At 70.3% G+C, this 57671-nt stretch carries 55 protein-coding genes and 1 pseudogene (2 of these 56 running past the window's edge); 41 read left to right on the forward strand and 15 right to left on the reverse strand.

Annotation, left to right across the window (positions count from 1 at the left end; translation table 11 throughout):
- A protein-coding gene (locus NE236_RS37495) for a class I SAM-dependent methyltransferase (protein ID WP_252847024.1) crosses the window boundary here: on the forward strand, positions 1 to 484 show its 3' portion. Its footprint begins 260 nt before the window's first position; 484 of the gene's 744 nt are visible here — the last part of the coding sequence; the start codon falls outside the window, past its left edge; its stop codon occupies positions 482 to 484.
- 9 nt (positions 485 to 493) lie between these two features.
- Here NE236_RS37495 and sthA read toward each other — a convergent pair whose 3' ends face one another.
- Positions 494 to 1900, reverse strand: a complete 1407-nt coding sequence (sthA, locus tag NE236_RS37500; RefSeq protein ID WP_252847025.1) for a Si-specific NAD(P)(+) transhydrogenase — start codon at positions 1898 to 1900, stop codon at positions 494 to 496.
- Positions 1901 to 2289: 389 nt separating this feature from the next.
- On the opposite strand from sthA, the gene NE236_RS37505 reads away from it, so the two are divergent.
- The 7 genes from NE236_RS37505 to NE236_RS37535 all read left to right on the forward strand — a co-directional run bounded on the left by NE236_RS37505 (position 2290) and on the right by NE236_RS37535 (position 10450).
- Positions 2290 to 3654 carry a cytochrome P450 gene (locus tag NE236_RS37505; protein WP_252847026.1) on the forward strand — a complete coding sequence of 455 codons (1365 nt, stop codon included), beginning with the start codon at positions 2290 to 2292 and terminating at the stop codon, positions 3652 to 3654.
- Between the two features lie 92 nt (positions 3655 to 3746).
- Positions 3747 to 4652: a terpene synthase family protein gene (locus NE236_RS37510; RefSeq protein ID WP_252847027.1), complete on the forward strand. Its 906-nt coding sequence runs from the start codon at positions 3747 to 3749 to the stop codon at positions 4650 to 4652.
- Positions 4649 to 6259, forward strand: a complete 1611-nt coding sequence (locus tag NE236_RS37515) for a prenyltransferase/squalene oxidase repeat-containing protein (protein WP_252847028.1) — start codon at positions 4649 to 4651, stop codon at positions 6257 to 6259. Before NE236_RS37510 ends, NE236_RS37515 begins: the two co-directional genes overlap by 4 nt.
- 226 nt (positions 6260 to 6485) lie before the next feature.
- On the forward strand, positions 6486 to 8990 hold the full coding sequence (locus tag NE236_RS37520) for a sensor histidine kinase (protein ID WP_252847029.1): 2505 nt from the start codon (positions 6486 to 6488) through the stop codon (positions 8988 to 8990).
- 11 nt (positions 8991 to 9001) lie between these two features.
- A complete protein-coding gene (locus NE236_RS37525; protein ID WP_252847030.1) occupies positions 9002 to 9415 on the forward strand; it encodes a roadblock/LC7 domain-containing protein in 414 nt (137 codons plus the stop codon).
- A gap of 2 nt (positions 9416 to 9417) precedes the next feature.
- Positions 9418 to 9870, forward strand: a complete 453-nt coding sequence (locus tag NE236_RS37530; RefSeq protein WP_252847031.1) for a DUF742 domain-containing protein — start codon at positions 9418 to 9420, stop codon at positions 9868 to 9870.
- A complete protein-coding gene (locus NE236_RS37535) occupies positions 9851 to 10450 on the forward strand; it encodes a GTP-binding protein (RefSeq protein WP_252847032.1) in 600 nt (199 codons plus the stop codon). The genes NE236_RS37530 and NE236_RS37535 overlap by 20 nt, the downstream gene beginning before the upstream one ends.
- Before the next feature lie 47 nt (positions 10451 to 10497).
- On the opposite strand, the gene NE236_RS37540 is transcribed toward NE236_RS37535, so the two are convergent.
- The 3 genes from NE236_RS37540 to NE236_RS37550 form a co-directional block, all read right to left on the reverse strand.
- Positions 10498 to 11307, reverse strand: coding sequence for an anti-sigma factor family protein (locus tag NE236_RS37540; protein WP_252847033.1), 810 nt, complete (start codon positions 11305 to 11307; stop codon positions 10498 to 10500).
- Complete coding sequence (locus NE236_RS37545) at positions 11304 to 11882, reverse strand: sigma-70 family RNA polymerase sigma factor (RefSeq protein ID WP_252847034.1); 579 nt, start codon at positions 11880 to 11882, stop codon at positions 11304 to 11306. Before NE236_RS37545 ends, NE236_RS37540 begins: the two co-directional genes overlap by 4 nt.
- Positions 11883 to 12140: 258 nt before the next feature.
- Positions 12141 to 12812 (reverse strand): FadR/GntR family transcriptional regulator, encoded by a 672-nt coding sequence (locus tag NE236_RS37550; protein ID WP_252847035.1) that lies wholly within the window; start codon positions 12810 to 12812, stop codon positions 12141 to 12143.
- 236 nt (positions 12813 to 13048) lie between these two features.
- Between NE236_RS37550 and NE236_RS37555 the strand changes: the two genes are divergently transcribed.
- The 12 genes from NE236_RS37555 (at position 13049) to pqqE (ending at position 27353) form a co-directional block, all read left to right on the forward strand.
- Complete coding sequence (locus NE236_RS37555) at positions 13049 to 14059, forward strand: chitinase (protein ID WP_252847036.1); 1011 nt, start codon at positions 13049 to 13051, stop codon at positions 14057 to 14059.
- 236 nt (positions 14060 to 14295) lie between these two features.
- Positions 14296 to 16332 carry a PQQ-dependent sugar dehydrogenase gene (locus NE236_RS37560; RefSeq protein ID WP_252847037.1) on the forward strand — a complete coding sequence of 679 codons (2037 nt, stop codon included), beginning with the start codon at positions 14296 to 14298 and terminating at the stop codon, positions 16330 to 16332.
- A gap of 133 nt (positions 16333 to 16465) precedes the next feature.
- The gene (locus tag NE236_RS37565) at positions 16466 to 18226 is read left to right on the forward strand and encodes an alpha-L-fucosidase (protein WP_252847038.1); all 1761 of its coding nucleotides are present in this window, start codon (positions 16466 to 16468) and stop codon (positions 18224 to 18226) included.
- Positions 18219 to 19430, forward strand: coding sequence for a glycoside hydrolase family 88/105 protein (locus tag NE236_RS37570; RefSeq protein WP_252847039.1), 1212 nt, complete (start codon positions 18219 to 18221; stop codon positions 19428 to 19430). Before NE236_RS37565 ends, NE236_RS37570 begins: the two co-directional genes overlap by 8 nt.
- 40 nt (positions 19431 to 19470) lie before the next feature.
- Entirely contained in the window at positions 19471 to 20994 is a 1524-nt protein-coding gene (locus tag NE236_RS37575; RefSeq protein WP_252847040.1) for a glycoside hydrolase family 28 protein, read from the forward strand.
- 2 nt (positions 20995 to 20996) lie between these two features.
- Positions 20997 to 22331: a glycoside hydrolase family 27 protein gene (locus NE236_RS37580; protein ID WP_252847041.1), complete on the forward strand. Its 1335-nt coding sequence runs from the start codon at positions 20997 to 20999 to the stop codon at positions 22329 to 22331.
- A 118-nt stretch (positions 22332 to 22449) separates the two neighbouring features.
- Entirely contained in the window at positions 22450 to 24234 is a 1785-nt protein-coding gene (locus NE236_RS37585; RefSeq protein WP_252847042.1) for a discoidin domain-containing protein, read from the forward strand.
- A 64-nt stretch (positions 24235 to 24298) separates the two neighbouring features.
- Positions 24299 to 24421, forward strand: a complete 123-nt coding sequence (pqqA, locus tag NE236_RS37590) for a pyrroloquinoline quinone precursor peptide PqqA (RefSeq protein WP_252847043.1) — start codon at positions 24299 to 24301, stop codon at positions 24419 to 24421.
- 7 nt (positions 24422 to 24428) lie between these two features.
- Complete coding sequence (gene pqqB, locus NE236_RS37595; RefSeq protein ID WP_252847044.1) at positions 24429 to 25298, forward strand: pyrroloquinoline quinone biosynthesis protein PqqB; 870 nt, start codon at positions 24429 to 24431, stop codon at positions 25296 to 25298.
- Entirely contained in the window at positions 25295 to 25996 is a 702-nt protein-coding gene (gene pqqC, locus NE236_RS37600) for a pyrroloquinoline-quinone synthase PqqC (RefSeq protein ID WP_252847045.1), read from the forward strand. The genes pqqB and pqqC overlap by 4 nt, the downstream gene beginning before the upstream one ends.
- On the forward strand, positions 25993 to 26253 hold the full coding sequence (pqqD, locus tag NE236_RS37605; protein WP_252847046.1) for a pyrroloquinoline quinone biosynthesis peptide chaperone PqqD: 261 nt from the start codon (positions 25993 to 25995) through the stop codon (positions 26251 to 26253). Before pqqC ends, pqqD begins: the two co-directional genes overlap by 4 nt.
- On the forward strand, positions 26250 to 27353 hold the full coding sequence (gene pqqE / locus NE236_RS37610; RefSeq protein ID WP_252847047.1) for a pyrroloquinoline quinone biosynthesis protein PqqE: 1104 nt from the start codon (positions 26250 to 26252) through the stop codon (positions 27351 to 27353). Before pqqD ends, pqqE begins: the two co-directional genes overlap by 4 nt.
- 141 nt (positions 27354 to 27494) lie before the next feature.
- Here pqqE and NE236_RS44820 read toward each other — a convergent pair whose 3' ends face one another.
- Complete coding sequence (locus NE236_RS44820; protein WP_252847048.1) at positions 27495 to 28676, reverse strand: ROK family transcriptional regulator; 1182 nt, start codon at positions 28674 to 28676, stop codon at positions 27495 to 27497.
- Positions 28677 to 28841: 165 nt separating this feature from the next.
- Here NE236_RS44820 and NE236_RS37620 point away from each other — a divergent pair, with 165 nt between their 5' ends.
- The 3 genes from NE236_RS37620 (at position 28842) to NE236_RS37630 (ending at position 32602) form a co-directional block, all read left to right on the forward strand.
- The gene (locus tag NE236_RS37620) at positions 28842 to 30476 is read left to right on the forward strand and encodes a GH39 family glycosyl hydrolase (protein ID WP_252847049.1); all 1635 of its coding nucleotides are present in this window, start codon (positions 28842 to 28844) and stop codon (positions 30474 to 30476) included.
- 51 nt (positions 30477 to 30527) lie between these two features.
- Positions 30528 to 31058, forward strand: coding sequence for a hypothetical protein (locus tag NE236_RS37625; RefSeq protein WP_252847050.1), 531 nt, complete (start codon positions 30528 to 30530; stop codon positions 31056 to 31058).
- Positions 31059 to 31444: 386 nt separating this feature from the next.
- Positions 31445 to 32602, forward strand: a complete 1158-nt coding sequence (locus tag NE236_RS37630) for a hypothetical protein (RefSeq protein ID WP_252847051.1) — start codon at positions 31445 to 31447, stop codon at positions 32600 to 32602.
- A gap of 133 nt (positions 32603 to 32735) precedes the next feature.
- Here the strand turns inward: NE236_RS37630 and NE236_RS45510 are convergent, their stop codons facing one another.
- The gene (locus NE236_RS45510) at positions 32736 to 33065 is read right to left on the reverse strand and encodes a hypothetical protein (RefSeq protein ID WP_443612865.1); all 330 of its coding nucleotides are present in this window, start codon (positions 33063 to 33065) and stop codon (positions 32736 to 32738) included.
- Here NE236_RS45510 and NE236_RS45575 point away from each other — a divergent pair.
- The 7 genes and pseudogenes from NE236_RS45575 to NE236_RS37660 form a co-directional block, all read left to right on the forward strand.
- Positions 33064 to 33210: pseudogene (locus NE236_RS45575) on the forward strand (serine/threonine protein kinase); the annotation flags it as partial. The gene NE236_RS45510 and the pseudogene NE236_RS45575 sit on opposite strands and share 2 nt — an antisense overlap.
- A gap of 93 nt (positions 33211 to 33303) precedes the next feature.
- Complete coding sequence (locus tag NE236_RS37635) at positions 33304 to 35037, forward strand: serine/threonine protein kinase (RefSeq protein WP_504915096.1); 1734 nt, start codon at positions 33304 to 33306, stop codon at positions 35035 to 35037.
- Between the two features lie 2 nt (positions 35038 to 35039).
- Positions 35040 to 35978, forward strand: coding sequence for a protein phosphatase 2C domain-containing protein (locus NE236_RS37640; protein ID WP_252847053.1), 939 nt, complete (start codon positions 35040 to 35042; stop codon positions 35976 to 35978).
- Positions 35975 to 37267 (forward strand): vWA domain-containing protein, encoded by a 1293-nt coding sequence (locus NE236_RS37645; RefSeq protein ID WP_252847054.1) that lies wholly within the window; start codon positions 35975 to 35977, stop codon positions 37265 to 37267. Before NE236_RS37640 ends, NE236_RS37645 begins: the two co-directional genes overlap by 4 nt.
- A 2-nt stretch (positions 37268 to 37269) precedes the next feature.
- Positions 37270 to 37992, forward strand: a complete 723-nt coding sequence (locus NE236_RS37650; RefSeq protein ID WP_252847055.1) for an FHA domain-containing protein — start codon at positions 37270 to 37272, stop codon at positions 37990 to 37992.
- Positions 37989 to 39407: a GlnX family signal transduction membrane protein gene (locus NE236_RS37655; RefSeq protein WP_252847056.1), complete on the forward strand. Its 1419-nt coding sequence runs from the start codon at positions 37989 to 37991 to the stop codon at positions 39405 to 39407. Before NE236_RS37650 ends, NE236_RS37655 begins: the two co-directional genes overlap by 4 nt.
- Positions 39408 to 39419: 12 nt before the next feature.
- Positions 39420 to 40235, forward strand: coding sequence for a glutamate ABC transporter substrate-binding protein (locus tag NE236_RS37660; protein WP_252847057.1), 816 nt, complete (start codon positions 39420 to 39422; stop codon positions 40233 to 40235).
- A gap of 61 nt (positions 40236 to 40296) precedes the next feature.
- On the opposite strand, the gene NE236_RS37665 is transcribed toward NE236_RS37660, so the two are convergent.
- Together NE236_RS37665 and NE236_RS37670 are read right to left on the reverse strand one after the other, a co-directional pair.
- Positions 40297 to 40521 carry a hypothetical protein gene (locus tag NE236_RS37665; RefSeq protein ID WP_252847058.1) on the reverse strand — a complete coding sequence of 75 codons (225 nt, stop codon included), beginning with the start codon at positions 40519 to 40521 and terminating at the stop codon, positions 40297 to 40299.
- Entirely contained in the window at positions 40518 to 41018 is a 501-nt protein-coding gene (locus NE236_RS37670; RefSeq protein ID WP_252847059.1) for an ATP-binding protein, read from the reverse strand. The genes NE236_RS37665 and NE236_RS37670 overlap by 4 nt, the downstream gene beginning before the upstream one ends.
- Positions 41019 to 41231: 213 nt before the next feature.
- Here NE236_RS37670 and NE236_RS37675 point away from each other — a divergent pair, with 213 nt between their 5' ends.
- Positions 41232 to 42083 carry a helix-turn-helix domain-containing protein gene (locus tag NE236_RS37675; protein ID WP_289851381.1) on the forward strand — a complete coding sequence of 284 codons (852 nt, stop codon included), beginning with the start codon at positions 41232 to 41234 and terminating at the stop codon, positions 42081 to 42083.
- A 6-nt stretch (positions 42084 to 42089) separates the two neighbouring features.
- Positions 42090 to 42200 (forward strand): DUF397 domain-containing protein, encoded by a 111-nt coding sequence (locus NE236_RS37680; RefSeq protein WP_252847061.1) that lies wholly within the window; start codon positions 42090 to 42092, stop codon positions 42198 to 42200.
- 98 nt (positions 42201 to 42298) lie between these two features.
- Here the strand turns inward: NE236_RS37680 and NE236_RS44110 are convergent, their stop codons facing one another.
- Entirely contained in the window at positions 42299 to 42424 is a 126-nt protein-coding gene (locus NE236_RS44110; protein ID WP_289851382.1) for a hypothetical protein, read from the reverse strand.
- Between the two features lie 52 nt (positions 42425 to 42476).
- Between NE236_RS44110 and NE236_RS37685 the strand changes: the two genes are divergently transcribed.
- A complete protein-coding gene (locus tag NE236_RS37685) occupies positions 42477 to 43415 on the forward strand; it encodes a cytidylate kinase family protein (RefSeq protein ID WP_252847062.1) in 939 nt (312 codons plus the stop codon).
- Between the two features lie 233 nt (positions 43416 to 43648).
- On the opposite strand, the gene NE236_RS37690 is transcribed toward NE236_RS37685, so the two are convergent.
- Positions 43649 to 44755 carry an SMI1/KNR4 family protein gene (locus tag NE236_RS37690; protein WP_252847063.1) on the reverse strand — a complete coding sequence of 369 codons (1107 nt, stop codon included), beginning with the start codon at positions 44753 to 44755 and terminating at the stop codon, positions 43649 to 43651.
- A gap of 296 nt (positions 44756 to 45051) precedes the next feature.
- Between NE236_RS37690 and NE236_RS37695 the strand changes: the two genes are divergently transcribed.
- A complete protein-coding gene (locus NE236_RS37695) occupies positions 45052 to 46053 on the forward strand; it encodes an NADP-dependent oxidoreductase (RefSeq protein WP_252847064.1) in 1002 nt (333 codons plus the stop codon).
- Between the two features lie 19 nt (positions 46054 to 46072).
- On the opposite strand, the gene NE236_RS37700 is transcribed toward NE236_RS37695, so the two are convergent.
- A complete protein-coding gene (locus NE236_RS37700) occupies positions 46073 to 47002 on the reverse strand; it encodes an ArsR/SmtB family transcription factor (protein ID WP_252847065.1) in 930 nt (309 codons plus the stop codon).
- Between the two features lie 87 nt (positions 47003 to 47089).
- On the opposite strand from NE236_RS37700, the gene NE236_RS37705 reads away from it, so the two are divergent.
- Positions 47090 to 47593 carry a hypothetical protein gene (locus tag NE236_RS37705; RefSeq protein ID WP_252847066.1) on the forward strand — a complete coding sequence of 168 codons (504 nt, stop codon included), beginning with the start codon at positions 47090 to 47092 and terminating at the stop codon, positions 47591 to 47593.
- Positions 47594 to 47678: 85 nt separating this feature from the next.
- On the opposite strand, the gene NE236_RS37710 is transcribed toward NE236_RS37705, so the two are convergent.
- Positions 47679 to 49097, reverse strand: a complete 1419-nt coding sequence (locus NE236_RS37710; protein WP_252847067.1) for an MFS transporter — start codon at positions 49095 to 49097, stop codon at positions 47679 to 47681.
- 139 nt (positions 49098 to 49236) lie between these two features.
- Here NE236_RS37710 and NE236_RS37715 point away from each other — a divergent pair, with 139 nt between their 5' ends.
- The 5 genes from NE236_RS37715 to NE236_RS37735 all read left to right on the forward strand — a co-directional run bounded on the left by NE236_RS37715 (position 49237) and on the right by NE236_RS37735 (position 53483).
- Complete coding sequence (locus NE236_RS37715) at positions 49237 to 49806, forward strand: TetR/AcrR family transcriptional regulator (protein WP_252847068.1); 570 nt, start codon at positions 49237 to 49239, stop codon at positions 49804 to 49806.
- Between the two features lie 197 nt (positions 49807 to 50003).
- Positions 50004 to 50909, forward strand: coding sequence for an ABC transporter ATP-binding protein (locus NE236_RS37720; RefSeq protein ID WP_252847069.1), 906 nt, complete (start codon positions 50004 to 50006; stop codon positions 50907 to 50909).
- 29 nt (positions 50910 to 50938) lie between these two features.
- A complete protein-coding gene (locus tag NE236_RS37725) occupies positions 50939 to 51673 on the forward strand; it encodes an ABC transporter permease (protein ID WP_252847070.1) in 735 nt (244 codons plus the stop codon).
- A gap of 2 nt (positions 51674 to 51675) precedes the next feature.
- Positions 51676 to 52872, forward strand: coding sequence for a sensor histidine kinase (locus tag NE236_RS37730; protein WP_252847071.1), 1197 nt, complete (start codon positions 51676 to 51678; stop codon positions 52870 to 52872).
- Entirely contained in the window at positions 52869 to 53483 is a 615-nt protein-coding gene (locus NE236_RS37735) for a response regulator (protein ID WP_252847072.1), read from the forward strand. The genes NE236_RS37730 and NE236_RS37735 overlap by 4 nt, the downstream gene beginning before the upstream one ends.
- Before the next feature lie 28 nt (positions 53484 to 53511).
- Here NE236_RS37735 and NE236_RS37740 read toward each other — a convergent pair whose 3' ends face one another.
- The 3 genes from NE236_RS37740 to NE236_RS37750 form a co-directional block, all read right to left on the reverse strand.
- Entirely contained in the window at positions 53512 to 55203 is a 1692-nt protein-coding gene (locus NE236_RS37740) for a monocarboxylic acid transporter (protein ID WP_372494499.1), read from the reverse strand.
- The gene (locus tag NE236_RS37745) at positions 55203 to 55745 is read right to left on the reverse strand and encodes a DUF485 domain-containing protein (RefSeq protein ID WP_308209200.1); all 543 of its coding nucleotides are present in this window, start codon (positions 55743 to 55745) and stop codon (positions 55203 to 55205) included. The genes NE236_RS37740 and NE236_RS37745 overlap by 1 nt, the downstream gene beginning before the upstream one ends.
- Positions 55746 to 55893: 148 nt before the next feature.
- Positions 55894 to 57108, reverse strand: coding sequence for an MFS transporter (locus NE236_RS37750; RefSeq protein ID WP_252847075.1), 1215 nt, complete (start codon positions 57106 to 57108; stop codon positions 55894 to 55896).
- Positions 57109 to 57377: 269 nt separating this feature from the next.
- Between NE236_RS37750 and NE236_RS37755 the strand changes: the two genes are divergently transcribed.
- On the forward strand, positions 57378 to 57671 hold the beginning of the coding sequence (locus NE236_RS37755; RefSeq protein ID WP_252847076.1) for an SAM-dependent methyltransferase. The gene runs 510 nt beyond the window's last position; 294 of the gene's 804 nt are visible here — the first part of the coding sequence; it begins with the start codon at positions 57378 to 57380; its stop codon lies beyond the right edge, outside the window.

The raw sequence follows: 57671 nt of genomic DNA on the forward strand, positions 1-57671 counted from the left end.
GGCCGATCTCACCGAGCCGTTGCCGATCGCCCGGGCCGACGCCGCCTTCAGCGTCGCGACCTTCCACTGGATCCACGACCACGACGTGCTCTTCGCGAACATCGCACGGGCCCTGCGGCCCGGCGCACCGTTCGTCGCCGACTGCGGCGGGCGGGGGAACATCGCGCGGGTGCGCGCCGCGCTGGCGAAGGTCACCGGTGAGGACCCCGAAGTGTGGAACTTCGCGGGCGCCGAGGAGACGCGGCAGCGCCTCGAACGGGCCGGCTTCACGGACGTCCGGGCCGACCTCGTGCCGGACCCGGCCCGGCTCGAACCGGGCGAGCAGTTCGAGAGCTACCTGGCCACCGTCGTGCTCGGAGCGCACCTCGACCGGCTGCCACGCTCGGAGCATCAGGGGTTCGTGCACGCGGTCGCGGCGGAGCTGGCCGAGCCGGTGGTCGACTACGTGCGCCTGGAGTTCTCCGCCCGGCGGGCCGGAGGCTGAGACGCCCGGTCAGTCGGACAGGCGGGCGATCTCGCGCATCTTGTTCATCGTGTCGAGGGCGGCGACCTTGTACGACTCCGCCAGCGTCGGATAGTTGAAGACGGCGTCGACGAGATAGTCGATGGTGCCGCCACAGCCCATCACCGTCTGGCCGATGTGCACGAGCTCGGTGGCGCCGGTGCCGAAGACGTGCACGCCCAGCAGTCGCCGGTCCTCGGGCGAGACCAGCAACTTGAGCATGCCGTACGAGTCCCCGATGATCTGGCCGCGGGCCAGCTCGCGGTACCGGGAGATGCCCACCTCGAACGGTATGCGCTCGGCGGTCAGCTGGTCCTCGGTGCGGCCGACGAAGCTGATCTCGGGGACGGTGTAGATGCCGATCGGCTGCAGCTGCTGCATCTCGCGGGCCGGCTCGCCGCAGGCGTGGTGGCCGGCGAGGCGCCCCTGCTCCATCGACGTCGCGGCCAGGGCGGGGAAGCCGATGACGTCGCCGACCGCGTAGATGTGCGGCACGGCGGTGCGGAAGTACTCGTCGACCGCGATCCGCCCGCGCGGATCGGCCTCCAGCCCCGCGTGGTCCAGGTCGAGTTGGTCGGTCGCGCCCTGGCGGCCGGCCGAGTACATGACCGTGTCCGCCGGGATCTTCTTGCCGCTCTCCAGGATGGTCATCGCCCCGCCGCCACGCCGCTCCACCGCGGCGACGCTCTCTCCGAACCGGAACGTCACCGCGAGGTCGCGCAGGTGGTACTTCAGCGCTTCGATGATCTCCAGGTCGCAGAACTCCAGCATGCGGTCCCGCCGTTCGACGACGGTCACCTTGGTGCCGAGCGCGGCGAACATCGAGGCGTACTCGATGCCGATGACGCCGGCGCCGACGACGACCATCGTCTGGGGCAGCCGGTCGAGGCTGATGATGCCGTCGGAGTCGATGATGGTGCGCTCGTCGAACTCCACGGTGTCCGGGCGCGCCGGGCGGGTGCCGGTGGCGATGATGATCTTTTCGGCGCTGACGCGGGTCCGGCGCTCGGTGGCGTCGTCGGTGACCTCGACGGTGTGCGGGTCGGTGAACCGCCCGGTACCGCTGAGCACGGCCACGTGGTTCCGGGAGAGCTGGCTGCGGACGACGTCGATCTCGCGGCCCACCACATGCTGGGTCCGCGCGGCGAGATCGGCGACGGTGATCTCCTCTTTGACGCGGTAGCTCTGCCCGTACAGCTCACGCTGGTTGAGGCCCGTGAGGTACAGCACCGCCTCGCGGAGGGTCTTCGACGGAATGGTCCCGGTGTTGATGCACACGCCGCCGATCATGTTCCGGCGTTCGACCACGGCCACGCGGCGGCCGAGCTTGGCCGCCGCGATGGCGGCCTTCTGACCGCCAGGCCCCGTTCCCAGGACGAGCACGTCGAAGTCGTACATCGCCTCAGTCTGACCGGCCTCGGGTGAATGATCTAGCTTTCCCCGGACCTCGGCCGGCGGAAGCCTCGATGTCACCACGCTTCCACCTCCGCGCGGCCTGGGTTTCAGCAGCACGCCACCGCCCCACCCGTGCGGCCAGGGCGGAGCCACCGCCGATACCAGACGAATGTCTCCTAAATCACACTTCTCCCAATAAGGGGGTGATTATGCAATACTCCCCGTAAGCAGTCATTGACCCCCTGCATCCCACTTCTCGCGACGACCTTGACCCATCGTGCAAGACCTCCCCCAACTGCTGCTTTGCCAGATCGGTCAGAAGGTAGGCGGTCCGATCGAACACCGGCCACGGATTCCCCACCCGAACCCAACCCGGAACGGATGAGCAATCGATGACCGCAGCCATCGACACCGATCCGCCACGGACGGCCCGGAACGTCCGGCTCTACCGCTCCATCCCCGCTCTGCTCCGCGATCCGATGGGAGAGGTCGAAAAGATCGGCCGGTTCGCGGGCGAACTCGTACGCGTCGACTTCGGGATCTTCAAGGCCTACGTGGCGACCCATCCCGACGACGTCCAGCACATCCTGCGGGACGATTCCGCGAACTTTCTTCGCAACGGAACGGCTTGGCGTCCACTGCGCCGGCTTTTCGGCGACAGCATCCTCGGCGAGGGGCCGGATTGGGAACTGAGCCGAAAGGCCCTGCAGCCCCTCCTCACGACCCGACACGTCCATTCAGTGGCCGGGCGAATGGCCGAGGCCGTCAACGACGCGATCGAGCCACTGACCGGACCGGCGCGAGATGGAAGCTCCGTCAAGGCGACACCAGAGATGGCGCGGATCGTGAACCGCACCGTGCTCAGTGTGTTCTTCGGCGGCAAGATCTCCGCCGCGGACAACGATCGGCTCGCGCCGGCCTTCGACCAGGTCGCCAAGGCGGTGGCGTTCCGGTTCCTTCTGCCCTTCCTGCCCGAGTCGGTCCCGGTCCCGGGCGACCGGGCCTTCAGGGAGGCCGTGCAGAGGATCGACGACGTGCTCATGCCGCTGATCCACAAGCAGCGGCGCACCGACGACGCGTCACCCGACTTCTTCTCTGCCCTGTGCCAGGCCCGGACCGCCGACGGCGGAGAGGTCAGCGATCGATGGATCCGCGACAACCTCGTGGCGATGTTCGCCACGAGTACGGAGACCACGGTGGGGGCGCTCACCTGGCTGTGGCCGCTCCTCGACGCCCACCCGCAGGTGGCGGCGCGGCTGTACGACGAGATCGACCGGGTCGTCGGGCGGGGCCCGGTCCAGGCCGAACATCTGTCCGATCTGACCTATACCCGGCAGGTGCTCCAGGAAGTGCTGCGCCTCTACCCGGTGGGCTGGCTGTTCCCCAGGACGGCCGTAGCGCCCGCGCGCCTGGGCGGAGTCCGGATCAACGCAGGGGACACCGTGCTGCTCAGCCCGTTCCTGACACACCGGCTCGAGCGGTTCTGGGACCGGCCGCGGTCATTCGATCCGGACCGGTTCGCCACCGACCGGACCGCGGACGGCGGGAGACGGCACCGGTACGCGTACTTCCCCTTCGGCGGCGGACCTCATCAGTGCATCGGCATGCACGCCTTCACCACTGAGGCCGAACTCGTCGTCGCGGGTGTGCTGAGCCGATTCCGGCCCGTCTCCTGCAGCGCCGTGCCGGTCACACCCCGGATCGGCCCTACGCTCCGCCCCCGCCGAGATGTCGACCTGACCCTGCGTCTGCTCTGACGCCGCACGAACGACGAGGACGCGGCGCGCTCGGCGGGTCGCTCCACGCCCGAAACCGCCCGGGACGGATCTTCGATCGAAGAAGGGTAGGCATGGCGATTCCCCTCGCGAGCCGCGATGAACGGGCAACGGCCGCAGAGCATGGACGGATCTGCGCGCTGGCCACCGATTGCCTTCGCGATCTACGGGACTGCGCGGCCGCGTATCCGGAGCTGTTCCCACCCGACCCGTTCGGCCCGACGGTGTTCAGTGGCGTCGCCCTCGCCAACGCGTTCGGGTCCCCGTGGGCGACCCCAGATCAAATAAGGATCGCGACGCGTACGGCCCTGTGGGCCTTTGCCGCCGACTGGCTCGTCGACTACGTCGCGACATCCTGGGAGGAGGTCGACGAGATCATCCGCGGATGCATGGCCGTGACGGAGAGTGTCGTCCCAGCCACGGAGGTCCCGCTGCAGCGGTTCCTCGCGAGTATCCGCGCGGAGCTCGAGACGAGCGCCGTATGGCCGGCCCTGTCTGCGGCCTGGTGCGACGCCCTGCGCCGCTACCTGCGCGCGAACGCACGCGAATGGAAATGGAAGACGGCCTATACCGGCGGAGATACATCCGCCCTCCCCACCTTCGCCGAATACCTCGCCAACGCTGACAATTTCGGGTCCCACCTCGTCAACGTCTCCCACTGGATCTCCAACGAGAGCGTGGACGGCCCGGAGCGGCTGCGGCCGCTCGCGGTCGCCGGCGAGGAGATCCAGCGCACGCTGCGGCTGGTCAACGACCTCGCGTCCTATGAACGGGACCTGGCGTGGGGCGATCTGAACATCCTGATGCTCGGGGTCGGCCGCGACGAGGTCGACCGGCGGATCGACGAGCTCGCCGGCGATTGCGACCGGCTCATCGGCGCGTTGGCCGACGGCTTTCCACGCGAGGCGGCGTACCTGAGACGGCAGCTGGGATACAGCATGGGCTACTACGGGATGACGGACTACTGGGGTGCCGCGTGACCCCGGGAGACCCGGCCCTGGCGCCGATGTACGGGGACGCCCCCAGATCCGAGGCGGACACGCTGATCGCCGGGCTGGTCGCCGAACCCTGGGGGCAGGTCTCAGCGTCGGTGTACGAGACGGGACGTCTGGTGACGCTGGCCCCCTGGCTGACCGGTCATGCCGATCGGGTCCGGCACCTCCTGCGAACGCAGCGGGCGGACGGTGGCTGGGGTGCCGTGGAACCCGGCTACGCCCTCGTCCCCACGCTCAGCGCGACCGAGGCCCTACTCGGTGAGGCGCACCGGGGCGGCGCCACCGTCGACGCCGCGGCCGCCGGACTGCGCCGGCTGTTCCGCTGGTCGCGGGGAGGCGAGTCATTGACCGCGGCCGACCTGCCCGACCTGCCGGCGATCGAGCTGATCGTCCCCTCCCTGATCGCCTCGATCAACACGCACCTGAGCGCCGGTGTCATCTCCTGGCCCGAGACCGAGCGCCTGAACCCGCCCCGGGGACTGACCGGCACGGCCCTCACATCGATCCGGGCCGCCCTCGCCTCGGGCCAGGCCCTGCCTCAGAAGCTGCTGCACGTCCTTGAGGCCGTCGGGGACTCCGCCCGGCGCCACCCTGCCGTACGACCCGAGGTCACCGGAGCGATCGGGGCCTCCCCGGCGGCGACGGCCGCCTGGCTCGGTGACCGACCGTGGGACACCACCGGGTCGGTCGCGCGGCGGTTCCTCGAGACGGTCGCCGGGCGGAACGGCGGACCCGTGCCCTGCGGACTGCCCATCACCGTGTTCGAACGCGCCTGGGTACTGAGCGGGCTGGCACGCGCGGGCGTCCCGTTCGACCCACCCCACGGCCTCGTGGCGGAACTGTCGGCGGCCGTCGGCCCGGCCGGGACCGCGGCGGCGGCCGGACTGCCGGTGGACGCCGACACCACCGCGGGCGCGTTGTACGCTCTCGCGCTCGTCGGCGTCTCCCGGCCGCCCGATCCCCTCTGGACGTTCGAGACCGAGTCGCATTTCAGTACCTGGCCGGGCGAAGACGGCGTGTCGGTCACGACGAACGCCCATGTGCTGCAGGCGTTCGGGCAGTACCGCGGGCACGGCTGCACGGGACCGGCCGCGCGATACGCCGCGACGATCGCCAAGGTGTCGGCCTGGCTGCGCGACCGTCAGCGGAGCGACGGCAGCTGGTGGGATCGGTGGCACGCCTCGCCCTACTACGCGACCTTCTGCTGCGTGCTCGCGCTCCACGACTTCGGCGGGCCGGAGTCGACGGACGCGGTCGACCGGGCCGTCCGATGGGTGCTGGCGACGCAGCGGGCGGACGGCTCATGGGGCCGCTGGACGGGGACCGCAGAGGAGACCGCGTACGCGCTCCAGATCCTCCTCCTGACCAGAGACCGGGGACCGGGGACGGAACCACGGCTCGACGCCGCACGCCTGTGGGCCGCCGTACGCGGCCGTGACCATCTCCGCCGGTGTCCGGCCGGCCCGGACGATCCGCCGCTCTGGCACGACAAGGACCTCTACCTGCCGGTGAGCATTGTGCGATCCGCCACATTGGCGGCGCTGCACCTCTCCGAGAGGGTCGGTTCGCCCTCCTGTCAATTAACCGCTTGAGGTACGAAAAACCCACCCAAATCGTACCAATTCCCCCCTTTTCACCTCTTGTCGCCTTGAATTGGTACGTGACGCATTGCTAGAGTCCGACGTCGCCGGAGAGTTCGGCACGTACGCGGCGCATCCCACGCGCACGACGGGCCTGCAGGATACCCTCACATTCGAAATACGTCACGAAATTCCGCATGGACACCGTACTGATACTTTCTTCGCCCCCGGGGCCTGAATGATGCGCTTCCGCAACTCGCGTCTTCGAACGAAGATCACGGTCCTGCTGCTCTCACTGGTCGCTCTCTGGGCGTTCGCGGCCTGGGTGACGTTGCGCGAAGGGGTGAACCTCCTCTGGGTCTCCGTGGTCAACACCGGGGTCGCACAGCCGCTCGATGCGCTGCAGCCCGAACTCCAGCAGGAGCGCCGCCTGTCGCTGATCCGGATGGCCGACCCGCACGCGCAGCAACGGGCGGCCCTTCAGGCCCAGCGAGTCCGTACCGACAGGGCCGTGGCGCGGTTCAAGCGCTTGGCCCGCGGCGACAACGTGCAGTTCGCGCAGAGCCGGGCGCTCAAGCAGGCGATCGACTCGGGCATCACACAGTTCGACCGGCTCATCGCCAGCCGCGCCGCGATCGACTCGGGCCTGATCGACCGTGCCACGGCCTCTTCGATCTACACCGGTGCCATCAGCGCGATCTTCGAAATCGACGACTCGCTCGCCACTCTGGACGACAAGGAATTCGCCAAGGACGTTCGGACGATGGTCGAACTCAACCGGGCACGGGAGCTCTTCTCCCAAGAGGACGCGACGCTGTCCGGGCTGCTCGTGACCAAACATTTCACGAGCGCCGAATACGTGCAGCTCATGCAGATCATCGGTGCTCGGAGATACGCCTTCGACAAGGTTCTGGAGGAGCTCGGATCCACCGACCGGACCTCGTACGAACTGGCCGCGAATGGGACACAGGTCCGCGCTTTCACCGCAGTCGAAGGACTCCTGGTCACAAAGGCCAAGGCGGGCAAGAGGCTGCCGATCACCGCTGCCCAGTGGAGGGCCACCGCCGACCCGGCACTGGCGCAGTTGTCAAAAGCGGTGTTCGGCGGCGGTGACCGGCTCGTCAAGCAGGCGACGCCGATCGGCATCGGCGTCGTCATCCGCCTCGTGCTGGCCGGCGGCCTCGGCCTCCTGGCCGTCATCACCTCGGTCGTCGTCTCCATCACCACGACCCGAGCGCTGCTCCGGCAGCTGGAGAAGCTACGGAAGGCCGCGCGGGAGTTGGCCGACGAACGCCTGCCGCGCGTCGTGGAGCGGCTCGGCCACGGAGAGAGCGTGGATGTCGAGGCCGAAGCGCCGCCCTTGTCGTTCGGTAGCGACGAGATCGGCCAGGTCGGGCGCGCCTTCAACTCGGTCCAGGAGACCGCGATCCGGACCGCCGTCGAGCAGGCCGAGCTGCGTCGCGGCTTCCGCGACATCCTGTTGAGCCTCGCGCGCCGCTCCCAGGCCCTCGTCCACCGGCAGCTCACCCTCTTGGACGACATGGAACGCCGGAAGGACGATCCGAAGGACCTGGAGGAACTGTTCCGCGTCGACCACCTGGCGACCCGGATGCGGCGTAATGCCGAGAACCTCATCGTCCTGTCCGGGGCGACGCCCGCCCGTGGCTGGCGGCGCCCGGTTTCGATGATCGACGTCGTACGGTCCGCCGTGGCGGAGGTCGAGGACTACACCCGGGTGAGTGTCGCCTCCACCATCGGGGACGTCGCCCTGGCCGGCCGGGCCGTCGGCGACATCGTTCACCTCCTCGCCGAGCTCATCGAGAACGCCGTGTCCTACTCACCGCCCTACACGCAGGCGGAGATCAGCGGCCGCCGGGTCGCCCGGGGGTACGTGATCGAGATCGAGGACCACGGACTCGGGATGACCGACGAGTTGCTGCAGTCCCTCAACGACCGAGTCAGCGATCCTCCCGAGTTCAACCTGTCGAGTTCGGTGCACCTCGGGCTGTACGTGGTCGGTCGGCTCGCCGAGCGCTACGACGTGCGCGTCACGCTCAAGCACTCGTCGTACGGCGGGACGACCGCCGTGGTGCTCGTTCCGCGGGAGCTGATCGTCGAGACGCCGCCCGACGATGCGGAGCCGAAGAAGGACATACCGGTCGCGGCGCGGAAGCGGCTCTTGGCAGTCGGTGCACCCGCGGCGGCGGCCACGGGCACGGCCGTCGCGACCGCATCCTCCGTCCAGTCCCCCGACAAATCTCACGAGGCCGATGACGAATCCAGGACCGAGTCCGAGAACGAGCCCATCGGCACCACCCCCGACGGCCTGCCCAGGAGGAGACGCAAGACGCCCGTCCGCCGCACGGCCACGAACCCGGCCGGCACCTCACGGCCGGTTGCGCCGGTGACGGCGCTGACCCCGGCAACGGGCGACGGCCCCGAGGCGGCGCCGGACGGCGACGACGATGCCCCCACGCCTGTCTCCTCGGAGGAGTCTCGTACCCCTTCGGGACTGCCGATCCGGGTTCCGCAGGCGAGCATCGCCGATCCGCTGCGAACAGACGGATCACCCACCGCCTCGGCGGACGAAGACAGGAACGCCGGTACGGACCGGTCAGCGGAGAACGTCCGCAGGTCGATCAGCGGCCTCCAGTCCGGCACCCGGCGCGGCAGAGCCAACGCGGCCAGGTCCCAGCCGGACTCCGGCCGCCCGACCGGCCCGATCGCAGACGAAGAAGCGTAGAAGGACTAGTAGTGGCACAGAAGACAGAGCCCCCCGCCGAACTCGCCTGGTTGCTCGACGACCTGGTCAAGCGGGTCAAAGAGGCCACGCACGCGATCGTCCTGTCCGCCGACGGCCTGCTCATGGCCGCGTCGGCGGACCTCGGCCAGGACGACGCCGAGCACCTGTCCGCGGTCGCGGCCGGTATCCAGTCCCTGGCGAAGGGCGTCGGCGAGCGGTTCGACGGCGGTCCAGTGCTGCAGACGATCGTCGAGATGCGATCGGCATACCTCCTCGTCACCGTCGCCGGTCAGGGTGCCTGTCTGGCGGTGCTGAGCAGTGAGCAGGCCGACATCGGACTCATCGCCTACGAGATGGAGATGCTCGCCTCCGGCCTCGGCCATCACCTCACGGCCGCGTCCCGCTCCGCGGACCCGGTGCCGTGACGATGACGAACGATCCGTCCGAGCAGGAGGACGCACCGAGCGATCTGCCCTCCGTCGAATCCGCGGGGCCACCCGTGGACGGCGAGTCGCACGAACGATGGCTGGACGAGCAGGCCGGACCGCTCGTTCGTCCGTACGTCATGACCCGCGGGCGTACGGAGCCGGTCCGCGGCACGTTCGACCTCATCACGATGGTCGTGGCCACGGGGCTCCCCCCGGCGCCCGAACTCGGCCTGGACCCCGAGCATCAGGCCACCGTCCGGCTCTGTGACGAGCCCATGTCGGTGGCCGAGATCGCCGGGCACCTGAACCTTCCGACCGTCACCGTCCGAGTGCTGCTCGGAGATCTGCTCGCCAAGGGCCTCATCAGCGTTGAGGACCCGCAGACGGAGGCGGAGCTCGCGGACGACGACGACCTGTACCTGGCGGTGATCGATGGACTCAAGGCGCTTTGATCGACGGGGCCGAAGGCTGCCGAAGGCGATCAAGATCGTGATCGCGGGCGGCTTCGGCGTGGGCAAGACGACCCTGGTCGGGACCGTATCGGAGACCAAGCCGCTGCGGACCGAGGAGTTCCTCACCGACAAGAGCGTGGGCGTCGACGACGTGGAGGGCATCGAGGCGAAGGCCACCACGACGGTCGCGATGGACTTCGGGCGCATCACCATGAAGGACGAACTGGTCCTCTACCTCTTCGGCACCCCCGGTCAGAAGAGGTTCTGGTTCATGTGGGACGAGATCGCGATCGGGGCGCTCGGCGCGGTCGTGCTCGCCGACACCCGGCGGCTCGCCGACTGTTTCCCCGCGGTCGACTACTTCGAGCGGCGGGGCACGCCGTTCATCGTCGCGGTGAACTGCTTCGAGGGCTCCGAGCGGTTCGAGCTGGACGAGGTGGAGATGGCGCTCAACCTCGGGCGGCACGTCCCGGTGATGCTGTGCGACGCCCGCGACAAGGAGTCCTGCAAAGACGTCCTGGTGGCCCTCGTCCAGCACGCGATGAAGACGCGGAAACAGGCGCGGACCGCCACGGTGTAGGTCGGCCGACCCTGGGGCGCGGCGACCGTAGGTCGTCGCCGTCCCGGTCACACCGGGATGCTCAGGAGCGCGCCGCCGCCCTCCACCTCCACGTCGAACCTGGCCAGGTCCTGGCGCGCCACCGCCGTACCGCCGTGGACCTGCAGGTGGTCGGGCGAGCCCAGCACACCGTAGCCCTTGGGCGGCACGGCCCACTCCGTCACGACGTGCCGCTGCCCCGACCGCGTGACCGCGATGAGCCGGCAGGTGAGCGGGCCCTTGACGTTGCCGAGGTCCAGGGCGACGTGCGTGCCCCAGCCCTTACTCTCCATGGCCACGATCCCGGTGGCCCCCGTGCTGCGGCTCGTGGCGCCGTGCGTCTCGCCCCATCCGAGGAGGTCCGCCGGCATGTTGGCGTGGCCGTGCGGCATGACCATGCCGTCACCGCGTCCGGCCACGGCGGCGCCGACGGTGACCCCGCCCGCCAGCAGCGCCACACCGGCCGCCGCGCCCAGGATCGCGGTGCCACGGCGGCGCCGGCGCGCGGCCACCCTGCGGCGGCGGAGCAGGTTCACGACGTCGGCGGAGCCCTCGGCGGGCGCGGGACCCGCCGGACCGCCTCCGGCCGTCTCAGGCCCCGGCAGGCCACGTTCACTCGCCCCCAGTCCACGTTCGGCCGCCTCCGGTCCGGCGTCCTCCCACTCCGGCCGGACGCCCGCCAGCAGCTCCCGCATGCCGGACAGGTCGGCCACCTCCGCCGAGCACGCGGGGCAGTCGGCCAAGTGGACCTCGAAGGCCCGGCGGTCGTCGTCCTCGAGCAGTCCCAGGGCGTACGCGCCGACGTCGGTGTGCTGAACGGTCCCCTCATGCCCGGTCACGGCGTCACCCCCATCTCCTCGAGTACGACGCGCAGCGCACGGAGCGCGTAGTAGACCCGTGACTTGACCGTGCCGACCGGGATGCCGAGCACCTCGGCGGCCTCATTGACCGTGCGGTCGCGCAGGACGGTCTCGGTGAGCACCTCGCGGTGCGCAGGACTCAGCGACTTCAACGCCTCGGATACGACCACGCCGCGCAGCAGATCCTCCATGCCGTCCGGGGTCTGGAGATTCTCCAGAGGTCCCTCGCCCGCCTCTTGGGGCCGCGCTCCCCGGCGGCGCCTCTCGTCGATGACGATACGGCGGGCGACCGTCGCCAGCCAAGGCATCAGGCTACCCGCCTCGACGTCGAGCTGGTCCAGGCTGCGCCACGCGCGGATCATCGTCTCCTGGACGACGTCCTCGGCCCACTGCCGGTCGCCGCCGGTCTGGCGGACGACGAAGGCGAGCAGGGGGTCGTGGTACTCCTCGTACAGCCGAGCGATGATCAGCTCGTCATCGGCGTCGGTCACCGGACGCAGCGCGCGCAACCAGGTCCGTGCCTTCGTCCTGCCGCGCGCTCCGGGAAATGCCATGGCGGGGGTTCTCCGGACGGTCGGGAGCGCGATGGTCAACGATAGACCCGGCGGCGACCGGATCGCGCGTGCGGCACCGCTCCCGGCGGCTCGCACGTGGACGCGTGGACCCGTGGGGCGTGCCCGTGGCGGTGCAGTCCCATCGTCATCCCTCCCGTGTTCCGGTGACGGCGGTTCCGGTGACGACAGGGAGTACGCGCCCGGCCCGGCGCGTGGTTCAACGCGGACGGATTTTTCCGCCGGATCCGGGACGGCGGCTCACAGTGCCTTGCGCAGCCACTGCTCGACGCCGGCGACGTGCACGGTGGCCAGGGCCCGGGCGACGTCCGCCTGCCGGGCCGCCAGGGCGTCGAGGATGGCGTGGTGCTCGTCCAGGGTCCGCCGCAGCGCCCCCTCCTGGGTGAGCCCGCGCCACACGCGCGCCCGGATGGTCGGGCCGCAGAGGGTGTCGACGAGGGAGTAGAGGACGGAGTTCCCGGCGGCCTCGGCGATCCGGCGGTGGAACTCCAGGTCGTTCTCGACGAGGTCCTCCACGTCGGACTCGTCGGTGACCTTGGCCAGGTGGTCGCGCAGGGCGTCGACGGTCTCGAGGCTGATCTGCTGGGCCGCCAGCGCGGTCGCCGCGGGCTCAAGGATGCGGCGGACCTCGAAGAACTCCAGCACGGTCTTGTCGTGGTGCAGGTCGACGATGAAGCTCAACCCGTCGAGCAGCGCCTTCGGTTCCAGGCTCGTGACGTAGGTGCCGTCCCCCTGCCGGACATCGAGAATCCTGACCAGTGACAGGGCCCGGACGGCCTCCCGGAGGGAGTTGCGGGACAGCCCGAGCTGGGCCGCCAGGTCCGCCTCCTTGGGAAGCCGGTCACCGGGCCGTAGTTCACCGGACACGATCATTCCCTTGATCTTCTCGATCGCGTCGTCCGTGATCGGCATCGTCGCCCCTCCCCTACCGGCTCCTCCGGTGAACGCCACCGGAACGTTGCGCGTTCCCAGACTGCCATGTGGCCCACACCGGCCACACGCCCGGAGGGGCTTGACGCAACGCGTCGACCGATGATGACATCGGCAGTCGTCGGTTAGGAAGGTTTCCTAACCAAGACCGCACTCGGACATTGCCGGCCGGGGGCGCGTCGGGGGCCGCGTACCGGATCGGCGAAAGGAGACCGACCGTGCCCATTGCCCCGCGTACCCTGCTCGCCGCGGCCGCCGCCGTGACGGCCGCCCAGGTGGCCCTCGCCGCACCCGGCCACGCCACTCCCACCGCCCGCGACGCGGGCCCGAACGCCGCCGCATCGCCCGGCGTCGCCGTCGCCCCGTACGAGTACCTCGGCTGGGGCAGCCCGCAGGCACCCGCCTCGGTGCTGTCCGCCACCGGCGTCAAGTGGCTCACCCTCGCCTTCGTCCTGTCGGACGGCGGCTGCACCCCGAAGTGGGACGGCAGCCGTTCGCTCACCGGTTCGGACAAGACCGCCATCAACTCCATCCGCTCGGCGGGCGGCGACGTCGTCGTCTCGTTCGGCGGCTGGAGCGGCAACAAGCTCGGCGACCACTGCTCGAGCGCCTCCGCCCTCGCCGGCGCGTACCAGAAGGTGATCGACGCCTACGGCCTCAAGGCCATCGACATCGACATCGAGTCCACCGAGTTCTCCAGCGGGACGGTCCAGCAGCGGGTCATCGACGCCCTGAAGATCGTCAAGTCGAACAACTCCGGGATCAAGACCTACATCACGTTCGGCACGACGCCGAGCGGCCCAGACTCCACCGGCAAGGCCCTGATCAACCGGGGCGCCAAGGCCGGCCTCGCGAACGACGGCTGGGTGATCATGCCGTTCGACTTCGGCGGTCACAGCGGCTCGATGGGCAGCGTCACGACCGCCGCCGCGGACGGGCTGAAGAACGCCGTCAAGAGCGCGTACGGCTACAGCGACTCGGTGGCCTACTCCCACATCGGCATCTCGTCGATGAACGGCAAGACCGACGAGTCCGACGAGACGGTCACCACCGGCGACTTCTCGACGATCCTGTCGTACGCGAAGACGCACCACATCGCCCGGCTCACCTTCTGGGCCGTCAACCGCGACCGCCAGTGCGGCTCCGGCCAGAGCGCCGGCGACTCGTGCAGCGGCGTCTCCCAGTCGGCGTACGCCTTCAGCAAGATCTTCGCCCAGTACACGGGCTGACCCCACCGTCCCGGCGTGCTCCCGCGCTCGCGGGGGCACGCCGAGCACATCGAGACATCCGATGTATCGTCGGACTCGGCGCCGCGCCGCCTCGCCGGCACGACCCCGTTACCACCGATCGAACACCCGGTAGAGCTGCATCTACCAAAATCCAACAATCCATTGACACGGGAAACACTGCTGTTACATTTCCAGCAAAGATCCCATCTTTCCGTTCCAGGAGCGGCGGCAGGATCATGAACAGAATCCTTGGTTTACTCGGCCTGGGCACCCTCGGCGCCGGGCTGTTGATCGGAGCATCACCGGCGCACGGGGCCGCACCCGTGCTGCTCAGCCAGAACAAGCCCGCGACGGCGTCATCGGAAGGCGGATCGGGGTACGCCGCCAAGTACGCGGTCGACGGCGACACCTCCACACGCTGGGCCAGCGTGCGCGACTCCGACCCGCAGTGGATCTACGTCGACCTGGGCGCGACCGCGCAGGTCAGCGAGGTCAAGCTGGGCTGGGACCTGTCGTGCGCCACGGCGTACCGCGTCCAGACCTCGGGCGACCACGCCACCTGGACGGACGTCTACTCGACGACCTCCGGGGACGGCGGCACCGACGACCTCACCGGGCTGACCGCGAGCGGCCGGTACGTCCGGGTGTACGGCACGAGCCGGTGCCGGAACACCAGCGGCTACGGCTACTCCCTCCAGGAGCTGCAGGTCTACGGCACGACCGGCGGCGACACGCAGGCGCCCACGACCCCGGGCAACGTTCATTCGACGGCGGTGACCAGCGACAGCATCACCCTCGCGTGGGACGCCGCCACCGATGACGTCGGCGTGGCCGCCTACGACATCTACAACGACGGCAACAAGATCTCCGAGGCCGCCGGTACCGCGACGAGCAAGACGATCACCGGCCTGACGCCGAAGACGCAGTACCGGCTGACCGTGTTCGCGCGGGACGCCGCGGGCAACGTCTCGCCGAGCAGCGCCTCGGTCACGGTGACCACCACGGCGACGTCGGACACCCAGCCGCCGACCGCTCCGGCGAACCTGCGCTCGACCGCGGTGACGAGCGGCAGCGTCTCCCTGGCCTGGGACGCCTCCACCGACGACGTCGGAGTCACCGGATACGACGTCTACAGCGGCGGCACGGCCATCGTCACCGGGGTAAAGACCACCTCCACGACGATCAGCGGCCTGGCCGCGAACACCTCCTACACGTTCACGGTGAAGGCGAAGGACGCCGGCAACAACGTCTCCGACGCCAGCAACGCGGTCACGGTGAAGACGGAGTCGTCCTCCGGGGGCGGCGTGCCGTCGAGCATCACCACCGTCTCGTCCGGCTGGACGATCCCCTGGGGGATGTCCTGGCTCCCGGACGGCTCCGCGCTGATCACCGAACGCGACTCCTTCAAGGTCTTCAAGCTCACCCAGAGCGGCACGAAGACCCAGGTCGGCACCGTGCCGAACGCGGTGACCACCGACGGTGAGGGCGGCCTGCTGGGCATCGCGGTCTCGCCGAACTGGAGCAGCGACCACTACGTGTACATCATGCACACGGCGTCGGAGGGCAACCGGATCGTCCGGATGACCTACGACGGCAGCTCGCTCAGCGGCTACAAGATCCTCGTCCAGGGCATCAAGAAGAACCGCTACCACAACGGCGGACGACTGAAGTTCGGCCCGGACGGCTACCTGTACGCCACCACCGGCGAGGCGCAGACGCCCGACCTCGCCCAGGACAAGACCTCCCTCAACGGCAAGATCCTGCGGATGACCACCGACGGGACGGCCGCACCCGGCAACCCGTTCGGCACTCTCGTCTACAGCTACGGGCACCGGAACCCGCAGGGCATCACCTGGGACCCGCAGGGACGGCTGTGGGAGGCCGAGTTCGGCAACAGCAAGTACGACGAGGTCAATCTGATCGAGCCGGGCAAGAACTACGGCTGGCCGACCTGTGAGGGCTCCTGCAGCACCTCGGGGATGACCAACCCGAAAGTGCAGTGGCCGGTCGCCAACGCCTCCCCCAGCGACATCACGTACGCCGACGGCGCCCTGTACGTCGCGGCGCTGAAGGGCCAGCGGCTGTGGCGCGTCCCGGTCAGCGGCACCACCACCGGCACGCCGGCGGCCTACTACGTCAACACGTACGGCCGGCTGCGCACCGTGGAGACCGTCCCCGGCAAGAACGCGCTGTGGCTGTCCACCACCAACTGCGACAACAACGGCAACCAGTCCGACGGTTCGGACAAGGTCTTCCGAATCGACCTGAAGTGACCACCTCCTGAAGTAACCCCGTTTCGTGACCGCGTCCCCGGTGCGCCAGGGGCCCGGGGGCGCGGTCACCCCCAACCGGCACCGCCGGTCCCCATCCGGGCAGCCCCTGCCACAGCCAGGAAGAACCCCCGCCATGCGACGACGATCACTGCGCCTCCCGGCCGCCGGCCTGGCCGCGCTCGCCCTCACCCTGACCACCACGGCCACCCCCGCGCGCGCCGAGCTGACCAACCCGCGCCAGGACTGGCTGCGGAACTCCACCGCGGGGCTGTTCCTGCACTGGGGCCTGCGGACGAGCCCCGCCCACACGAACTGCAGCACCTGGGAGTCCGACGTCACGAAGGGCGGCTGGAGCGCGGACTACTGGGTCGGTGAGGCCCAGAAGCTGCACGCCAAGTACCTCGTCCTCGCGTCGTTCCACAGCCGCCTCGGGTACGCGCGCGCCTGGCCGTCGAAGGTCCCCGGCAGCTGCACCACCAAGCGGGACTTCCTGGGCGAGCTGATCAGCGCGGCGAAGGCCAAGGGGCTGAAGGTCATCCTCTACATGACCAACGACCCGCAGTGGCACGACGAGGGCGGCCACGAGTGGCTCGACTCCTCCGCCTACTCCAAGTACAAGGGCAAGACCGTCGACCTCACCACCAACGACGGCTTCGGGCAGTTCTCCTACGACAACTTCGTCGAGGTCATGCAGAACTACCCCGACCTGGCCGGGTTCTGGATCGACAACGACAGCCAGTACTGGATCGACCACGGCCTGTACGAGAAGATCCGCCAGGACCGGCCGGACATGCTGCTGTCCAACAACAACGAAGACACGCCGATCATGGACACGGTCAGCAACGAGCAGAAGACCGGCATGACCCCGTCGTACGACTACCCCGCCGCCACCTGGTCCCCCGCGCCGCGGCTCACCGAGGCCTGCTACAAGCTCCCCTCGACCGGCGCCTGGTGGTATGACGGCTCGAACTCCTCGGTCGACAAGGCGCTGAACGTCGGCCGGCTCGTCACCAACGCCGGCTCCTCGATCAAGTCGCTGATGGCCGAGACGGCGCAGGTCAACGGCACGTTCCCCTCGAACCAGACCTCGTACAACACCTTCCTGAACGGCTACCTCGGCCCAATCTGGAGCTCGATCGACGGCACCGAGGGCGGCGGCTACATGTACGGCGGCCTGCAGCCCGGCTCGTGGAACGACGGGGCGTACGGCGTCACCACGGTCAGCAAGACGGACCCGAACCTCCACTACGTCCACGTGCTGACCAAGCCGTCGACGAGCACGCTGAAGGTCCGGGACAACGGCTACAAGGTCACCAAGGTCACGAACCTGCGCACCGGCGCGGCGCTGAGCTTCGGCCAGTCCGGCGGTTCCCTGACCATCACCGGCATCGGCGACTGGGACACCTACGACACGGTCTTCAAGGTCGAGACGTCCGGCCGCACCGGCATCTACTCCGGCGTGACCGCGACCGCGAGCGCGTCCAAGAGCGGCTATCCGGCGAGCGACCTCGTCGACGGCAGCTACCTGAAGTGGTGGGACAACAACGGCACCCTCCCCGTCACCGTCACCCTCGATCTCGGCTCGGCGAAGAAGGTCGCCTACCTCGGCGTCAACCAGCGCGAGTGGTCGGTGAGCTACAAGCGGTCGAGCACCGAGGACTCCGCCCGGATCAAGGCGTACAAGGTCCAGTCCAGCACTGACGGCACGACCTGGACGACCGTGAAGTCCGGCACGATGCCCAGCGCCCGCGGCGTGCGGTTCATCGACCTCGGCATCGCCTCCGCGCGGTACGTGCGGCTGGAGGTCGACAGCACCTGGGCCGCGTCCTCGGCCACCAAGTTCTACAAGAAGCTCCTGATCGACGAGATGTGGCTGGGGTCGGACTATGCGTAAGCCGAGAAAGCGCATTCTCGGGTCGGGACGCTCGCCCGCGGTCGCCGTCACCGCGCTGCTCTGCGCGGCGCTGGCCACGCTCACCACGCCGGCGTCGGCCGCCCGCCCGGGACACGCCGCCAGGGCGGCCACCGACTGGTCGGTGGCGGTCGTCGACTCGACGACCGCACGCGACACTCCGAGCAAGATCGGCGGCTGGTCGTACCCGGTCGGGCTGTACCTGTACGGCCAGTACCTCGTCTACCAGCGCACCCACGACGCGAAGTACCTGTCGTACATCAAGAGCTGGGCGGACCGCTTCGTCGACTCGAAGGGGAACATCGGCCAGAGCTTCAGCAACCTCGACAGCATGCAGGCGGGCCGGATCCTCGTCCTGCTGCACCACGAGACCGGCCAGGCGCGTTACCAGACCGCCGCCGCCAAGATCCGTGACCGCCTCAAGACCTACCCGCGGACCTCCGACGGCGCGTTCTGGCACGGGACGTCCAGCAGCCGGGCGCACCAGCTGTGGGCCGACGGGGCGTACATGGTCGACCCGTTCCTCGTCGAGTACGGCCAGGAGTTCGGCGACACCGCCTACACCGACGACGAGGCGACCAAGCAGCTCGTGGTGTACGGCACGCACCTGCAGGTGTCGAACGGCCTGCTGAGGCACGCCTACGACGAGTCCAAGAAGGCGAGCTGGGCGGACTCCAAGACCGGTCTGGCGCCGGAGCACTGGTGCCGGGCGATCGGCTGGTACGCCATGGCCACGGTCAACGTGCTGGACGCCGTCCCGGCGAGCAACGCGCGGAGGCCACAGCTGCTGACCATCCTGCGCGACCTCGCCGCCGGCCTCGAGCGTTACCAGGACCCGGCCACCGGGCGCTGGTTCCAGGTCGTCGACAAGGGGTCGCAGTCGGGCAACTGGACCGAGACATCGTGCTCCAGCATGTTCGCCTTCGCGCTGTCACGAGCCGTGGAGCAGGGCTACATCGACGCGCACTACAAGACGGTCGCCGACCGCGCCTACCAGGGCGTGCTCAAGAAGATCTCGCTGGGGAGCGACGGCCGTACGAACCTGACCGACATCTCCGTCGGCACGAACGTCGGGTCCTTCTCCTACTACGTCGGCCGGACCCGGGCGACCAACGACTTCCACGGCCTCGGGGCCTTTTTGATCATGAACGAGCAGTTCGTCCGCACGGAAGGAGCGATCCGCTGAACCCCTGCCCCTCTTTCCCGCCTCCTCCCCGGAAAGAACCATGAAGATCACCCTGAAACCCCTCGTCAGGACGCTTGCCGTCCTCATCGGGCTGGTCGCCGTCCTCGGCCTCGTCCAGCCGCCCGTGATGGCCGCCACCGCCTCCCGCGCGACCGCCGCCGGCACCTTCAACGTCAAGGACTACGGCGCGAAGGGCGACGGCGACGCCAACGACACCTCCGCGATCAACAAGGCCATCACCGCGGCCAACGACGCGGGCGGCGGCACGGTGCGCTTCCCGTCGGGGACCTACAAGTCCTCGAACACCATCCATATGAAGAGCAACGTCACGCTCCAGCTCGACTCCGGCTCCACCGTCAAGGGCGCGAGCGGGACCGGCTACGACAAGCCCGAGTCGAACTCCAACGACAAGTACCAGGACTACGGGCACAGCCACTTCCACAACGCGATGATCTGGGGCGACAAGCTCACGAACATCGGCTTCACCGGCTCCGGGACCATCGACGGCGGCGGTCACCTGATCACCGGAAACCCGGACAGCGGCCAGGCGGACAAGATCATCTCGCTGACCCGTTGCACGAACCTGACGCTCAGCGGGATCACGCTGCGGCGCGGCGGGCACTTCGCGGCGCTGATCAACGGCTGCGACCAGGTCACGTCCGACCACCTGACCATCGACACGGCCAGTGACCGCGACGGCTGGAACATCATCAGCACGACCAACGTCACGATCACCAACGCGAACATCGCCGCCAACGACGACGCCCTGCCGTTCAAGAGCGACTACGCCCTCGGCTCCAAACTGCCGAACGGCCACGTCACGGTCACCGACTCGAAGCTGTCGGCCAAGTGCTGCAACGCGCTGATGTTCGGCTCGGAGACCTGCGGCGACTTCACGGACTACCGGTTCTCCCACATCACCATCACCGGGGCGCAGAAGTCCGGCCTCGGCCTGGTGTCGATGGACGGCGCGAACATCTCCGACGTGCACTACAGCGACATCACGATGTCCGGCGTACGCTCGCCGATCATGCTCAAGGTCGGCACCCGGAAACGCTGCGGCAACAGCCCCGGCGTCGGCCACATCTCGAACATCACGTACGACAACGTCACCGGCACCGGCGCGAGCCCGTCGTTCAGCCCCACCATCTGGGGCCAGTCCGGCGGCAACCAGATCAGCAACGTGACGTTCACCAACGTCGACCTGACGGTTCCCGGCGGCAACGGCACGATGGGCACCGGCGTCCCCAGCGACAGCGGCGACTACAACCCCAAGAGCATCGGCACCCGCCCGGCGTACGGCTGGTACATCCACAACGCGAACACCATCAAGTTCGTGAACGGCTCCGTCAAGTTCGCCAAGGACGACGGCCGGCCGGCGGTCATCGCCAACGCGGGCAGCGCGATCAGCTTCGACCACTTCACCGCGCAGCGCGGCGGCGACAGCCCCTCGGACCTGCTGTTCCAGAACGTCACCGGCTACTGCGCGGCGTCGAGCACCAACACCTCCGGCGGCGCGCTGCGCGTCGGTTCCAGCGGCTCGACCGAGTCCTGCGGGGGCTGACGATGAGATCCCGCATCGCGGCGCTCGCCCTGGCGGCGGCCACGGCCGCCGCCACGGGCGCGGCGCTCACGACCCCCGCCGCGCACGCGTCGGACAACGGCCTGTCGGTCCGGCCCGCGATGGGCTGGAGCAGCTGGAGCTTCGTCCGCCGCTGGCCGACCGAGGCGAAGATCAAGGCCCAGGCCGACGCCCTCGCGAGCAGCGGCCTGAGCGACCACGGCTTCGTCTACATCAACCTCGACGACTTCTGGCAGAAGTGCGACTCGAACGGCTTCACCGTCGACTCGTACGGGCGCTGGGCCGTCGACACGTCCAAGTTCCCCTCCGGCATCAAGGCGCTCGCCGACCACATCCACGGCGAAGGACTGAAGTTCGGCTTCTACGTGACGCCCGGCATCGCCAAGAACGCCGTCACGAAGAACACCCCGATCGAGGGCACGTCGTACCACGCGAAGGACATCGCGGACACGTCCAAGACGGAGAAGAACTACAACTGCAAGAACATGTACTACATCGACTACTCCAAGGCGGGCGCCCAGGAGTTCGTGAACTCCTGGGCACGGCTGTTCGCCTCGTGGGGAGTCGACTACCTCAAGATCGACGGCGTGGGCAGCGCGGACATCCCGGACGTCCAGGCGTGGGACACGGCGCTGCGCGCCACCGGCCGGCCGATCAACTTCGCGCTGTCCAACAACCTGCCGATCGCCAACGCGGCGACCTGGAAGAAGCTGGCCAACAGCTGGCGCACCCAGGGCGACGTCGAGTGCTACTGCGGGTCGGGTTCCAACGGCAGCGGCTATCCGCTGACGGACTGGTCGCACGTCTCGACCCGGTTCGGGTCGGCCGCGACCTGGCAGCAGTACGCCGGGCCGGGCGGCTGGAACGACCTCGACTCCCTCGAGATCGGCAACGGTGACCAGGCCGGCCTGACCGCCGACCAGCGACGGTCGATGTTCACGCTCTGGGCGATGGCGGCCTCGCCGCTGCTGCTCGGCACCGACCTGACCGACCTGAACAGCACCGACAAGGCGATGCTGACCAACGACCGCCTCATCGGCGTCGACCAGGACGGCGTCGCCGCCGGCCGCGTCGTGAACAGCGGCGTCAAGCAGGTCTGGCGCAAGAAGGAGGCGAACGGCGACTACGTCGTGGCGCTGTTCAACACCGGGACCTCCGGCAGCTCCACCGTCAGCGTCACCTGGTCCCAGGTCGGCTTCTCCGGCAGCGCCGACGTCACCGACCTGTGGTCGGGCAAGGACACCGGCACCGTGGCGACGTCCTACAGCGCCACGCTCCGGCCCGGAGAGACGCGCCTGATCCGCGCTCATCCCCTCTGACCCCGACCGTCCCCATGCGGTGGGCCGCTCCAGCCCCTCAGGGCGGCCCACCGCGCCCTACATCAGGCGACCACCTCATGAATCACCCGGAACGCCGCACCCCTGGGAGCGAGAAACGATGCGTTCGAAAGCGGCCGCCCTCCTGGCGGCCCTGGCCCTGGCCCTCACCATGAGCGTGACGTCCTCGGCACGGGCCGAACTGTTCCACCCCCGCCAGATCTGGCTACGGAACTCCACCGCGGGGCTGTTCCTGCACTGGGGCATGCGCACGAACCCCGGCTACACCGACTGCGCCGCCTGGGAGAAGGCGGTGACCGACGGCGGCTGGGACCCGGCCTACTGGGTGCGCGAGGCGCGGAAGCTGCACGCGTCGTACCTGGTGCTCGCCAGCTTCCACAGCCGGCTCGGCTACTCCCGGCCCTGGCCGTCGAAGATCCCCGGGAGCTGCAGCACCAAGCGCGACTTCCTCGGCGAACTGATCAAGGCGGCGCGGGCGAAGGGCCTGCGGGTCATCCTCTACATGACCGACGATCCGAAGTGGCACGACGAAAGTGGCCACGAATGGCTTGACTCCGCCGCTTACTCGGCCTACAAGGGCAAGGGTGTTGATCTTACGACGCGTCCCGGCTTCGGCGAGTTCAGCTGGGACAACTTCGTGGAGGTCATGCACAACTACCCGGGCCTGGCCGGGTTCTGGATCGACAACGACAACGAGTACTGGGAGCAGAACGGCCTGTACGAGCTGATCCGCAAGGAACGCCCGGACATGCTGCTGTCCAACAACAACGAGGACACGCCGATCATGGACACGGTCAGCAACGAGCAGAAGACCGGCATGACCCCGGCGTACGACTACCCCGCCGCCACCTGGACCCCGATGCCCCGGCTCACCGAGGCCGACTTCAAGCTGCCCACCAAGGGCGCCTGGTGGTACGACGGGAGCGACTCCGACATCGACTACCCGGTCAGCGTCGGCCGGTACATCACGAACGCGGGCGCCTCGATCAAGAACCTGATCGCCGAGACCGCGATGGTGAACGGGCGGTTCCCGGACAAGCAGGAAGCCTTCAACGACTTCCTCGACAAGTACCTCGACCCGATCTGGGAGTCGATCCACGGTACCGAGGGCGGCGGCTACATGTACGGCGGCCTGCAGCCCGGCGCCTGGAACGACGGCGCGTACGGCACCGTCACGGTCGCCAAGACCAACCCCCACCGGAACTACCTGCACGTCCTGACCAGGCCGTCGGGTGACACGCTCACCGTCCGCGACAACGGCTACCGGGTCGCGCGCGTGACCGACGTACGGACCGGGCACCGGTTCGCCTTCACCCAGGCGAACGGGCGGGTGACCATCTCCGGCATCACGAACTGGGACACCTACGACACCGTGTTCCGCGTCGACCTGGCCGGCCGCCAGGGCCTGTACCGGAACGTCGCCGCCACCGCGACGGCCTCCGCCGACGACCACCCGGCGGCGAACCTCACCGACGGCGGCTACCTGAACTACTGGGACAGCAACGCGACCGTGCCGGTGTCGATCACGCTCGACCTGCGGCGGCGCGGCCCGGTCCGCTTCCTCGCCCTCAACCAGCGGGAGAACTCCCCGACGCACAACCGCGAGACGTTCGGCCGCAAGGAGGACTCCGCCCGCATCAAGGACTACGAGGTCTACGTCAGCGATGACGGCGTGACCTGGGGCGACCCGATCAAGACCGGGGTGCTGGAGAGCGCGAAGGCCGTGCGCTTCATCGACCTGCCGCCGACCACGGCGCGGTACATCAAGCTGGAGGTCGACAGCACCTGGGCCGCCGAGACCGTGCCGGCGTTCTACAAGAAGCTCGCGATCGACGAGATCCACGTGGGCTGGGGCTTCCCCTCCGGCCGCGGAGGCTCTCGATGAGAGACGTCCGGCGGGCGCCGTCCGCCGGAGGCACCGAGCTGCCGCGATCGAAGGGATGGTGACGATGGCTGACATCCACGGCAAGGGCAAGCGCCGGGGAAGCGAGCAGACGACCTGGAGGAAGCCCGACTACGAGATCGTCGAGACGTCGATGGAGGCGTCCGCGTACTTCCTGTCCACGCGGTAAGACGTCCGTGCTGCTGCAGATCCTGGGCACCGCCGCCGGTGGCGGTGTGCCCCAGTGGAACTGCGCATGCCCGGGGTGTGCCGGCGCCCGCTCCCACCCGGAGCGGCGGCGCCGGCACGCCTCGGCGGCGATCCGCGCCGGCGACCGGTGGTTCGTCATCAACGCCACACCGGACATCGCCGACCAGGTCGAGTTCTGCGGCACGCCGGTGCCCGGCTCGCGGGACACCCCGCTGGCCGGAGTGATCCTCACCGACGCCGAACTCGACCACACCCTCGGCCTCGCGCGCCTGCGCGAGGCCTCGTCCGTGGACGTCATCGCGACACCGGCGGTGACCGGCGCGCTGTGCGACCGGCTCCGCATGAACGACGTCCTCTCCCCGTACACCCGCCTCACCTGGCACGAACTCCCCGAGGACCGTCCCGTCCGGCTCGGCGGCAGCGTGACGGTGCGGGCCGTGCGCGTCTCGGGCAAGCGGCCCCGCTACGCCGCCGACGCCGATGCCGGCGGCGCGTGGTCGGTGGCCCTGGTGCTCGCCGACGGCGACCGGACCGCGATCTACGCACCCTGCCTGGCCGACTGGCCGCCCTCCCTGGACTCGGTCTTCGCGATGGCCGACTGCGTGATCATCGACGGCACGTTCTGGGACGACGACGAGCCCCGCCGCATGGGGATCTCCGAGAAGACCGCCACCCAGATGGGGCACCTGCCGATCACCTGGACCGCCGGCCCGCTGTCACGGCTGCCGGCCCGGCGCCGTCTGTACACCCACCTCAACAACACCAACCCCCTCGTCGACCCGACCGCCCCGGCGCACGCGTCGCTGGCGGCCCTGGGCATCGAGGTCGCGCCCGACAGGACGGTGATCGAGCTGTGAGCATCGCCGATACGGAGATGGCCCCCTGGACGACGGTGGAGTTCGAGGAGCGACTGCGCGACGTGGTCGCGCGCCGCTACCACCACCGGCATCCGTTCAACCTGCGGATGCACGAGGGCACGCTCACCCCCGAGGAGCTGCGGCGCTGGGTCCTCAACCGCTTCCACTACCAGCGCCACATCCCGATCAAGGACGCCCTGATCCTGGCGAAGCTGGACACGCCCGAGCTGCGCCGGATGTGGATCCACCGCATCCACGACCACGACGGCACCGCCCCGGGCGAGGGCGGCATCGCACGCTGGCTGCGGCTCGGCGACGCGGTCGGCCTCGAACGGGCCCGGCTGCTGTCGGGCGAGGAGGTGCTGCCGGGCGTGCGCCTCGCCGTCGACGGCTACGTCAACTTCTGCCGCCTGCGCTCCCCGCTGGAGGCCGTCGCGTCCTCGCTGACCGAGCTGTTCGCCCCGGACCTCATGCGGGTGCGCATCGAGGCCTTCGAACGCCACTATCCCTGGGTCGACGCGGCCGGGCTGCGCTACTTCCGCGGCCGGATCGCGCAGGGCCGGGGCGACAGTCAGGAGGCCATTGCCCTCGTCCTGGACTGGGCCCGGACCCGCGCCGACCAGGAGCGCGCGGTCGCCGCCCTGTCCTTCAAGTGCGACGTACTGTGGAGCCTCCTCGACGCCGTGGAGCGCGGTTGAACGCCGAGTGGCGGCCCGCCCTGGCCGCCTCGATCAGGCTGCGCCACGACCGGGTGCGCGACAAGGACCTGCTCGTAATGCCGGAACGGGTCGTCGTCCTGAACCCGGAGGCGGGCCGCATCCTGCGGCTGTGCGACGGCAGCCGTACGACGACGCAGATCGTCGACGAGCTGGCGGCGGATTTCCCGGACGTGTCCGTCGCCGACGACGTCGGCGAGTTCCTCATGCGCGTGCGCGGCGAGGGGTGGGTGCGTTGACCACCGAGGAGGTCGCCATGGGCCCGGAGAGCGGCGTCGTTGATCCGCCGTGGGCGCTGCTGGCCGAGGTCACCCACGCGTGCCCGCTGCACTGCCCGTACTGCTCCAACCCGCTGGAGCTGGTGCGGCGCTCCACCGAGGTGGACACGGCCACGTGGGTCCGCCTCATGGAAGAGGCGGGCGACCTCGGCGTCGTGCACGCCCACATCTCCGGCGGCGAGCCCCTGCTGCGGCCCGACCTGGCCGAGATCGTGGCCGCCGCCGAGCGCGCCGGAATCTACACCCAGCTCGTCACCAGCGGCGTCGGTCTCGACGCGGACCGGCTCGGCGAGCTCACCGACGCCGGGCTGCACAGCGTCCAGCTCTCCGTCCAGGACGCCACGGCCGCCGCCTCCGACCACATCGCGGGCCGGCGGTCGTTCGCCGACAAGGAACGCGCGGCCGAGGTCGTACGCGACGCCGGCCTGCCCCTCGGTCTCAACGTCGTCCTGCACCGGCACAACCTCACCCACCTGGACGCCATCATCCGGCTCGGCGTGGAGTGGGGTGCCCAACGGATCGAGCTGGCCAACACCCAGTTCTACGGGTGGGCGCTGCGCAACCGGACGGCGCTCCTGCCGGGCCGGGAGCTGCTCGCCACCGCCGAGGAGACCGTACGCCGCTGGCGCGAGCGGTCCTCGATCGAACTGATCTGGGTGGTGCCGGACTACTACGAGGGCATCGCCAAGCCGTGCATGGGGGGCTGGGGAAACCGCTCGATCACGATCGCCCCGGACGGACGCGTGCTGCCCTGCCCGGTCGCGTACGCGCTGCCGGACCTGTCACCGCCGAACGCTCGCGACCACTCCCTCGCCTGGATCTGGGAGCACTCCCCCGCCTTCAACGCCTACCGGGGCACCGCCTGGATGCGCGAGCCGTGCCGCACCTGCCCGCAGCGCGAGGCCGACTTCGGCGGCTGCCGCTGCCAGGCGTTCGCCCTCACCGGCGACGCGGCCCGTACGGACCCGGCCTGCCACCTGTCCCCCGACCACCACCTCATCCAGGAGCTCACCAAGAAGCCCGGGGCGGCCGAGTTCGTCTACCGCCGCCCCGGCGCGTGACGGCCCCGGGAAGCAGCGTGGCCTCGCCGCGCTCGCTCGCCCTGGCCGTCGCATGGCCGCTGCCTGCCGGGCCGCCGGAGCCGCTCTGACCGGCTGATGTCGCGATCAGGGCGCTGTCCAGGCGTTCGCGCCCTTCGAACCTCATGCCTGGGAGCGAGCAATCTGTGCGGCTCCGAGTAGCTCCGCGTCGCCGCCGAGCTTTCCGACGGTGAGCGTCAGTGCTTGGTACGCCCCGGCAGGCATGTGCCGACGCAGTCCGTCATGGAGACCTTCGATGACGGGAGCGGCCGCGGGCCCGAGCGTCCCGTCCACGACGATCATTTGCGGGTTGAGCATGACGCAGGCGGGGGCGAGGTGTTGCCCGACCAAGCGGCCGAGGTCGTCGAGAACGCGCCGGACAGCGGGGTCGCCCTGGGCCACGAGCCCGAGAACGTCGTAGATGCTCACGTCGGCGCCGAGCAGTGGGCGCGCGGCGTCGAGGATCTGGTCGGGACTGGCGACCGTGCCCAGGCATCCGCGCGCCCCGCAGCGACACATCGGCCCGGCGGCGTCGACGTGGAGATGGGAGAGCTCGCCGGCGAGGCCGTTCGAGCCGCGCACAAGCTGACCGTTCACGACGAGCCCGGCACCCATCCCGGTGACCAGCTTCAGGTAGATGACGTGTTGGCGGCCCCGAGCCGCGCCGAACGCCACCTCGCCGAGTGCGGCGAGGTTGCACTCGTTGTCGACCGTCGCAGGCGCGGCGAAGGCAGCGGCCAGGTCCGGTGCGAGGTCGCTGAACAGCCACGCGGACATGGGCGGAGCATCCGCGGGACGCGCAACAGGCGCCTCGAGCCGCGAGAAGCCGGCGCCTTGCTGGTAAGGGAAGGGCAGGCCGAGGACGACGTGGTCCAGGGATGCCGAGCCGGCGGCCCTCTCGCGGGCGGCGGCCAGCAGCCGGGCGGCCTCGGCGACGATGTCCGGGCACTGCAGCCAGTCATACGGCTCCTCGACCCGCCCGAACAGCTGCCCGTCGGCGGAGACGAGGGCGGCACGGACGACCCGGTGCGTGACGACGACCGCGCCGACCAGGGACGCCCTGCGTACGAGCCGGAGCAGGGTGGCGGGCCGGCCCCGCACGCGCGCCGGATCGTGCCCGGATTTAGGAGCTTCTTCGAGTACGCCGCGTGCGAGCAGCCGGGCCGTCGCTCCCGTCACCGTGCTGACCGGAAGCGCGGCGAGCCGGGCGAGCTCGGCGCGGGTGAGTGCCTCGTGCTGGTCGAGGAGCTCGACGACGCGCCGTTCCGCGCCACGAGGGCCCGCCGTCTCGAGTCCATGGCTCACGACTCGCAATTATAACTGATTCGGCGATTAATTGGCTGGATCGCAACACTTCTAATCGTTGTGTCCGGGTGCACCCGGAGGTTAGGTTCCGGCACACGACCTGCGCCGTCGCCTCGGCGCGGTCGCCGGAACCGGCACGCCTCGATGCGTGCCTTAAGGAGAGTCATGGCAGAGACCCCCGCCCGCCCGGGCCTCACCCGTCGTCAGATGCTCGTCGGCGGTGCCGCCGCAGCCGGCTCGGTTCTGGGCCCTGAGCTGCTCCGCGCCGGCACCGCGGAGGCGGCCGAGACCCGGTCCACCGGTGCCCAGGCCATCGTCGACCTGACGAAGCCGACTTCGCCGTTTCCTCACGTGTGGGAGCGGGTCGTCGGCGGGGACTGGGCGAAGCAGGCGCTGCGCCGGGACTACCAGGACCAGTTGTTCGCGTGCCATGACGAGCTCGGCATCCAGTCGCTGCGCTTCCACGGGGTGCTCGACAGCTCGATGAGCACATACTTCCCGACGGTCAACGGCCGGCCGCGCAACCCGGCGTTGTCGAAGGACGACTACTCCTTCTTCAACGTCGACCAGATCTACGACGCCCTGGTCGACCGCGGAATGCACCCCTATGTCGAGCTCAGCAGCATGCCGGCGGCCCTGCAGGTCGCCCCGCAGCCCTTCAGTGTTTTCCTCTACGACTTCAACCAGATGGAGCCGAAGGACTACGCGCTCTGGGGCAAGGTCGTCGGGGACTTCGCGCGGCACATGGTGGATCGCTACGGCATCAGCGAGGTTCGCAAGTGGCCGTTCGAGATCTGGAACGAGCCGAATCTGTTCGTGTTCTTCAACGGCGACCAGCAGGCCTATTTCAAGCTGTACCGATACGCCGCGGAGGCGATCAAGAACGTCGACGCGAGTCTGCACGTCGGCGGCCCGGCGACCTCGGCCGGCCAGATCAGCTTCGGCACGCCGCGCTCCCCTGGCGTGCAGTACTACCGCGAGTTCATGCAGTGGGCCACCGCCAACGGCGTCCCGGTCGACTTCGGCGCCGCGCACGGTTACGAGACGGACACCGGTGCGGGGCCGAACGGCGCGGCGACATTCTTCAAGCAGAACCGCGCCGACACCCCCAAAGGTGTTCCCCTCTACATCTCCGAGACGAACGTCTCGGCGGACCTCGGCGACGCCGCGCTCGACCGATCCGACGCCGCCGCGAGCTTCCTGCGGACCATCGCCGAGACGGCGGGGGTCGTGGACGCGTTGTCCTACTGGGCGTTCACCGACATCTTCGAAGAGGCAGGTCAGGCCGACAAGCCGTTTCACGGCGGGTTCGGCCTGCAGACGATCCACGGCATCAAGAAGCCGTCCTACCGACTGCTGCAGATCCTCCACAAAGTGGGGCAGCGAAGCGTTCCGCTCACCCTGTCAGGCGCGCCGACCACAGTCGGCGGGATCGCGGTCACCGGGGGCGCAGGCGGCAAGGCCGACATCCTCCTCTACAACCACGCCCTCGCCACCGGCGACGGCAGCCACCCCGCTCCCGCACAACCCGCCGAGCTGACCGTCCAGGTACGCGGCCTGCCGACCCGGGCACGGGCTCGGGTCCAGCTCATCGACGAAGACCACACCAACCCGCAGCGCGAGTGGGTCGAGATGGGCTCCCCGGAGTACCCCAGCCGACGTCAACTGCGCACCCTGCAAGACGCCAGCGAACTCCACGACCAACCCCTTCAGCTCAAGACCGACCGCACCACCGGCATCACGAGCTTTTCTCTCACCCTCCCCGCCGAAGGCGTCGCCGCAATTCACATCACATCCTGAACGGACGCGTTCGGCCAACGGGATTAAAACCGTTTAATAAGGAATTGATTCGTGATCCTCAACTCGCCCCCGCCCGGCCGTTTCAGCGGCCGGCGCGGCGCCGGCCGGCTGCTCGCCATCGGCGCCGTGGCCCTCGGCATGAGCGTCCCGCCGGCGGCGGGCGCTGTCACCGGCGCGCCGCCGAGCGCCGTCGCCATCGTGCCGGATCGCGCACCGGCGCTGACGGCAGGCACCTTCCAGAACCCGCCGGCAGGCGTGCGGCACAAGTACCGGTGGCGGGTGCCGCTCGCCCACACCGACGACGACGAACTGCGCGCGGAGGTAAAGCAGATCGCGGCGTCCGGCGCCGGTGGCGTGGAGGTGGCCCCGTTCGGGGTGCCGGGAGCCGGAAACCAACAGCCCGAGTTCTTGAAGACCTACGGCTGGGGCACCAGGCTGTGGACGCGAAAGCTGCAGGTCATCCTCGCCGAGGCGAACAAGTACGGGTTGACGGTGGACCAGAACATGGGCCCTCATTACCCGCCGACCGTGCCCACCGTCACAGACGTCAACGACCCCGCGGCGGCACAGCAGCTCGTGTAGGCCTGCTAGGCCCCGTCGTCCTGACCCCGTACGCCGAGTCCCCGTTGCGCTGAAAACCGTCCGCAACCGCGCGGCAATCCGCCACCCGAGTCTCTGCCCCGGCACCCGCCGGGGCAGAGAAGGCACCCGCCCAGGGGTTTACGGCCACACGCCGGCCGGGTCTGGGAGACCCGGCCGGCGGCTCGGCATGCCGGCTCGGGAGTGTGACATCGCCCCGGCCAGCGCTGTTCCCTCCCCTGGGCGTCTCGATGACGGCACCGGTTGTGACGGTCCCGCGATTGGTGAAAACTAGGCAGCCGACAAAGGGCGACAACAGAACAAACTCGCCCGCATAGCGCTCTTTCACGGGCCGACGCGCGTGCGGGCTAGAAGTGGGGCGGGGGCCGTTGAACCGGGACGAGGTGGACCGTGCCCTGGGGCGCCTGCGCGACGAACGGGACCGCATCACGTCCGGGCTGCTCGAACTCGAGGCGCAGCAGGGCTACAAGCTGCTCAAGGGCGCGCCGCTGACCGGAGTCACCGCCGACCGCTGGAACGAGCTCGGCGAGGGCATGGCGTCGTTGTGGCGGCTGTTCGAGGCGTACGGACGGGTGCTCGGCCGGGCGGAGGAGATCCGGGCCCGGCGGAAGAAGCCGGACGACGCGGAGCTGGCCGAGTTGGCGCGGCTGCTGCGCGGGCCGTCCATCGAGTTGCCCACGCAGATCCCCCTCGAGAAGCGGACGCTGCTCGGCCCGTCCGCCGAACACCTCTCCCTCGACGACGTGGTGACCCGGATGACCGCGCTGTACGAGGAGGCGGCCCGGATGATCGCCGAGGTGGAAACCGCCTGGTCGGCGCTGCTCACCCGGCTGGACCGGGCGGCCGAGGCGGCGCGCGCGGTGGAGGGGATGCTCGACTCCCTCGGCTCCGAGCCGGAGTACGACCGGGTCATGGGCGAGCTCGACGGACTGCGCGAGACCGTACGGACGGACCCGCTGTCGATCCGCCCGGCCGCCTTCGACGGCGTCGACGCCGCCCTCGGCGCGCTGCGGCCCCGGCTGGAGGAGGCCGTTCGCGTCCGCGCCGAGTACGACGTACGGCTGCGGCGCATCGAGAACACCATCGGGCTCGTCCGCGCCGCCGAGGACGAGGCGAGGCTCGTACGCGAGCAGGTCCTCGCGAAGATCGCGTCGCCGGTGCTGCCGGACCTCCCGGAGTCGTCGGCCGCGCTGGCGGACCGGCTGGCCGCGATGGGCACCGTACGTGGCCGGTGGACCGATGCCGCGGAGCGGGTCGCGCGACTGGAGGAGGCCGCCGCGGGCGCCCTCGAACAGGCGCGGACGACCGTTCGGACGATCGCCGGTCTCCTGGAGCGGCGGGACGAACTGCGCGGCCGGCTCGACGCGTACCGGGCGAAGGCCGGGCGGCTCGGCGGCGCGGAGGACCCCGAGCTCACGGCGCTCTACCAGCGGGCCCACGACCTGCTCTGGACCTCCCCCTGCGACCTGCGGCGAGCCACCGCGGCGCTGTCGGAGTACCAGCGCGCGATCGGAGATCGAGAGTGAACTGCACTCAGCCCGGCTGCGCCGGAACCGTTGAGGACGGCTACTGCGTCGTATGCGGTATGGCACCCACCGCCGCCGCATCGGCGAACGACCAATGCGCGCAGCCCGGCTGCGCAGGCACCGTCCAGGACGGCTACTGCGACGTCTGCGGCACGGCCGCCGCCCCGGCGCCGGCGGCGTCCGCCGCCTCCGGTGCGCCGGCGTCCGCCTCCGTCCCGGCCCCTTCCGCCGCGCTCGATGACCGCTGCGCGGAGCCGGGCTGCGGCGGCACGGTCGTGGACGGGTACTGCGACACGTGCGGAACGGCGCCGGTGGCGCCCGCCGCCGCACCGGCCGGGAGCCGAGCCTCGGCGCGGTCGGCTCCGGTCAGCGCGGCCAGCCGCGGGACGGGCGTCACCGGGAGCACGTCGAGCCGCAGCGTCCGCACCGGCTCGTCGCGGTCGTCGTCACGGCGGCGCGGCATGCTCGGGGCCGGCCTGGTCGAGGTGCCGCGCGTGCCGTACCGCGACCCCGCGTCGGCGGTGCTGAGCAACCCCATGGTCGCGGAGAACAAGCGCTTCTGCAGCGGCTGCGGCGAGCCGGTGGGGCGGTCCCGTGGCGACCGGCCGGGCCGTACGGAGGGGTTCTGCCCCAAGTGCGGCGCGGGGTTCTCGTTCACGCCGAAGCTGAAGGCCGGCGACGTGGTCGGCGGCCAGTACGAGGTGCTCGGCTGCATCGCGCACGGCGGCCTCGGCTGGATCTACCTGGCCCGCGACGAGAACGTGAGCCACCGATGGGTGGTGCTCAAGGGCCTGCTCGACACCGGTGACGCCGACGCGCTGGCCGCGGCGACGGCCGAGCGGGCGTTCCTCGCCGAGGTCGAGCACCCCAACATCGTCAAGATCTACAACTTCGTGCAGCACGACGGCTCCGGCTACATCGTCATGGAGTATGTCGGTGGCCGGCCGCTGAAGGACATCCTCAAGGAGCGCCGCGAGGAGGAAGGGCCGGACGCCGGGCTGCCGCTTCCCCAGGTGATCGCGTATGGCATCGAGGTGCTGCGCGCCTTCGACTACCTGCACGGCCTGGGCGTGCTGTACTGCGATTTCAAGCCGGACAACGCCATCCAGTCCGAGGAGCAGCTCAAGCTCATCGACCTCGGTGGCGTCCGCCGCGTCGACGACGTGGACGGCGCGATCTACGGCACGGTCGGCTACCAGGCGCCCGAGATCGCCGACGTCGGCCCGTCGGTCGGCTCCGACCTGTACACGGTCGGCCGGACGCTGGCCGTGCTGAGCTTCCCGTTCAAGGGATACACCGGCAAGTGGGAGACGAGCCTGCCGCCGCGCGAGGAGGTGCCGGTGCTCGCCCGGCACGAGTCGTACGACCGGCTGCTGCGCCGCGCCACGCACGCCGATCCGGGGTTCCGCTTCCAGGACTCCTCCGACATGGCGGACCAGCTCACCGGGGTCCTGCGCGAGGTTCTGGCCGCCGAGGACGGCAAGCCGCGCCCGGCGGCGTCGACGCTGTTCGGGCCGGAGCGGTTCACGGCGGGCGACGTGTTCGACGCGCTGAGCCCTGCGGTCGCCGCCGCGACGTTGCCGGCGCCTCTGGTGGACTCCGCCGACCCGGCCGCCGGTTTCCTCGCCGGCCTGACCGCCCTGGAGCCGGAGCGGCTCGCCGACGCGCTGGCGGGCGCGCACGCGCGCACGCCCGAGGTCGACCTGACGCTGGCCCGGGTGCGCATCGAACTCGGCGACCCGGCCGGGGCGCAGGCGGTGCTGGACGCCCTGCCGCAGGAGGACTGGCGGGTCGGCTGGTACCGCGCGGTCGCGGTGCTGGCCGCCGGGCACGTCACCGAGGCGGCGGCCCTGTTCGACGAGCTGTACACCCTGATGCCGGGTGAGGCGGCGCCCAAGCTCGGCCTGGCGTACTGCCGCGAGCTGCTCGGCGACCCGGCCGGCGCGGCAGACCTTCACCAGGCCGTGTGGCGGACCGACCGCGCTTTCGTCACCGCGTGCTACGGGCTGGCAAGGGCGCGGCTCGCCATGGGGGATCGCGCCGGCGCGCTGCGGACGCTGGACTCGGTGCCCAAGATCTCCAGCCACCACATCGCGGCGCAGATCTCGGCGGTGGCCACCGCCGTACGCGACCGGGATCCCGCCGAGATCACCGAGGCGGACCTGACGGACGCCGGCGCCCGGCTGGCCGGGCTGAGCCTCGACCCCGGACGCCATGGGCTGCTCGCCCTGGAGGTGCTGGAGGCGGCCCTCGACTGGGTGCGGGCGACCGGTGGCGGACGCGGCACGGTGCTGGGCACGTCGCTCACCGAGCACGGCCTGCGCCGCAAGCTGGAGGAGACCTACCGGGCGCTCGCCCGGCTGGCCACCACCCGGGTCGAGCGGCATTCTCTGGTCGATCAGGCCAACGCCGTACGCCCGGTGACGGTGGTCTGACGGTGGGAGCCCAGGAGAGCTGCCCGGGGTGCGGCAGCGATGTGTTCGCCGGCGAGGCGTTCTGCGAGGCGTGCGGCCGGTCCCTGACCGAGAAGCCCGCCGCGGCGTGCCCGGAGTGCGGTGCGACGGCGTTCAGCGAGGACGGCTACTGCGAGCGGTGCGGGGTGCTGCGGTCCGGTGACCGCGACCACCTCGAGGCGGAGGCGGGCGGTGCCGCCGGCGTGACCGACCGGGGTCTGCGGCACAGCCGCAACGAGGACGCGATGGCCCTGGCTGTCGCGGGCCCGGGCATCGCGGCGGTGGTCTGCGACGGCGTGTCGACCTCTCCCATACCGCAGGCGGCCTCCCAGGCCGCCGCCGACACGGGCCTGGCGGTGCTCACCGAGCGCCTCGCCGCGGGCGACGAACCCGAGTCCGCCACGCGGGCGGCGCTGACGCGGGCCGTCGAGGCGGTCACGGCGCTCGCCGCCTCGCCGCACGACGCGCCCGCCTGCACCTACGTGTCGGCGTACGCCGGACCGGCGGCCGTAACCGTCGGGTGGGTCGGGGACAGCCGCGCGTACTGGCTCGACGGGGACGCGTCGCGGCAGCTCACCGCCGACGACTCCTGGGCCGCCGAGATGGTCGTGCACGGGGCGCTGACCGAGGCCGAGGCGCAGGCCCACCCGAACGCCCACGCCATCATCGCCTGGCTCGGCGCGGACGCGGGCGAGATCGAGCAGCACGTGACGACGTTCGTCCCGGACGGACCCGGCACGCTGCTGCTGTGCAGCGACGGGCTGTGGAACTACTACCCGGAGCCGACGCGGCTGGCCGCCGTCCTGCCGGACGCGGACCCCCTCACCGCGGCCCGGCACCTCGTACGCCTCGCGTTGGACGCCGGAGGGCGCGACAACATCACCGTCGTGGTGATCCCCTTCACACAGGAGCACGCGCAATGAGTGAACAGCCGGACTTCAGCATCCGGATCGACCAGAACAAGTACCTGCCGCAGGGCGGCCAGGAGGTCCACGCGGTCGTCACGGTGGAGTCGACCGGGGCCCCGGTCGGCGTCAGCACCGGGGCGTCGGCCTCCGAGGTCATCATCATCGACACCTCCGGGTCGATGGACTACCCGCGGAACAAGATGACCTCGGCGATCAAGGCGGCGCAGGCTGCGGTCGACACGCTGCGCGACGGGGTGAACTTCGCGGTCGTGTCCGGGTCGAGCCGCGCCACGATGGTGTACCCGCGGGCCGAGGAGCTGGTCCCCGCCAGCGCGCGCACCCGCACCGAGGCCAAGGCCGCGCTCGGCCGGCTGACGGCGACCGGCGGCACCGCGATGGGCGCGTGGCTGAGCCTGGCCGGGCGGCTGTTCGCCCGGCACCCGGACGGCATCCGGCACGCGATCCTGCTGACCGACGGCAAGAACCAGCATGAGACGCCCGAACAGCTCGACCAGGCGGTCGCCGCGTCCGTCGGCCGGTTCGTCTGCGACTGCCGGGGCGTGGGCACCGACTGGGAGGTCGCCGAACTGCGGAAGGTCGCGTCCGCACTGCTGGGCAGCATGGACATGGTGGCCAGCCCGGAGGCCCTCGAGGCCGACTTCCGCGCGATGACCGAGACGGCGATGGGCAAGGCCGTCGCGGACGTCGCGCTGCGGGTGTGGACGCCGCAGAACGCCAAGCTGCGGTTCGTCAAGCAGGTGCTGCCGAGCATGGAGGACCTCACCGGGCGGCGGACCGACGTGGACGAGCGGTCCGGTGACTACCCGCTCGGCGCGTGGGGCAGCGAGAGCCGTGACTACCACGTCTGCGTCGAGGTCCCGCCCGGAGAGGTCGGGGCGCGGGAGAAACGGGTCGCGTGGATCAAGCTGATGCTCGGCGACCAGGTGGTCGCCAGCGGCAACGTCCTGGCCGAGTGGACCGACGATGAGGCCCAGTCCACCCGCATCAACCCGAAGGTCGCGCACTACACGGGCCAGGCCGAGCTCGCCGAGAACATCCAGGTCGGCCTGCAGGCCCGCAAGGAAGGCGACCTCGACACCGCGACGGCGCGGCTGGGCCGTGCCGTCGCGCTGGCCCACGAGTCGGGCAACGAGGCGATCGCCGGCCTCCTCGGGAAGGTCGTCGACGTCGACGACCCGGCGACCGGCCGGGTCCGGCTGAAGAAGGACGTCGACAAGGCGGACGAGATGTCCCTCGACACCCGCTCGACCAAGACCGTGCGCACGCGCAAGGGCGAGGGCTGAGCATGGCGACCTGTCCGGCCGGGCACACCTCGACCGCCACCGACTACTGCGACGTGTGCGGCGCCGGCATCGGCGAGGCGCCGTCCCCGCCCCCCGCGTCCCCCGTCACGGGGGCCACGGGCGAGCGGTGCCCCGACTGCGGCACGCCCCGTACCGAGCGCTTCTGCGAGGACTGCGGGTACGACTACGCGGTCGGCGGCGGCCGGCCCACCCCGCCTCCGGCGGCGCCCCCGCCCGCGCCCATACGGTCGACCGGGGACCCTGACGAGGAGGACCCCGTGACGCGGGACTGGGCGCCCGCGAAGGCGCCCGTGCCCGAGCCACCGGCCACCGACTGGGCGGCCGTCGTCATCGCCGACCGGGAGTACCACGACCGCGTCGTGACCGAGGGCGAGGACTTCACGTTCCCGCCGTACTGCCCGTCGAGGCGCATCCCTCTCGCCGGCGAGCAGGTCCGGATCGGGCGGCGGAGCGTGTCGCGGGGCCTCGCGCCGGAGATCGACCTGAGCGAGCCGCCCGCCGACCCGGGCGTCTCGCACACCCACGCGGTGCTGCTCGCCAAGCCTGACGGCACGTGGACGGTGGTCGACCCGGGGTCCACGAACGGCACGACGATCAACGAGGGCGACACGCCCATCCCCGTCAACGTGGAGGTGCCGCTGCGCGACGGCGACCGCGTGCACGTGGGCGTCTGGACCACCATCACGCTTCGGAGGCTGCGGTGACGATCACGACGACTCCCCCGTCCTCCCCTGCCCGGCGGGGGCGGGTCCCCGGGCGGCTGCGGATCCGGACGATGCCGGGCCGGATCCGCGCCCTTGCCGCCCTCGCGGCCGTGGCGGTGCTCGTCGTGCTCCTCGTGACCACGCTCACCGTGCGGGACGCCCGCGACGGCCTGCGTGTGATCGGCCACGACGCCGGCCCGCAGGTGGTCGCCACCGGCGACCTGTACTTCGCGCTCAGCGACATGGACGCCCAGTTGGCCGACGCGCTGCTGATCGGCGGGGACGCCGGCCTGGCGAGCCGGCGGGCGGCGGCGCTGCGCCTGTACGAGCAGCGCCGTTCGGAGGCGAACGGCGCGCTGCTGCAGGGCTCGCGGCTGGCGGGCTCGGACCCGACCGGGCAGCGCACCGCGCAGGCGATGCTGGACGCGCTGGGCCGGTACGAACGCCTCGCGGGGCAGGCCCTGCTGACGGACCAGCAGTCGAACCACGCCGCCGGGCCTCCCCCGGCCGCCGTCACCGCGCTCTACCGCCAGGCCACCGACCTGATGAAGCTGGACGTGCTGCCGAAGGCGTACAACCTGACCCTGGACAACGGCACGAAGGTGCGCCGCACGTACGAGGCCAAGCGCTCGGCGGTGCTCCAGGGGCGCGTCTGGGTGATCCTCACGGGCCTGCTGCTCCTGGTCGTCCTCGTGGGCGTGCAGTTCTACCTCGCCCGGCGCTTCCGCCGGCTGGTCAACCCGTTCCTCGCCCTGGCCACCGCGGGCACCCTGGTGCTCGTCGTGGTGAGCGTGGCGCTGCTGTCCAGCGAGGCCGGGCGCCTGCGGACGGCCAAGGAGGACGGCTTCGACTCGGTGCTGGCACTGTCGCGGGCCCGGGCGATCAGCAACAGCGCGCACGCGGACGAGAGCCGCTACCTGCTCGATCCCGGGCGCGCCGACACGTACGAGCAGGTCTACCTCGACAAGTCCCAGACGATCATGTACGTCCCCGCAGGCAACCTCGACGCCTACTACACCCAGGTCGACCAGAAGATCGGCGGGACGGACTTCCTCGGCTTCTACGGCACCGAGGCCCACCACATCACGCTGCCCGGGCAGCAGGAGGCGCTGCACAAGGTGCTGACGGGATACCAGAAGGTCCAGGCGAACGACCGGACGATCCGGCGGCTGGCGACCGCCGGCGGCGGCCGCGCGGCCATCAGCGCCAAGCTCGGGGCCGGCACCGACGACTTCGGCGACTACGACAAGGCGCTGGTCTCCCTGACGGACCTGCACGGCGGCGCCTTCGACAAGGCCATCAGCGCCGGCGACCACGGGCTGCGCGGCTGGAACCTCATCCTGCCCGGCGCGGCCGTCGTCCTCATCATCCTCATTCTCGCCGGGGTCCGGCCGCGGCTGTCCGAGTACCGGTAAGGGAGCGCCAAGATGCGACTACGTCGAATCGGCATCGCGGTGACGCTGTTGCTGGCGTCGGCCGGGTGCGGGGTGGCCGGCGGGGAGACCCCGTCGGTCAGTGGCAAGGACCGCCTGGTCATCGGCGTCTCCAAGGACCAGCCGGGCCTCGGCTTCCGCGACGGGTACGGCACCTACAAGGGCTTCGACATCGACGTCGCCCGCGATATCGCCCGGCGGCTCGGCGCAAAACACCTGACGTTCAAGCCGCTGGCCAGCGCCGAGCGCGAGGGGGCGCTGCGCGACGGCGACGTCGACATGGTGGTGGCGAGCTACTCCATCACGCCGCAGCGCAAGACCCAGGTCGTCTTCGGGGGCCCGTATTACGTCGCCCACCAGGACATCCTGGTGCGCGGCACCGACACGACCGTGCGGAACGTCCGCGACCTGCGCGGCAAGCGGCTCTGCCAGGTCACCGGTTCGGTCTCCTGGCGGCGCGTCACCGAGGAGCGCAAGATCGACGCCCGGCTCCTCCCGGCCTCGACGTACGGTGAGTGCCTGGACGACCTGACGTCGGGGACGGTCGACGCCATCTCCACCGACGACCTGATCCTCGCCGGCTTCGCGGCGCAACGGGGGAACCAGGTGCGCTTCGTCAACGCCCCGTTCTCGGACGAGAAGTACGGCGTGGGGCTACGGTCCGGCGACATCGGCGGGTGCGAGGACGTCAACAAGGCGATCACCGAGATGTACCAGGACGGTACCGCCGCCACCCTGCTCAAACGGTGGTTCGGCTCCACGGGCCTCAACGTCACGACGACGGTCCCCCAGTTCGAGGGCTGCGGCTGAGCCACACGGCCCGTCGCCGGGAGTCCGCGCCCGATCCCGCCGCAGCCGGCCGTGCGGGGTCTTACCGCTGCGGCGGGATCGGGCGCGGCCAGGTCTCGGCGATGGCCTGACGGAACTCGGCCAGGACCTGGCCGTACAGCGCCCAGCGGCGCTCCTCCAGCTCGCGCTGGGTGCGACCGCGGATCTTGTACTTTCCGGAGGCGGAGACGGCGACCCACTCCCCCGTCAGCGGGTCCTCCCGCACGGTGAACCCCGGGATCATCGGGACCGGATCGGGGGCGATCATCGGCCGAACCCCGCGATCTCGGCCGGGGACAGGGTCACCCCTGGCTTGGCCAGGACAGCGTGGACCACTTTGTCCACATCACCGACCTCGACCCAGACCAGGTCGGCCACGGCCTCGCTGATCAGCATCCCTCGCCCGTTCGTCTCGGTGGGATCCGGCTCCTTCTTCGTCGGCAGCACATCGGGATAGGGGTCGCGGACCCGCAGCCGAGTCCACCGTCCGTGCGCCTCGATGGCGAACCAGATGCCCGGCTCGACACCGGACGCCGGCGCCTCCAGGGTCCGGACACACCGGATGGCGTTCGTAACCAGCTCGGAGGTCACCAACTCGACGTTGTAGACGAAGTCCGGATCGGCGTGCGTCAGTCGCCTGCGGACGATATGCCGCACCTGGGCGACGGCTTCGGGCATCGGCTGGATCTCGACCCAGTCCGGACCTGGAGCGTAGACGTAGGCGACGCGCCCCGGTCTTTTCGGTGATGGCAGGTGTTGCGTCATGAAGGACCCCCAGAGGTGGGAGTGGCCCACTACTCCACGTAGCGCCACGAACACGGTGCGCTCCACTATGCTCCGCCTATTAGCTAATTCGCAATGCGGTTGACTCGATTAGTCAAGATCTATTAGAGATTCGCGTATTGATGTCCGATTCTGCGACGAACGCTCTACGATCAGTGACCGCCCCAAGGAATCTGTGAGCTTGAGAGGGACGAGATGGCCGACGCCAGGCACAGCCCGACGGTGCGCCGTCGTCGGCTCGCCAGGGAACTCCGGAAGCTCCGCGAGGCGGCAGGCATGACCGCCGACGAGGTCAACCGCCGGCTCGAGTGGGCGAACGGCAAGGTGAACAAGTTGGAGCGAGCCTTGACCGTCCGGCCACGCGTCACCGACATCCGCGTGCTCCTGGACACCTACGGTGTGACCGCCCAGGCCATCCGTGAGGCGCTGTTCGACCTGACCAGGCAGGCGCGCGAACGCGGTTGGTGGACCGCGTACGGACCGCTCGATGACAACTACGTCGAGTTCGAGGCCGAAGCCTCAAAGATCAGTACGTACGAGCTCGCCATGATTCCTGGACTACTCCAGACACCGCAGTACGCCCGCGCGATCCAGCACGGCTGGATTACGAAGGATGACGAGGAGATCGAGAACCTGGTCCGATTGCGCATGGAGCGGCAAAAGATCCTTACTGATACGAACCCGCCGAGGCTGTGGGCGATCATCGACGAAAACGCCCTAACACGTTTCTTTGGCTCATACGAGGCCAAAGTCGAGCAGCTGCAGCGGCTCATCGAGACCGAGCGTATGGACCACGTCGCCGTACAGGTGCTGCCGATGGACGCGGCTCCACATCCGGGACTTCACGGCTCGTTCGTGATCCTGGATTATGAGAATGATCCAAGCCTGGTCTACCGCGAGGCACGGCCGGGCTCCTCCTACGTGGAAGGCGCCGCCGAGGTTGAGGAACGACGAACCATCTTCCAGCAACTGAGCGAGACGGCGCTCGGGCCGGACGAGTCGATCGCCTGGCTCAGACGGTTGGCGAAGAAGACCGGAATGAGGTAGCCCACGGTGTCCCAATCCTCCAGCACCAATTGGCGCAAGAGCAGGCGCTCAGGCAGCGGGTCGGGCAACTGCGTCGAAGTCGCCGTCGTCACCGGCCAGGAGCAGTTCAAGCGCTGACCTGCGGGAAGGCTGAACGCTCCGGCGTACTGTCGCCGGGGCTGTCATGGCGTCCTGACAGCGGAATATCGGTGCCCGGTGATGTACTCGACCCTGCCTTACTCTTCGTCCCGTGCGGGAGCGGCCGGGTCATCCACGGTCGTTAGGGAGGTCGCCTGACGATCGAGGTCGATCCGCAGGTGTTCGGTGACAGGGAGGACGATGACGACCTCTCCAACGAGCACGTGATCATCGTTGGCTCGGCGGATACGGACGCCGCCGAGCGTGCACCGGCCCGTGCAGGCCATCGTTTCTATTCGGTCGCTGAGGACGCGGGAGCTCACCCCCGAGGAAGCGGACGCGGAGGCCGGGGAGATCTACACGCCGAACTACGTCTCCGACATCCGGGTGGCGGCCCGCGGCCCGTGGTATTACGTGGACTGCAAGGGCCAGATCCCGCCGCCGATGCAGGAGCGGATGATCGCGGTGTTGGAGGAGCTGGAACGAGAGGGCGTGAGCGCCCTCGTCGAAGTCCCTGCCGACGATGAGATGGACTATATGGACAACGGCACCCGCAGCGAGCTCCTCAGCCGTCTGTCCGAGGCGGTCGAATCCGTCACGAACGCGCACCCGACACGGGTCGCCGTCGACGGACCGCCCGCCGCCGGTAAGACCACGCTGGCCGACGAGCTCGCCGTCGTCCTGCGCGCGCAGGGCCGCGAAGTCATCCGCGCGACGATCGAAGACTTCCTTACCCCCCGATCACAACGCTATCGGCGCGGCAAGCACTCCGCCGACGGCTGCTATCACGACAGCTTCGACTTCGACGCGCTGCACCAGGTGCTGCTCGATCCGCTGGGCCCACGCGGAGACCGAAGGTTCCAGCAGGCGGTCTACGACAAAGTTACGGACACCGCACTGTCACAGCCGGTCACGACTGCGCCTGCCGACGCCGTGCTGCTCTTCGACGGCGTGTTCCTCATGCGCCCGGAGCTGATTGACCGGTGGGACCTGCGCATCTTCGTGTCCGCCGCGTTTGAGGAGACACTGGATCGCGCCCGGACCCGGGACCTGGCGGTGTACGGCTCCGTCACCGAAGTCGAGCGACGCTTCCACAACCGCTACCGCCCCTCCCAACAGCTCTACTTCGACACGGTCCGCCCGACCGATCACGCCGACATCATCGTGCACAACGACGAGCCCCAGCAGCCAGCATGGGAAGCCCGACCACGCTGACCAGATACACAGGATTTGACAATTGCTCGGGCTTGGCTGCGTGGGACCAATAAGGCGTACCCCACGCCGGTTCCGGTGGATCTCATCCGAGACTGCCTGCTGGACACCGGCATCGCCGTTGCCAGTGTCCAGTACAGATTGAGCGCAGAGGCGATCTTTCCCGCCGATTCGGTGCCTGGGGCGACTCGACCGGCGGGCATCTCGCTGCGCTACTCGCCGGCCCGGCGCCGTGATCACCGACTCTGCAGCTCGTCCGCGAGCTTGAGCAGGTAGTAACCAAGCCCGCTCAGCAAACCCGGCCAGGACACCGGACCATCGATCACGATGTCGCCGCTCTCCCGTACGGTTGCCGGAACCATCGGGGGAACCTGGCCGCGAACATAGGGCTGCTCATAGGCGTCGACGTACGGCCCGGCGAGCGGCTGCAGGCGGGTGGCCGTGGCGATGAGATGGTCGATGAGGCCCGCCAGTCCGCCATGCGCCGCCGCATAACCGCGCAACGTCTCTTCGTCCTGCGGGTTCGGGTCGTCATAGCGGGCCGCACCGCCGGTGGCGAGGGTCTCGGCCGTGGCCGTGAGCGCGTCGGTCACCTGGGCGGCACGCGCGACGATCAGCTCGGCCGCCCTCGGGTCGGGAAGCTCGCCGGCACGTGCCCGGTCGGCGAACCGCATCAGCTCGTAAAGCGGCGCATCGCCCCGTAGCGGGAAGAAGTCGATCCACAGCCCTACGGGGTCCCGCCATTCCAGCCGCCCCTCCGCATCAACGTAGGGGCGGCGGCCGGCGGCGACGCCGTCGTGTTCCAGAGCATCGGCGACTTCGGCGAGCATGGCTGAGACGCTCGGCCACATCGGCCGCCTATCGGCGCCCTCGTACTTGTCGTACTTCATGACGCAGCCCCGGAAGCGGCCGTAACGCAGATCGGCGAAGAGCACGTCACCGCAATGGTTCGTGGCGATCGGCAGCCAGTGCCGCGACCACCGGAAACCCTGTGTACCGGCCGGAGCCGTGTCGGCCTCCTCCTCCGTGCCCCACCACTCGGAATCCTCCCGATCGGCGAAGCCCTCCACCCGCGACCGGTGGAACCTCAGGGCCTCCTCGAGCGGGAGGAGCTGGTAGAACGGCGGAAGCAGATCCCCTACATGGCGGGGATGACTGCGCATTCCGTCGGCGGCGCGATACAAGGCGCGCAGGTCGGCCGGGAGGGGGACGCCCACCGCCCAGTCGGCCTCATCGATCGCCTTGGCGGTCGCCGGGCCATTCACTCCCTCGGCGGTTGCCGGTGAGTGTCCGCGTAGCCAGGTGATCATCCGGTCCCATGAGGACTGCACGTCTGCCGTCACGGCGGTGACGTTAGCGATCAGCTCCGACAGAGCGATACGACACCCGGGGGCGCGGCGACCTGAGCGCCCGGCCCAGAGGTCGGCGTGGCACCCTTGATGCGAAGCTTCGGGCTCGGGGCCGGGAGCCGCGACGTCGTGGCGTACCGCTCCCTTCCGGTGCCCGGCGGAACCGTTTCTGCTGGTCTTGGAACGGCGCACTCTCGGGGCGGCGACTCTCGACCCACCCCTGCCACCCCCGTTTACCCACGAGTAACGTGGGGTGGATCAGACGCTCATCAGCAAGGAGACACAGCGCCATGAAGACCCGTGAGGTGCACCTCGTATCCCGTCCCCACGGCTGGCCGGAGCCGACGGACTTCGCTCTGGTCGAAACCGAACTGCCGCCTCCGGGCGACGGGGAGGCGCTCGTCCGCAACCTCTTCATGTCCGTCGACCCGTACATGCGCGGGCGGATGAACGACGTGAAGTCCTACACCCCCCCGTTCGCCCTGAACGAGGTCATGACCGGCGGCGCGATCGGCGAGGTGGTCGAGTCCAACTCCCCCGACCTGCGGCCGGGCGACGTCGTCCTGCATCAGCTCGGCTGGCGGGAGCACGCGGTGGCGCCCGCCGACCAGTTCCACAAGGTGACGCCGGTCGACGGCGTGTCCCCCTCGGCCTTCCTCGGCGTGCTCGGCATGCCGGGACTGACGGCGTACGCGGGGCTGCTCGACATCGCCGGCATGAAGGAGGGCGACACCGTCTTCGTCTCCGGCGCGGCCGGGGCCGTCGGCTCGCTCGTCGGCCAGATCGCCCGGCTGCGCGGCGCCGCCCGCGTCATCGGCAGCGCCGGCTCCGACGAGAAGGTCGCCTACCTTACCGATCGGCTCGGCTTCGACGCCGCCTTCAACTACAAGTCCGGCCTGGTGCGCAAACTGCTCGCCGAGGCGGCCCCCGACGGCATCGACGTCTACTTCGACAACGTCGGAGGCGACCACCTCGAAGCGGCGATCGAGGCGTTCAACAATCACGGACGGGCCGCGATCTGCGGCGCGATCTCGATGTACAACGCCACCGAGCCGCAGCCCGCGCCGCGGAACCTGCCCCTCATGATCGGCAAGCGCCTCACGCTGCGCGGCTTCATCGTCATCGACCACTACCACCAGTTCGGCGACTTCGTCCGCGAGGTCGGCGGCTGGCTCGCCGAGGGACAGATGGAGTTCGAGGAGACGGTGTTCGAGGGCGTCGACCACGCCGTCGACGCGTTCCTGGCCATGCTGCGCGGACAGAACACCGGCAAGATGATCGTCCGCCTGTAGCGACCGCGGCAGAGCCCCGTCAGGCCCCGTCGAGCAGGCGGAGCCCGAGCGGCGTGGCCACGTGCAGGACCGCCTTGCCCGCCCTCCGCGTGACGACCAGGCCCGCCTCGCGGAGGGTCTTGGCGTGCGCCGACGCGGACGCCGCGCTGATGCCCGCCCGCCGGGCGACCTCCCCGTTCGTACGGTCATCGACGAGCAGCGCCAGAACGGCGGCGCGGGTGGGCCCGAGGAGGGCGGCCAGCGCGTCGCCGGCATCCGTATCGACCAGCGGCATCGGGGTGAGCGACGGGTACACCAGGAGCATCGACCCGTCGGAGTGCGTCCCGACCAGCGGCCGGCCGGTCCACACCGAGGACGGCAGGAGCGTGACGCCGCGGCCGCCGGGCGTGTGCTCGCTTTCCCCTGCGACGTCGAACTCCAGCGTGGTGCCGTTCCACCGCGCTCCGGGATGCAGTCCGGTCAGCGTCTCCCTGATGCCGCCGCCGGCCAGGAGGGTCCGCCGCCAGGCCACGTCGGCGTCGAAGCTGGCCCGGATCCGCGGCCACTCCGGGGCGATGATGGCGTCGTACGCGCTCCGCAACGCCTCTTCGAGGATCCGCCAGGCGCCGGAGTCATGGTCGGCCAGTCCCCGCGTCCACGGCGTCGGGCGGCAGGCCCGCAGGATCTCGGCGCGGGCGTACGCGTCCGGCGTGGACAGCACCCGGTCCAGCCCGTCGTCGAAGCCGTCGCTGACCGGGTCGACGAACAGCGGCCCGGCTGCCGTCGGCGGGATCAGCTCGAACAGCGGGAGGGCCGCCCGGGGGCGCCGTGTCCGGCGGGCCCAGCGGGCGAACACCGGGTCGCCGCGCTGAAGGGTGGCGACCGCCATCCCGAGTTCGATGAGAGGTGCGGGCCCTGCCGCGAGCCTGGTGCGGAGGAGGTCTTCGGCGGTGAAGTGGATCCGCAGCATGCGGGACCTTTCGGTCTGGGCTTGAATGATCGCGTCTCTCCCCCGGGCTCCCCCACGATGCGGAGGAAGATCCACGAAGGGATGATGATGCGTCGAGTATTCTCCGCCGCCGCCATCGCGGCGACCACGGCCGGTCTGATCGCTCCGGCCACGGCGGCGTCGGCCACGAGCGGATGGGAGCCGTACCGGGCCGCGCCGTTCACGACCGCCGGGGTCTGCCCGTTCACGATCCACGGCGACATCCTCCGGGACGAGGAGGAGATCCGGACGGTGTCGACCTACCCGGACGGCACCCCGAAGGTCCAGGAGTTCCGGGGGCCGCTGGTGATCCGTTTCACCAACGAGAGCACCGGTAGGTCGGCGGTCCGGGACGTTTCGGGCTTCGCCCGCCTGCGCCACCGGAAGGACGGCGGTTCGGTCTGGCACTTCGACGGCGGGGCCAGCGTGCGGGTCCCCGCCGGCAGCCGCGCGTATCCGGTCGGCTGGTACATCCTGCAGGGACGGTTCACGCTCATCGTCGCGCCGGACGGCACCCGCGACTTCCGGTCGGTCCACGCCACCGTCGAAGACCTCTGCCAGACGCTGGCCTGACCGGCGCGCCCGAGCCCACCGCCACCGGCGAGCCGGAGGCAGGCCGGTGGCGGTGGAGCCGTGTTCTCAGGAGGCCGGGACCGCCTCAACTCGTGCGCGGCCGGACGAAGGCGGCGGTCACGGCCAGGGCGACCAGCACGAAAATCGTGCCGACGGTGAACGCGACGTTCACCCCGTGGGTCAGACCGCCGTGCCGGAGCGCCGTCCCGTACACCGAGACGAGCACCGCCATGCCGAGCGCGCCGCCGACCTGCTGCGCGGTCTGCAGCGTGCCGGAGGCCGCACCGGAGTCCTCGCGTCGCACGCCGGCCAGGACCGTGGCGGTGACCGGCAGGAACACCAGGCCGGCGCCGAGCCCGAACAGGACCATCGGCGCGAGGACGCCCGAGGCGTACCCGCTGTGTGCCGACAGGCGGGTCAGCCATGCCATGCCCACCGCGATGAGCGGCAGGCCGATCAGTATGAGCCGCCGCGCGCCGACCCGCGGGATCAGCCGTGGCGAGACGCGTGCCATGACGAATATCAGCCCCGACATCGGCAGGAACGCCACACCGGCCTTGAGGGGGCTGAACCCCAGGACGTTCTGCAGGAACTGGACGATGAAGAAGAACATCCCGAACATCGCCGCCGCCAGCAGGAGCATGTTGAGGTAGGAGCCGGACCGTGCCCGGTCGGCGAACAGCCGCAGGGGCACGACGGGCCGCTCCGCGCGCATCTCGACGACGAGGAAGGCGGCGAGGAGGAGGACGCCGCCGGCGAAGGCCGCCAGGGTGCCCCCGTCGCCCCATCCGGCGTCGGCCGCGCGGATGAAGCCGTACACCAGCGCGACCATGCCGGTGACGACCGTGACGGCGCCCGCGACGTCGAGGCGCCCCCGGTGCCGTTCGGTCTCCCGCAGTACCCGCGGAGCGAGGAACAGGACCACCGCTCCGACCGGCACATTGATGAACAACACCCAGCGCCATGACGCCCAGTCGGTGAGCATGCCGCCGAGGACGAGGCCGATGGAGGCTCCGGCCGACGAGGTGGCCGAGAAGACCCCGAGCGCCCGGTTGCGCTCGGGCCCCTCCTCGAAGTTGGTCGCGATGAGGGCGAGCGCGCTCGGCGCGGCGAGGGCCGCGCCGACACCCTGGACGACTCGGGCGGTGAGCAGCCAGGCCGCGGAGCCCGAGAACCCGCCGAACAGCGAGGCGAGGGTGAACACCGCGATGCCGATGATGAAGGTCCGCCGCCGCCCGGCCATGTCGCCGGTCCGGCCGCCGAGCAGGAGCAGCCCGCCGAAGGCGAGCGAGTAGGCGTTGGTCACCCACGACAGGCCGGTCGCGGAGAAGTGGAGGCTGTGCTGAATCTTGGGGAGGGCGACGAACATGACGCTCGCGTCGAGCACCACCATCAGCTGGCAGGCGACGATGACGGCGAGCGAGAGTCCCGGGTGACGCATGTGTCGTCGCCGCCGCTCGTCGGCGAGCGGCGGGTCGCCCATCTGGACGGTCTGCTGGGACATGGGTCGTAGACTCCTCGTGCAGGAAGGGTTACGGCCGTCCTCCGAAGTGACTGTCGGGGAGTGGTCGATTAACCGGAGGCTGCCTCCGCAAACAATACGGAGGTACCCTCCGGTTGGCAACCGCGTTTTGGGAGGGGCGATGTCGACGACCACGGGGCAGCGTCCGATGCGGGCCGACGCGCGCCGCAACTACGAGCGGCTGCTGGCCGAGGCGAAGGAATCCTTCCTCGAGCACGGCGCCGACGCCTCGCTGGAGGAGATCGCCCGCCGCGCCGGCGTCGGGATCGGCACGCTCTACCGCCACTTCCCCACCCGCCTGGCCCTGCAGGAGGCGGTCTACCGCGAGGAGATGGAACAGCTCGCGGCGAAGGCGTACGAGCTCGCCGAGACATCCCCTCCGGACGAGGGCATCGCCGCGTGGATCCTGGCCATCGCCGAGTACTCCCGCACCAAGCGCGGGCTCGTGCAGATCCTGAAGGCCACCATCGACCTGCACTCGGACCAGTTCATCAGCTGCCACGACCAGATCGAGACGGCCGCCGAGACGATCCTCGCCCGCGCTCACGCGGCAGGCACCGCCCGCCCCGATCTCCGGCCGTGCGACCTGCTCCGGCTCGCCCACGCCCTGTCCGTGGCGAGCGAACGGGCACCAGAGGACACCGAGCTTCTGCTGTCCTTCATGCTGGACGGTCTGCGCCCGCGCTCCTGACCCGGCGCCCCGAATCCGCGTCCCGGCGTGCGTCCCTCACCGTCGCCGCGTCGCTCGCCTACCTGACGCTCGCCCGGGGGCATCGACCGATCGGTTGATGCCGGGGATCCACCGGAGCCGTACCCGACCGGTCGATCCCCGCGCACCCCTCCGCGGGCGATCCTCGAATCCGTCACCACGGAATCGAGGAAGAGGCCATGCCGGTCATCGACGTCAGGAACCTGCACAAGCGGTACGGAGCGAAGGTCGCGGTCGAGGACGTGTCCTTCGCGGTCGAGGAAGGGGAGATCTTCGGCGTCCTCGGCCCGAACGGCGCCGGCAAGACCACCACCGTCGAGTGCGTCGAGGGGCTGCGCACCCCTGACCGGGGCACGGTGTCGGTGCTCGGGCTGGACCCCCGCCGTGACCGCACGGAGCTCACCCGGCGGCTCGGCGTCCAGCTCCAGGCGAGCGAGCTGCCCGACAAGATGAAGGTCGGCGAGGCCCTGGAGCTGTACGCCTCCTTCTACGACCGGCCCGCCGACCCCGGACGGCTGATCGAGGAACTCGGGCTCGCCGACCAGCACGACACGCGCTTCGGCCGGTTGTCGGGCGGACAGAAGCAGCGGGTGTCGATCGCCCTCGCGCTGGTCGGCGACCCGGAGGTCGCGGTCCTGGACGAGCTGACCACCGGCCTGGACCCGCAGGCGCGGCGTGACACCTGGCGGCTGATCGAGGGGGTACGGGACCGAGGCGTCACGATCGTGCTCGTCACCCACTTCATGGAGGAGGCCGAGCGCCTCTGCGACCGTCTCGCCGTCATCGACGCCGGCCGGGTGGTCGCCGTCGACACCCCCGCCGGGCTGGTGTCACGGGTCGCGCCCGAGCAGCGCGTACGGTTCCGGCCCTCCGTCCCCCTGGACGACCACCTGCTCAAGGAGCTGCCCGAGGTACGGAACGTGACCAAGACGGGCGGGCAGGTCGTGGTGACCGGCACCGACGGCCTCCTGCAGGCGGTCACCTCGGTCCTGGCCCGCAACCACGTCATCGCCGCCGACCTGCGCGTCGAGCAGAGCAGCCTGGACGACGCCTTCGTCGCGCTGACCGGCCGCACCATCGACTGACACGCCCCATCACCACCCCGGGAGACATCATGCTCGCCAAGCTCACGTACCTGGAACTGAAGCTCTTCACCCGCGAGATCATCACGCCGGTGCTGGTCCTGCTGCTGCCGCTCGCCCTGCTGCTCGGATTCGGGTACCTCCCCGGCGGGAACAAGGCCCAGCAGGCCCTCGGCGGCCAGACCACCCCCGAGTACATGGCCGCGCTGGGCGTGGGGCTCACGCTGACGGTCCTCGGCCTGTCCATCCTGCCCGCCACGCTCGCCGGGTACCGGGAGAAGGGCGTGCTGCGGCGCATGGCCACGACGCCCGTCCGCCCGGCGTACCTGCTCATCGCCCAGCTCCTGCTGTACGTCGCCGCCGCGTTCGTCTCGGTCGCACTGATGATCATTGCTGCCCGCGTGCTGTTCGGCACGCCCGTTCCCGAGCGGTTCCCCGCGTTCGTGGGAACGGTCGTCCTCGGCATCGGGGCACTGTTCGGAATCGGGCTCGTCGTCGCCGCCGTCGCCCCGGGCGCGAAGGCCGGCAACCTGATCGGCATGGTGCTGTTCTTCCCGAGCCTCTTCCTCGGCGGCGTGTACATCCCCCGTGAGCAGATGCCGTCGGCGCTCCGAGCCGTCGGCGACTACACCCCCTTGGGCGCGACGCTCAAGACCATGCGGGACAGCTGGATGGGCGCCGAGCCGCATCTCGCCCAACTCGCCATAATGGCGGCGTACGCGGTCGCCGCCGGGCTGACGGCCGCCCGGCTCTTCCGGTGGGAGTGATGATGGCGGTACCCCAGGGCGGCGTGGACCGGCGCGAGGCCGTCATCGCCCGGGTCGTCCCGTACGGGGCGCTCGCCATCTCCACGACCCTGGTCCTGCTGGCCGACGCGAAGTCACCGGCGCAGGTCTGGGCGACGCTCGGCCTGGCGGTGACCGCCGCCGTCTGGATGCTGATCGTCACCCTGCCCGGCGTCTTCTGGGCCCCGCCGGTGCTCTACTTCGCCGGTCTCCTGGTGCTGTTCGCCGTCATGGTCCTGCGGAGCCCGCTGTTCGGCCTCTTCGCCTGGACCGGGTACGTCCAGGTGGTCCACCTGCGGGGCCACTGGAAGTGGGCCGGCGTCGTGGCCACGGCGACGGTCGTGTCCGTCACGTACGTCGGGGGCTTCGACCAGCTCGACGCGACGACGATCCCGGTCTATCTCATCTTCGTGGTGGCGACTGCGGCCGTCGGCGCGGTGTTCATGCTGCTCGACGTCAGACGGCGCAGGACGCTCGACCGGCTGGCCGAGTCCAACGCACGCCTGGAGGTGGCGCTGGGGGAGAACGCCGGGCTGCACGCCCAACTGCTGGCCCAGGCGCGTGAGGCCGGCGTGCTGGACGAACGCCAGCGCATGGCCCGCGAGATCCACGACACCCTGGCGCAGGGCTTCACCGGGATCGTCGCCCAGTTGGAGGCGGCACGGCAGAACCCCACCGAATGGCGGCGCCACGCCGACCTGGCACAGGCGCTGGCCCGCGAGAACCTCGCGGAGGCGCGCCGGTCGGTGGAGGCGCTGCGGTCGCCGCACCTGGACGACGCGCGGCTGCCGGAGGCCATCGCCGGGATGAGCGAACGCTGGTCGCGGGCCTCCGGGCTCTCCATCGGCGTCGAGACGACCGGCGAACCCCGGCCGATGCTCCCCGACGTCGAGGTCGCGCTGTTCCGCGTCGCCCAGGAGGCGCTGACGAACGTCGCCAAACACGCCGGGGCCTCCCGGGTCGGCCTGACCCTGTCCTACCTGGACGACGTCGTCCTGCTGGACGTCCGCGACGACGGGGTCGGCTTCGACCCGGACGTGAGCGGCGCAGGCTTCGGGCTGACCTCGATGCGGCAACGACTGCTCCAGGTGGCCGGACGGCTGGAGATAGAGAGCGGTCCCGGCGAGGGCACCGCGATCAACGCGACCGTCCCCGCCCTGCCCCCGGGAGAGCAACCGTGATCCGCCTGCTGATCGTCGACGACCATCCGATCGTCCGGGACGGCCTGCGCGGCGTCTTCGCCGGCGACCCGGACTTCGAGGTGACCGGCGAGGCCGCCAACGGCGCGGAGGCGATCGCGCTGGCCGCCGGCGCCGACGTCGTCCTCATGGACCTGCGCATGCCGGAGATGAGCGGGGTCGAGGCGATCGCCCGGCTCCGCGACACCCACCCCGCCGTCCGCGTCCTGGTCCTGACCACCTTCGACACCGACAGCGACGTGCTACCCGCCATCGAGGCCGGGGCCACCGGCTATCTCCTGAAGGACGCCCCGCGCGAGGAGCTCATCCGGGCGGTCCGCGCGGCGTACCGCGGCGAGTCGGTGCTGTCCCCGTCCGTCGCGGGCCGCCTGATGGGCCGGGTGCGCGGCCCCTCCCCCGGCACGCTCAGCAAGCGGGAGCGCGAGGTGCTCGCCCTCGTCGCCGACGGCACCACCAACCGGGAGGTGGCGCGGCGCCTGTTCGTCAGCGAGGCGACCATCAAGACGCACCTGCTGCACATCTACGACAAACTCGGTGTCCGCGACCGTGCCGCCGCCGTCGGCGAGGCCTACAAGCGCGGTCTCCTCCCCTGACGGCGGCGGTCACTCATGCGAGACGCGCTCAGTGCGCGCCGGCTCCGGTCAGGGAACGCACGGACAGCTCGGTGAAGCCGTCCGGGTCGGTCTTGTCCCGGCTGAGGAACGTGCCCACGAAGGCGCACAGGAACCCGACGGGGATCGAGACCAGACCGGGGTTGTCCAGCGGGAACCAGTGGAAGTCGGTGCCCTTGGGGAACAGCGACAGGCTCTGCCCCGTGACCGGATCGACCTTCCCGGACACCACCGGCGAGAAGACGACCAGCACGATCGAGCTGAGCAGCCCGCCGTAGATCCCGGCGACCATCCCTGCCCCGTTGAACCGGCGCCAGAACAGGGTGAAGACGATCGCGGGGAGGTTCGCCGACGCGGCCATCGCGAAGGCGAGCGCCACCAGGAACGCGACGTTGAGGTTCTTGGCGAAGACGGCCAGCACGATGGCGACCGAGCCGATGAGGAAGGCCGCGAACCGCGCGACCGCCACCTCCTGCCGCTCCTGCGGCCGGCCCAGCATCAGCACGTTGCCGAAGTAGTCGTGCGCGAGCGACGTGGCCGAGGCCATGACCAGTCCGGCGACCACCGCCAGGATCGTCGCGAACGCCACCGAGGCGACGAACGCGAGCATGATGTCACCGCCGATCCGTCCCGCGACGTGCCGGCCGAGCTCGCGGGCGAGCAGCGGCGCCGCCGTGTTGCCCGCGGGGTCGTGCGCGATGATCTCCTTGCGCCCGACCAGCGCGGTCGCGCCGAAGCCCAGCGCGATCGTCATCAGGTAGAACGCCCCGACCAGACCCATCGCCCAGTTCACCGAGGTGCGCGCGGCCCGCGCGTCCGGCACGGTGTAGAAGCGGGTGACGATGTGCGGCAGGCCGGCGGTGCCGAGGACGAGAGCGAGGGCGAGGCTCACGAAGTCCAGCTTGTTGAACAGCGTCTGCGACGAGTGGCCCGAGACCTCCTTGCCGTACTTCAGGCCGGGTTCGAGGAAGGCGTGCCCCTTGCCGCTGGACCGGGCCGCCGCACCGAGCAGGTGGCTGAGGTCGAAGCCGAAGCGCCCGAGGACGAGGACCGTCATGAGGGTCGCGCCGAACATCAGCAGCGCGGCCTTGATGATCTGCACCCAGGTGGTGCCCTTCATCCCGCCGAACATCACATAGCAGATCATGAGCGCGCCGACGACGACGATCGTCATCACCTCGGCCGTCCCCGCCGACATGCCGAGGAACGTCGCGCCGGGCCGTACGCCGAGCAGCAGGGCGATGAGCGCACCGGCCCCGACCATCTGCGCGATGAGGTAGAACACCGACACCGTCACGGTGGACACCGCCGCGGCGATCCGTACGGAGGACTGCCGGCGGGCCCGATGGGAGAGCACGTCGGCCATGGTGAAGCGGCCGGTGTTGCGCATCAGCTCGACGATCAGCAGCGCCGGCAGCCACGCCACCAGGAAACCGATGGAGTAGAGGAAGCCGTCGTAGCCGGACAGCGAGATGATCCCGGCGATGCCGAGGAACGACGCCGCGGACATGTAGTCGCCCGCGAGCGCCAGGCCGTTCTGCGGACCGGAGAAGACGCGCCCGCCGGCGTAGAAGTCGACGGCCCCGTCGGTGTGCATCCGCGCCCAGACCGTGATGGCCAGGGTGATGCAGACGAGCCCGATGAACAGCGCGAACGTGATGGTCCGCCCGCTTCCCGCGAGGGAACCCGCACTGGCGAAGATCACCGCGTGCCTCCCGTCCACGGCCGGGTGGCCGTCTCGGGCCAGGGTGAGGGCCGGGGCGGAGACGCCGTTCCGGGCCGCGCGGCCGGATCCGGTGGCGACTGCGTCCCGTCCGGGGGCGTCGGGCCAAGGTAGGGCCGTTCGCCGGAGGGCGGGGCCGCCGCCCGGCGGCGGACCGCCTCGCCGACGCGCTCCTCGGCGTCGGCCACGATCTGGGCGGCCAGCGGGTCGAGCACCTCCCGCGCGTAGCGGGTGTGGCGCCAGGCGAGCACGAACGCCGAGGCGAACTGGAGCACCCCGAACACGAGCGCGACGTTGATGTTCCCGAAGAGCCGGTACGCCATGAGGTCGCGCGCGAACGCCGACGCGAGGACGTACAGGAAGTACCAGCCGAGGAACAGAGAAACCATCAGGACGATTAACCTTCGAAATTTCCCTTTCAGGACGACGAACCTTTCATCTTGCCTTATCGCGACATATCGGGCGCGATCGCGCGGATCCGTTCTGCGACGTGGCGATGGCCGTGACCCGGTGACCACCACACACCCCTCCCTGTCTCGGCCGTGACCCTACGTGGTTCTCCAACTCCGCAATGAGATCAGACCGAGGCCGCTCGCATTCACCACTTCGCAGGAATTCGTGCGGGGAAAAGCGGGATCCCCGGCGGAGACCGCCGGGGATCCGCCTTCCTCACAGGCGGGTCGGCCGGTCACGGCGGGCCAGAGCGGCGAGCGCCGGCAGCAGGGCCGGGGCCGCCGCCGCGACGAAGCAGCAGGCCAGTGGCAGGCGGCCCACCAGTTGGCCGGCCATCGCCGCACCGAAGGACGAGCCCGCGTTGAAGGCGGTGTTGACCCACGCGCCCGCCCGCGTGCGGCCGCCGTGATCCGCGGACTCCTCCGCGAGCAGGTACGCCGTGGTCATGGCCGGGGCGACGAACAGCCCTGCGGCACCCACCACCGCCGACAGCACGTACAGGCCCGGCGCGGACCCGGCGGCCGCCAGGGGCACCGCCACGGCGGCGGTCAGCAGCGGCAGCCGCACCCGCCCGGACACCCGCCAGGACAGCGCCCCGTACGCCAGGCCACCGATCGCGCTGCCGACGGACAGCGCGGCCTCGGCCCACGCGGCCGCGGCCGCGTCGTCGCGGCGGGAGGCGAAGGCGACGACGAGCAGGCCCAGCGCACCGAGGCACGCGCCGACCCCGGCCGACAGGACGACCGGCCGCCCGAGCCCGCCGAAGAAGCCTCCCGGCCGGGGCGGCGCGAGGCCGTCCGTCTCCGGGCCCGCGGCCTCGTCGCCCGGCCCGCTGCGGGACCGGGCGACCGGGGACGAGACAAGGGCGAAGGTGCCGGATAGGACGAGCCCGGCGCTGACGGCCAGGCCCGCGGCCGGCCGCGCGAGCGCCGCGATCAGACCGGCCAGCAGCGGCCCGGCGACGAACAGCAGTTCCTCCGCGACGGTGTCCAGGCTGAACGCGCGCTGCAACAGCCGCCGGTCGGGCAGCAGGTCGCTCCACAGCGTGCGCATGACCGGGCCGAGCGGAGGCGGGAACGCGCCCGCCGCGAACGCCAGGACCACGACGGGAGCGGCGGGCACGCCCCGCCGCGCGGTGACGAGGGCCAGCGCGGCCAGCAGCACCGCGTACGCGACGGCCATCGACGGAAGCGCACGCCGGGGCCCGTACCGGTCGATCAGCCGGGCACGCACGGGAGACAGCACCGAGACCGCCAGCCCGAACAGGGCGACGGCGGCGCCCGCCGTGGCGTACGAGCCGGTCGCACCGGCCGACGCGAGCGTCAGGGACAGGGAGACCACGCCGTACGACAGCCGGCCGAGCAGCGCGGCGCCGAAGGTGCGGCGAGCGTGCGGGGCACGCAGGACGGCGGCATAGGAGGGAGAAGACACGAGACGTTCCTCGGAGAGACCGGCGCGCGGGAACCGCGCCGGGAGTGTCAGGGGACACCGGAGGACCGCGGCACGTCGGCGCGGTCAGGGTCGGTGTCTAGACACGGGGGAGGAACACGCCCGTCACCCTACAGCGTCGGCCGGGCCGCGCCGCGGGACGGCGGGACTCGCCGTTTCGGGCAGCACAAATACCACACAGGTGGGCGAGATTAACGGTTTCGCTCTACGCTTGATCATCAAACGGTCAGACAGGGATGGAGACCATTTTCGTGGATGAACAGGTCGACCCGTCGTCGCTCGGCATCGACACGAGCAAGCCGAGCGTCGCCCGGATGTACGACTACTACCTGGACGGTAAGGACAACTACCAGGTGGACCGGGACGCCGTGGACCGGGTCGCCGAGGCGATGCCGGAGATCCGCCGGCTCGCCCGGGAGAACCGCGCCTTCCTGCGGCGCGCGGTCCGGTACATGGCCCGTCAGGGGATCCGGCAGTTCATCGACATCGGCTCCGGCCTGCCCACCGGGGGCAACACCCACGAGATCGCACAGGAGATCACGCCC

This window comes from Actinoallomurus purpureus, from assembly GCF_024055795.1.
Lineage (GTDB): Bacteria > Actinomycetota > Actinomycetes > Streptosporangiales > Streptosporangiaceae > Actinoallomurus > Actinoallomurus purpureus.

Bases quoted from the DNA above. Each gene is read 5' to 3' on its own strand.
- sthA (WP_252847025.1), bottom strand. From the start codon at position 1,900: ATGTACGACTTCGACGTGCTCGTCCTGGGAACGGGGCCTGGCGGTCAG.
- NE236_RS37505 (WP_252847026.1), top strand. From the start codon at position 2,290: ATGACCGCAGCCATCGACACCGATCCGCCACGGACGGCCCGGAACGTC.
- NE236_RS37510 (WP_252847027.1), top strand. From the start codon at position 3,747: ATGGCGATTCCCCTCGCGAGCCGCGATGAACGGGCAACGGCCGCAGAG.
- NE236_RS37520 (WP_252847029.1), top strand. From the start codon at position 6,486: ATGATGCGCTTCCGCAACTCGCGTCTTCGAACGAAGATCACGGTCCTG.
- NE236_RS37530 (WP_252847031.1), top strand. From the start codon at position 9,418: ATGACGAACGATCCGTCCGAGCAGGAGGACGCACCGAGCGATCTGCCC.
- NE236_RS37535 (WP_252847032.1), top strand. From the start codon at position 9,851: ATGGACTCAAGGCGCTTTGATCGACGGGGCCGAAGGCTGCCGAAGGCG.
- NE236_RS37545 (WP_252847034.1), bottom strand. From the start codon at position 11,882: ATGGCATTTCCCGGAGCGCGCGGCAGGACGAAGGCACGGACCTGGTTG.
- NE236_RS37550 (WP_252847035.1), bottom strand. From the start codon at position 12,812: ATGCCGATCACGGACGACGCGATCGAGAAGATCAAGGGAATGATCGTG.
- NE236_RS37560 (WP_252847037.1), top strand. From the start codon at position 14,296: ATGAACAGAATCCTTGGTTTACTCGGCCTGGGCACCCTCGGCGCCGGG.
- NE236_RS37565 (WP_252847038.1), top strand. From the start codon at position 16,466: ATGCGACGACGATCACTGCGCCTCCCGGCCGCCGGCCTGGCCGCGCTC.
- NE236_RS37570 (WP_252847039.1), top strand. From the start codon at position 18,219: ATGCGTAAGCCGAGAAAGCGCATTCTCGGGTCGGGACGCTCGCCCGCG.
- NE236_RS37575 (WP_252847040.1), top strand. From the start codon at position 19,471: ATGAAGATCACCCTGAAACCCCTCGTCAGGACGCTTGCCGTCCTCATC.
- NE236_RS37580 (WP_252847041.1), top strand. From the start codon at position 20,997: ATGAGATCCCGCATCGCGGCGCTCGCCCTGGCGGCGGCCACGGCCGCC.
- NE236_RS37585 (WP_252847042.1), top strand. From the start codon at position 22,450: ATGCGTTCGAAAGCGGCCGCCCTCCTGGCGGCCCTGGCCCTGGCCCTC.
- pqqA (WP_252847043.1), top strand. From the start codon at position 24,299: ATGGCTGACATCCACGGCAAGGGCAAGCGCCGGGGAAGCGAGCAGACG.
- NE236_RS37620 (WP_252847049.1), top strand. From the start codon at position 28,842: ATGGCAGAGACCCCCGCCCGCCCGGGCCTCACCCGTCGTCAGATGCTC.
- NE236_RS45510 (WP_443612865.1), bottom strand. From the start codon at position 33,065: ATGCCGCGCCGCCGTGACGACGACCGCGACGAGCCGGTGCGGACGCTG.
- NE236_RS37645 (WP_252847054.1), top strand. From the start codon at position 35,975: ATGAGTGAACAGCCGGACTTCAGCATCCGGATCGACCAGAACAAGTAC.
- NE236_RS37650 (WP_252847055.1), top strand. From the start codon at position 37,270: ATGGCGACCTGTCCGGCCGGGCACACCTCGACCGCCACCGACTACTGC.
- NE236_RS37660 (WP_252847057.1), top strand. From the start codon at position 39,420: ATGCGACTACGTCGAATCGGCATCGCGGTGACGCTGTTGCTGGCGTCG.
- NE236_RS37665 (WP_252847058.1), bottom strand. From the start codon at position 40,521: ATGATCGCCCCCGATCCGGTCCCGATGATCCCGGGGTTCACCGTGCGG.
- NE236_RS37670 (WP_252847059.1), bottom strand. From the start codon at position 41,018: ATGACGCAACACCTGCCATCACCGAAAAGACCGGGGCGCGTCGCCTAC.
- NE236_RS37675 (WP_289851381.1), top strand. From the start codon at position 41,232: ATGGCCGACGCCAGGCACAGCCCGACGGTGCGCCGTCGTCGGCTCGCC.
- NE236_RS37695 (WP_252847064.1), top strand. From the start codon at position 45,052: ATGAAGACCCGTGAGGTGCACCTCGTATCCCGTCCCCACGGCTGGCCG.
- NE236_RS37700 (WP_252847065.1), bottom strand. From the start codon at position 47,002: ATGCTGCGGATCCACTTCACCGCCGAAGACCTCCTCCGCACCAGGCTC.
- NE236_RS37705 (WP_252847066.1), top strand. From the start codon at position 47,090: ATGCGTCGAGTATTCTCCGCCGCCGCCATCGCGGCGACCACGGCCGGT.
- NE236_RS37710 (WP_252847067.1), bottom strand. From the start codon at position 49,097: ATGTCCCAGCAGACCGTCCAGATGGGCGACCCGCCGCTCGCCGACGAG.
- NE236_RS37715 (WP_252847068.1), top strand. From the start codon at position 49,237: ATGTCGACGACCACGGGGCAGCGTCCGATGCGGGCCGACGCGCGCCGC.
- NE236_RS37720 (WP_252847069.1), top strand. From the start codon at position 50,004: ATGCCGGTCATCGACGTCAGGAACCTGCACAAGCGGTACGGAGCGAAG.
- NE236_RS37725 (WP_252847070.1), top strand. From the start codon at position 50,939: ATGCTCGCCAAGCTCACGTACCTGGAACTGAAGCTCTTCACCCGCGAG.
- NE236_RS37730 (WP_252847071.1), top strand. From the start codon at position 51,676: ATGGCGGTACCCCAGGGCGGCGTGGACCGGCGCGAGGCCGTCATCGCC.